At 71.0% G+C, this 55128-nt stretch carries 56 protein-coding genes (2 of these 56 running past the window's edge); 35 read left to right on the forward strand and 21 right to left on the reverse strand.

All coding sequences use genetic code 11. The features are described from left to right. Positions 1-1305: the 3' portion of a single-stranded-DNA-specific exonuclease RecJ gene (gene recJ, locus ME121_RS11525; RefSeq protein ID WP_089231604.1), read on the forward strand. It extends 513 nt beyond the left edge of the window; the window shows 1305 of its 1818 coding nt (coding positions 514-1818); the start codon falls outside the window, past its left edge; the stop codon is at positions 1303-1305. Between the two features lie 11 nt (positions 1306-1316). Here the strand turns inward: recJ and ME121_RS11530 are convergent, their stop codons facing one another. From ME121_RS11530 to ME121_RS11540, 4 genes are all read right to left on the reverse strand, one after another. Beyond that, complete coding sequence (locus tag ME121_RS11530) at positions 1317-1811, reverse strand: CAP domain-containing protein (RefSeq protein WP_012319749.1); 495 nt, start codon at positions 1809-1811, stop codon at positions 1317-1319. Positions 1812-1937: 126 nt separating this feature from the next. After that, entirely contained in the window at positions 1938-3011 is a 1074-nt protein-coding gene (locus ME121_RS11535) for an HD-GYP domain-containing protein (RefSeq protein WP_012319748.1), read from the reverse strand. Positions 3012-3119: 108 nt separating this feature from the next. After that, positions 3120-3269 (reverse strand): hypothetical protein, encoded by a 150-nt coding sequence (locus ME121_RS33570; RefSeq protein WP_164891374.1) that lies wholly within the window; start codon positions 3267-3269, stop codon positions 3120-3122. Between the two features lie 394 nt (positions 3270-3663). Continuing rightward, entirely contained in the window at positions 3664-4356 is a 693-nt protein-coding gene (locus ME121_RS11540) for a GntR family transcriptional regulator (RefSeq protein WP_012319746.1), read from the reverse strand. 489 nt (positions 4357-4845) lie between these two features. Here ME121_RS11540 and oxlT point away from each other — a divergent pair, with 489 nt between their 5' ends. Together oxlT and ME121_RS11550 are read left to right on the forward strand one after the other, a co-directional pair. After that, positions 4846-6123, forward strand: coding sequence for an oxalate/formate MFS antiporter (gene oxlT / locus ME121_RS11545; protein WP_012319745.1), 1278 nt, complete (start codon positions 4846-4848; stop codon positions 6121-6123). Positions 6124-6238: 115 nt separating this feature from the next. Next, positions 6239-6910, forward strand: a complete 672-nt coding sequence (locus ME121_RS11550) for a class II aldolase/adducin family protein (protein ID WP_012319744.1) — start codon at positions 6239-6241, stop codon at positions 6908-6910. A gap of 12 nt (positions 6911-6922) precedes the next feature. On the opposite strand, the gene ME121_RS11555 is transcribed toward ME121_RS11550, so the two are convergent. Both ME121_RS11555 and frc read right to left on the reverse strand, forming a co-directional pair. Further along, complete coding sequence (locus ME121_RS11555; protein WP_024829707.1) at positions 6923-7855, reverse strand: methionyl-tRNA formyltransferase; 933 nt, start codon at positions 7853-7855, stop codon at positions 6923-6925. A 189-nt stretch (positions 7856-8044) separates the two neighbouring features. Continuing rightward, positions 8045-9322 carry a formyl-CoA transferase gene (gene frc / locus ME121_RS11560; protein WP_012319742.1) on the reverse strand — a complete coding sequence of 426 codons (1278 nt, stop codon included), beginning with the start codon at positions 9320-9322 and terminating at the stop codon, positions 8045-8047. Between the two features lie 473 nt (positions 9323-9795). Between frc and ME121_RS11565 the strand changes: the two genes are divergently transcribed. Then, positions 9796-10074, forward strand: a complete 279-nt coding sequence (locus tag ME121_RS11565) for a hypothetical protein (RefSeq protein ID WP_012319741.1) — start codon at positions 9796-9798, stop codon at positions 10072-10074. Positions 10075-10079: 5 nt separating this feature from the next. Here the strand turns inward: ME121_RS11565 and ME121_RS11570 are convergent, their stop codons facing one another. Continuing rightward, positions 10080-10772, reverse strand: a complete 693-nt coding sequence (locus tag ME121_RS11570; protein WP_059408877.1) for a hypothetical protein — start codon at positions 10770-10772, stop codon at positions 10080-10082. Positions 10773-11212: 440 nt separating this feature from the next. Between ME121_RS11570 and ME121_RS11575 the strand changes: the two genes are divergently transcribed. Genes ME121_RS11575 through ME121_RS11585 form a run of 3 tightly spaced genes read left to right on the forward strand, consistent with a single transcriptional unit; the run spans position 11213 to position 14606 of the window. Next, entirely contained in the window at positions 11213-13096 is a 1884-nt protein-coding gene (locus tag ME121_RS11575; RefSeq protein ID WP_059408878.1) for an MHYT domain-containing protein, read from the forward strand. After that, on the forward strand, positions 13093-13545 hold the full coding sequence (locus ME121_RS11580; protein WP_012319738.1) for a response regulator: 453 nt from the start codon (positions 13093-13095) through the stop codon (positions 13543-13545). Before ME121_RS11575 ends, ME121_RS11580 begins: the two co-directional genes overlap by 4 nt. After that, a complete protein-coding gene (locus ME121_RS11585; RefSeq protein ID WP_012319737.1) occupies positions 13542-14606 on the forward strand; it encodes a sensor histidine kinase in 1065 nt (354 codons plus the stop codon). The genes ME121_RS11580 and ME121_RS11585 overlap by 4 nt, the downstream gene beginning before the upstream one ends. Before the next feature lie 22 nt (positions 14607-14628). Here the strand turns inward: ME121_RS11585 and ME121_RS11590 are convergent, their stop codons facing one another. Further along, a complete protein-coding gene (locus ME121_RS11590) occupies positions 14629-15192 on the reverse strand; it encodes a TetR/AcrR family transcriptional regulator (protein ID WP_012319736.1) in 564 nt (187 codons plus the stop codon). A 97-nt stretch (positions 15193-15289) separates the two neighbouring features. Between ME121_RS11590 and ME121_RS11595 the strand changes: the two genes are divergently transcribed. The 4 genes from ME121_RS11595 to ME121_RS11610 all read left to right on the forward strand — a co-directional run bounded on the left by ME121_RS11595 (position 15290) and on the right by ME121_RS11610 (position 20972). Beyond that, entirely contained in the window at positions 15290-16393 is a 1104-nt protein-coding gene (locus tag ME121_RS11595) for an efflux RND transporter periplasmic adaptor subunit (protein ID WP_053622148.1), read from the forward strand. Beyond that, complete coding sequence (locus ME121_RS11600) at positions 16390-17484, forward strand: efflux RND transporter periplasmic adaptor subunit (protein ID WP_024829713.1); 1095 nt, start codon at positions 16390-16392, stop codon at positions 17482-17484. Before ME121_RS11595 ends, ME121_RS11600 begins: the two co-directional genes overlap by 4 nt. A 22-nt stretch (positions 17485-17506) precedes the next feature. Next, positions 17507-20572, forward strand: a complete 3066-nt coding sequence (locus ME121_RS11605; protein ID WP_012319733.1) for an efflux RND transporter permease subunit — start codon at positions 17507-17509, stop codon at positions 20570-20572. A gap of 178 nt (positions 20573-20750) precedes the next feature. After that, positions 20751-20972, forward strand: a complete 222-nt coding sequence (locus tag ME121_RS11610; protein ID WP_012319732.1) for a hypothetical protein — start codon at positions 20751-20753, stop codon at positions 20970-20972. A gap of 13 nt (positions 20973-20985) precedes the next feature. Here the strand turns inward: ME121_RS11610 and ME121_RS11615 are convergent, their stop codons facing one another. After that, positions 20986-21363, reverse strand: coding sequence for a 4a-hydroxytetrahydrobiopterin dehydratase (locus ME121_RS11615; RefSeq protein ID WP_012319731.1), 378 nt, complete (start codon positions 21361-21363; stop codon positions 20986-20988). A gap of 185 nt (positions 21364-21548) precedes the next feature. On the opposite strand from ME121_RS11615, the gene ME121_RS11620 reads away from it, so the two are divergent. The 5 genes from ME121_RS11620 to ME121_RS11640 all read left to right on the forward strand — a co-directional run bounded on the left by ME121_RS11620 (position 21549) and on the right by ME121_RS11640 (position 26526). Continuing rightward, positions 21549-22529, forward strand: coding sequence for an ABC transporter substrate-binding protein (locus tag ME121_RS11620; protein ID WP_024829714.1), 981 nt, complete (start codon positions 21549-21551; stop codon positions 22527-22529). Positions 22530-22580: 51 nt separating this feature from the next. Further along, positions 22581-23318, forward strand: coding sequence for an ABC transporter permease (locus tag ME121_RS11625; RefSeq protein ID WP_012319729.1), 738 nt, complete (start codon positions 22581-22583; stop codon positions 23316-23318). Then, a complete protein-coding gene (locus ME121_RS11630; RefSeq protein WP_024829716.1) occupies positions 23299-24033 on the forward strand; it encodes an ABC transporter ATP-binding protein in 735 nt (244 codons plus the stop codon). The genes ME121_RS11625 and ME121_RS11630 overlap by 20 nt, the downstream gene beginning before the upstream one ends. Before the next feature lie 177 nt (positions 24034-24210). Then, on the forward strand, positions 24211-25041 hold the full coding sequence (locus tag ME121_RS11635) for an isocitrate lyase/PEP mutase family protein (protein ID WP_059408879.1): 831 nt from the start codon (positions 24211-24213) through the stop codon (positions 25039-25041). Positions 25042-25296: 255 nt separating this feature from the next. Next, positions 25297-26526: an MFS transporter gene (locus ME121_RS11640; RefSeq protein ID WP_059408880.1), complete on the forward strand. Its 1230-nt coding sequence runs from the start codon at positions 25297-25299 to the stop codon at positions 26524-26526. A gap of 88 nt (positions 26527-26614) precedes the next feature. Here the strand turns inward: ME121_RS11640 and ME121_RS11645 are convergent, their stop codons facing one another. The 3 genes from ME121_RS11645 to ME121_RS11655 form a co-directional block, all read right to left on the reverse strand. After that, positions 26615-27130, reverse strand: a complete 516-nt coding sequence (locus ME121_RS11645; protein ID WP_043073908.1) for a DUF2165 family protein — start codon at positions 27128-27130, stop codon at positions 26615-26617. A 70-nt stretch (positions 27131-27200) separates the two neighbouring features. Continuing rightward, positions 27201-29117 (reverse strand): aq_1923 C-terminal domain, encoded by a 1917-nt coding sequence (locus ME121_RS11650; RefSeq protein ID WP_053622142.1) that lies wholly within the window; start codon positions 29115-29117, stop codon positions 27201-27203. Between the two features lie 145 nt (positions 29118-29262). Continuing rightward, entirely contained in the window at positions 29263-29589 is a 327-nt protein-coding gene (locus tag ME121_RS11655) for a HesB/IscA family protein (protein ID WP_012319723.1), read from the reverse strand. 153 nt (positions 29590-29742) lie between these two features. Here ME121_RS11655 and ME121_RS11660 point away from each other — a divergent pair, with 153 nt between their 5' ends. Next, positions 29743-30990, forward strand: a complete 1248-nt coding sequence (locus tag ME121_RS11660; protein ID WP_059408881.1) for a deoxyguanosinetriphosphate triphosphohydrolase — start codon at positions 29743-29745, stop codon at positions 30988-30990. Positions 30991-31014: 24 nt separating this feature from the next. Here ME121_RS11660 and ME121_RS11665 read toward each other — a convergent pair whose 3' ends face one another. Then, positions 31015-31452: a hypothetical protein gene (locus ME121_RS11665; RefSeq protein WP_024829721.1), complete on the reverse strand. Its 438-nt coding sequence runs from the start codon at positions 31450-31452 to the stop codon at positions 31015-31017. A 279-nt stretch (positions 31453-31731) separates the two neighbouring features. Here ME121_RS11665 and argS point away from each other — a divergent pair, with 279 nt between their 5' ends. The 6 genes from argS to tatC all read left to right on the forward strand — a co-directional run bounded on the left by argS (position 31732) and on the right by tatC (position 38092). After that, on the forward strand, positions 31732-33483 hold the full coding sequence (gene argS / locus ME121_RS11670; RefSeq protein ID WP_059408882.1) for an arginine--tRNA ligase: 1752 nt from the start codon (positions 31732-31734) through the stop codon (positions 33481-33483). A 48-nt stretch (positions 33484-33531) separates the two neighbouring features. Further along, positions 33532-34911: an SPOR domain-containing protein gene (locus ME121_RS11675; RefSeq protein ID WP_059408883.1), complete on the forward strand. Its 1380-nt coding sequence runs from the start codon at positions 33532-33534 to the stop codon at positions 34909-34911. 249 nt (positions 34912-35160) lie between these two features. Next, complete coding sequence (gene nagZ / locus ME121_RS11680; protein WP_059408893.1) at positions 35161-36165, forward strand: beta-N-acetylhexosaminidase; 1005 nt, start codon at positions 35161-35163, stop codon at positions 36163-36165. A 157-nt stretch (positions 36166-36322) separates the two neighbouring features. Next, a complete protein-coding gene (locus ME121_RS11685) occupies positions 36323-36595 on the forward strand; it encodes a twin-arginine translocase TatA/TatE family subunit (RefSeq protein WP_012319717.1) in 273 nt (90 codons plus the stop codon). A gap of 103 nt (positions 36596-36698) precedes the next feature. Further along, positions 36699-37295, forward strand: a complete 597-nt coding sequence (gene tatB / locus ME121_RS11690; protein ID WP_059408884.1) for a Sec-independent protein translocase protein TatB — start codon at positions 36699-36701, stop codon at positions 37293-37295. After that, a complete protein-coding gene (gene tatC, locus ME121_RS11695; RefSeq protein ID WP_012319715.1) occupies positions 37292-38092 on the forward strand; it encodes a twin-arginine translocase subunit TatC in 801 nt (266 codons plus the stop codon). Before tatB ends, tatC begins: the two co-directional genes overlap by 4 nt. A gap of 19 nt (positions 38093-38111) precedes the next feature. Here tatC and ME121_RS11700 read toward each other — a convergent pair whose 3' ends face one another. Together ME121_RS11700 and tyrS are read right to left on the reverse strand one after the other, a co-directional pair. Continuing rightward, positions 38112-38795, reverse strand: a complete 684-nt coding sequence (locus ME121_RS11700; RefSeq protein ID WP_012319714.1) for a response regulator — start codon at positions 38793-38795, stop codon at positions 38112-38114. Positions 38796-38835: 40 nt separating this feature from the next. Beyond that, positions 38836-40107, reverse strand: a complete 1272-nt coding sequence (gene tyrS / locus ME121_RS11705; RefSeq protein WP_012319713.1) for a tyrosine--tRNA ligase — start codon at positions 40105-40107, stop codon at positions 38836-38838. Positions 40108-40230: 123 nt separating this feature from the next. Here tyrS and ME121_RS11710 point away from each other — a divergent pair, with 123 nt between their 5' ends. The 4 genes from ME121_RS11710 to ribB all read left to right on the forward strand — a co-directional run bounded on the left by ME121_RS11710 (position 40231) and on the right by ribB (position 44331). Further along, positions 40231-41364 (forward strand): anhydro-N-acetylmuramic acid kinase, encoded by a 1134-nt coding sequence (locus ME121_RS11710; RefSeq protein ID WP_024829728.1) that lies wholly within the window; start codon positions 40231-40233, stop codon positions 41362-41364. After that, a complete protein-coding gene (locus ME121_RS11715; protein ID WP_024829729.1) occupies positions 41361-41978 on the forward strand; it encodes a DUF3578 domain-containing protein in 618 nt (205 codons plus the stop codon). Before ME121_RS11710 ends, ME121_RS11715 begins: the two co-directional genes overlap by 4 nt. Before the next feature lie 143 nt (positions 41979-42121). Beyond that, positions 42122-43222: a chorismate synthase gene (gene aroC / locus ME121_RS11720; protein ID WP_029357410.1), complete on the forward strand. Its 1101-nt coding sequence runs from the start codon at positions 42122-42124 to the stop codon at positions 43220-43222. Positions 43223-43254: 32 nt separating this feature from the next. Next, positions 43255-44331 (forward strand): 3,4-dihydroxy-2-butanone-4-phosphate synthase, encoded by a 1077-nt coding sequence (gene ribB, locus ME121_RS11725; protein WP_012319708.1) that lies wholly within the window; start codon positions 43255-43257, stop codon positions 44329-44331. 20 nt (positions 44332-44351) lie between these two features. Here ribB and ME121_RS11730 read toward each other — a convergent pair whose 3' ends face one another. After that, the gene (locus tag ME121_RS11730) at positions 44352-44969 is read right to left on the reverse strand and encodes a LysE family translocator (protein WP_024829731.1); all 618 of its coding nucleotides are present in this window, start codon (positions 44967-44969) and stop codon (positions 44352-44354) included. Positions 44970-45101: 132 nt separating this feature from the next. Further along, positions 45102-46031 (reverse strand): histone deacetylase family protein, encoded by a 930-nt coding sequence (locus tag ME121_RS11735; RefSeq protein WP_012319706.1) that lies wholly within the window; start codon positions 46029-46031, stop codon positions 45102-45104. 183 nt (positions 46032-46214) lie between these two features. On the opposite strand from ME121_RS11735, the gene ME121_RS11740 reads away from it, so the two are divergent. From ME121_RS11740 to ME121_RS11780, 8 genes are all read left to right on the forward strand, one after another. Then, positions 46215-46793, forward strand: a complete 579-nt coding sequence (locus tag ME121_RS11740; protein WP_024829733.1) for a L,D-transpeptidase — start codon at positions 46215-46217, stop codon at positions 46791-46793. Positions 46794-46955: 162 nt separating this feature from the next. Next, positions 46956-47396: a hypothetical protein gene (locus ME121_RS11745; protein WP_012319704.1), complete on the forward strand. Its 441-nt coding sequence runs from the start codon at positions 46956-46958 to the stop codon at positions 47394-47396. 100 nt (positions 47397-47496) lie between these two features. Further along, positions 47497-49500 carry an acetyl-CoA carboxylase biotin carboxylase subunit gene (locus tag ME121_RS11750; RefSeq protein WP_059408885.1) on the forward strand — a complete coding sequence of 668 codons (2004 nt, stop codon included), beginning with the start codon at positions 47497-47499 and terminating at the stop codon, positions 49498-49500. 406 nt (positions 49501-49906) lie between these two features. After that, a complete protein-coding gene (locus ME121_RS11760) occupies positions 49907-50338 on the forward strand; it encodes a gamma-glutamylcyclotransferase family protein (protein ID WP_012319701.1) in 432 nt (143 codons plus the stop codon). Positions 50339-50484: 146 nt separating this feature from the next. After that, complete coding sequence (locus tag ME121_RS11765) at positions 50485-51333, forward strand: formate/nitrite transporter family protein (RefSeq protein WP_012319700.1); 849 nt, start codon at positions 50485-50487, stop codon at positions 51331-51333. Between the two features lie 56 nt (positions 51334-51389). Continuing rightward, entirely contained in the window at positions 51390-51674 is a 285-nt protein-coding gene (locus ME121_RS11770; RefSeq protein ID WP_012319699.1) for an acylphosphatase, read from the forward strand. 79 nt (positions 51675-51753) lie between these two features. Continuing rightward, positions 51754-52527 (forward strand): DUF599 domain-containing protein, encoded by a 774-nt coding sequence (locus tag ME121_RS11775; RefSeq protein WP_012319698.1) that lies wholly within the window; start codon positions 51754-51756, stop codon positions 52525-52527. Beyond that, positions 52524-52850 carry a DUF3253 domain-containing protein gene (locus ME121_RS11780; RefSeq protein WP_012319697.1) on the forward strand — a complete coding sequence of 109 codons (327 nt, stop codon included), beginning with the start codon at positions 52524-52526 and terminating at the stop codon, positions 52848-52850. The genes ME121_RS11775 and ME121_RS11780 overlap by 4 nt, the downstream gene beginning before the upstream one ends. Here the strand turns inward: ME121_RS11780 and ME121_RS11785 are convergent. From ME121_RS11785 to ME121_RS11800, 4 genes are all read right to left on the reverse strand, one after another. After that, complete coding sequence (locus ME121_RS11785; protein WP_053622134.1) at positions 52769-53614, reverse strand: YdcF family protein; 846 nt, start codon at positions 53612-53614, stop codon at positions 52769-52771. The two genes, ME121_RS11780 and ME121_RS11785, sit on opposite strands and share 82 nt — an antisense overlap. A gap of 5 nt (positions 53615-53619) precedes the next feature. Then, positions 53620-54270 carry an RraA family protein gene (locus ME121_RS11790; RefSeq protein ID WP_012319695.1) on the reverse strand — a complete coding sequence of 217 codons (651 nt, stop codon included), beginning with the start codon at positions 54268-54270 and terminating at the stop codon, positions 53620-53622. 100 nt (positions 54271-54370) lie between these two features. Continuing rightward, positions 54371-54982, reverse strand: a complete 612-nt coding sequence (locus tag ME121_RS11795) for a glutathione S-transferase family protein (protein WP_059408887.1) — start codon at positions 54980-54982, stop codon at positions 54371-54373. A gap of 16 nt (positions 54983-54998) precedes the next feature. Further along, on the reverse strand, positions 54999-55128 hold the 3' portion of the coding sequence (locus ME121_RS11800; protein WP_012319693.1) for a lysine-2,3-aminomutase-like protein. The gene runs 914 nt beyond the window's last position; 130 of the gene's 1044 nt are visible here — the last part of the coding sequence; its start codon lies off the right edge, out of view; its stop codon occupies positions 54999-55001.

Below are 55128 nucleotides of genomic sequence, written 5' to 3' on the forward strand. Positions count from 1 at the left end.
GCGCCGCTGGAGGAGGCCGAGAAATCCGGTCTCGACGTCATCGTCCTCGACCACCACGCGGCTTCCGAGATCCTCCCCCCCGCCCGCGCCGTGGTCAATCCGAATCGCCTCGACGACCTGTCGGGCCTCGGCCATCTCTGCGCCGCCGGCATCGTCTTCCTGACCCTGGTGGCGCTGAACCGCGCCCTGCGGCAGGAGGGCTTCTTCGGCAGCCATCGTCCCGAACCGCAGCTCACCGATGCCCTCGACCTCGTGGCGCTGGCGACCGTGGCCGACGTCGTGCCTCTAACGGGCCTCAACCGGGCCTTCGTGACCCAGGGGCTCACGGTCATGCGCCATCGCGGCCGCACCGGGCTCGCGGCGCTGCTGGACGCGGCCTCGCTCGGCGAGCCTCCGGAAGCGTGGCATCTCGGCTTCGTGCTCGGGCCGCGCATCAATGCCGGCGGGCGCATCGGCGACTCGGCCCTGGGCGCCCGCCTGCTGACCACGGCGGACCCGGGCGAGGCGGCCCGGATCGCCGCCGACCTCGATCGCCTCAACCGCGAGCGTCAGGCGATCGAGGCGCAGGCCGTCCTCGAGGCCGAGGCCGAGATGGACCGGGCCCTGACGCTCGATCCGGCCCGTACCGTGCTGGTGACTGCCAGCGCCGAGTGGCACCCCGGCATCGTCGGTCTCATCGCCTCCCGGCTGAAGGAGCGCTTCAACCGGCCGGCCTTCGCGTTCGCGATCCGTCCGGACGGGACCGCCACGGGCTCGGGGCGCTCGATCCCGGGCGCGGATCTGGGGCTCGCGGTCCGCGCCTGCGTGGAGGCCCGGCTCGCCAGCAAGGGCGGCGGCCATGCCATGGCGGCCGGCGTGACCGTGCGGGCCGACGACATCCCCGGCTTCGAGGCGCATCTGGCGATGCTGCTCGGGGCGAGCGTCGCGGTGGCCCGGGCCGCCGATGCCCTGCTGATCGACGGCGGCCTCAGCGCCGGCGGCGCCACCGCGGAGACGGTCCGGCTGCTGCAGCGGGCCGGCCCGTTCGGCCAGGGTGCGCCCGAGCCGATCTTCGCGCTGGGCCGGCACCGCCTCGTCGACGCCGGTGTGGTCGGCTCCAGCCATGTCAGGGCCCGGCTGCGCAGCCGCGACGGGCAGGTGGTGGGAGCGATCTGTTTCCGCGCCGCCGAACGACCGCTCGGCCTGGCCTTGCTGAACGGGATCGGCCGGGAGATGCACGTGGCCGGGACCCTGTCCTGCGACCGCTGGCGCGGCGCCGAGCGCGCCCAGCTCCGGATCGTCGATCTGGCGCCGTCCGAATCCTGAGACGTCCGGCGTCAGCCGCCGGCCATCACGAGCGCCCAGAAGCGCTTGTACCGGGTGGTCGGGGCATCGACCCGGGCGATCCCGATCCTGCGGATCTGCGGCAGCAGCATGTTCCTGTTGTGCTCGGGACTCGCCTTCCAGCGGGCGAGCACCTGCTCCAGGGTCTCGGACCCGGCGCTGAGATTCTCGGCCGCCCAGGATCTCGCGAGACCGGCCGACGCCATGCGCGAGGTGAAGCTGCCGCCGACATCGTGGCTGAGCTGGCCGTGGCGGGCGTTGTTGCCGGCCTGGAAGGCCGCCGCCTTCACGAGAGCCGAGTCGACCACGACCGGGCTCAGGCCGTGCTGGACCCGGTAGGCCGAGATCGCCGCGGCGGCCGCGACCTCGTCGAGCACGGCGGTGTGCGTCGCGTTCTCGACGGGAGTCTCGGGCAGGACCGAGAGACCGCCGCACCCGGCGAGGGCCAGCGGGAGGGCGACAGCGAGGGCGAGACTGAGCTTGGGCACGGTCCGGTCGGCAATTCGTGTGACGGGATCGCCTCCCTCCGGCGCGGTTGCGGCGAAAGCGCGGCGCGCGGCGCGCCCGGACCATCCCGCCGAACAGCGTGGCGCCGGCGCCACGCCGGGCCCGGATCAGGCCGCCAGGGCGCTGCCCTTGAGCATGGAGGGCGCGAAGGCGCGCAGGAGATCCGGATCCAGGTGCCCGGTGTTGTCGGCCATGATCGACAGCGCCTCCGCGGGAGTGGCAGGCTGCCGATAGGTGCGCCGCTCGGTCAGGGCGGAGAACACGTCGCAGATCGTCACGATCCGCACGAGGTCCGAGATCGCCGCACCGGACAGCCGATCGGGATAGCCCTTCCCGTCGAGACGCTCGTGGTGGTGAAGGACCACGTCGATCACCGCCTCCTCGAAATCGCCGTGCACGCGAAGCAGATCGGCGCCGATATCGGGATGGCGCTGCATGAGGCGCGATTCCTCGGGATTGAGCGGTCCCGGCTTGTTGAGGATCTCCGCGGGGATGCGCGCCTTGCCGATGTCGTGCAGCAGCGCCGAGCGCACCAGCAACGCGAGGTCGGTCTGACCGAGGCCGATCTGCGAGCCGAAGGTGGCGGCGTGGCCGGCGACGCCGAGGGTGTGCTGGTAAACGCCGATCTCGTGGCGCCACACCGCGGTGAGCCACTCGGCGATCCCGACCTCCGAGACGGCCGCGAGGACCAGCTCGGTTCCGCGATCCGCGTCGGCGCGCTGCAGACGGGCGCCGAGGGCGGCGCTGTCGAAGATCTCGGCGACGACGGCGGTGGCGCCCGAGACGCGCTCCAGGAGCCGACGCTGCCGCAACTCGGCGGAGCGCGTCGCCTCCTCGATCATGGCGAAGACATTCGCCAATACGAGCTGGCGGGGCGACGCGGCCGGCAGCTGACGGAGGTAGCGAGCGGCCGGCAGGGGTTCGCCGCGCACGAGAACGAGGCGCGGGACCGGCGGTCCGTGATGGGCGAGGGTGGATTGCAGCTCGGCGCTACGGGCCGGCGGCAGGTCCAGGATGACGAGATGTGGCCGCCCTGACGGCAGCGGGATGCCGGGCGGTATCGCACGACAGTCCATCACCAGCGCGATCGCGCGCTCGAGGGCCGATCGTTCGGACGGACGATCCGAGACGATCAGGACGAAAGGCCCGTCCGAGAAACGCGATGCGGGGCCGAGGGCCAACGCGGTAGCTCCTCGCCCGCACGGTCAACGATCGGTTCACCCTACGCGTAAAATTTGAGGAAAGCGTTAACCCTACGCAGTCTCAGACGCTGCGGACCGGCCTTGTCCTCAGGCGAGCTTCGCGGACGCGACGTCGGCGGCGGGCTCGACGGTCGCGTGACCACCCTCCGCGGCGGAGAGGAAGTCCGCGAACTTCACGGTCAGCAACGCCTGGCAGGCGGCGAAGGCGACAAAGATGGCGAGGAAGCTGGCGATCATCGGACTATCCGGCGCGGTTTCGAACGGGACATGTTGCGATGCGATACGTGTCATGCCGCGGCGCAACTTGGTATGCCAGATTACGAATACCGTTCATGCCGTGCATGCATGGAGAGCGCGTGCACGCCCGCTCGCGAGTGTTTTCCCTGCGCACCATGCTCTCGATCGGATAGGTGGCGCGCGACGTGCGATCGCTCAACGGCCAGATTTTTTGCAACGCCGCAACGATCGTGCACGATTCAATTTGAGATCCCGTTAGACAGGGTCTCGACTATGCATCGGAGCCGACAGACGCGACGTCGATGGTGCCGCGCAAGTGCGCGCAGGCGTGCTGACGGATGAGCCGCGACGCAATCCCGGTCTCATCGCCGCCGGGCGTGAGCTCGGGCGGCGATCAGTCCAGGTAGTCGCCGTAGGTGTCGACGTGTTGCGCGAGACCGAGACCGTGCTCGCGGACGAGCCTCTCGGCCAGATCTGCATCGCGAGCTTCGAGCGCCGAGATGATGGCGACGTGCTCCCGTATCGAGCGCTCCGCTCGGTCGCCCTGCCGGAGCGCGGTGCTGCGGATACCGCGGACATGCATCAGCAGATTGCTGGTCAGATCGGCGATCGCCTCGCAGTGACCCAGCGCGATGATGCGCTGGTGGAAGCGGATGTTCGCATCGGAGTACTCGTCGATGTGCTCGGACGGCTGCCCCTCGAAGAATTCAGGGAACGATTCGCGCAACGAGCGCAGTTGCGCGTCGGTGGCGCGCGCGCAGGCGAGACGGGCCGCCATGCTCTCCAGCGCCGTCCACGCGTGGATCATGCTGACGATCTCGCGCTTGTTCTTCTTGATCACGAAGACACCGCGCCGCGCTTCGGAGCGGACGAAGCCCTCCTGCTCAAGAACCGTCAGAGCCTCGCGCACCGGCGTGCGGCTGACACCGAGATCCTGCGACAGCTTCCGCTCGTCGAGACGCACCTCGTCCGGACGCCCGTAGATGTCCATGTTGGTGATGGCCGTTTTGAGCGCCTCGTAGGCCAATGTCCGGAGACTGGAGCTGGCGACGATGGGCTTCACGCTCAGCGGTTCGGAATTCGACATCCCTCGTCCAGTCGGCTCACACGCATGATGTCCCGCACGCATTCTCTGTCGTGCGCTCTCAAACGACCTAACCCAAACCTTTGCAAGATCCTAGTCGATTGCGGCGCGGTCCCACAGACCTGTGACCTTTGCCGCCTTCCGGCACGTTAGAAGTGGCGCGAACGCAACCGAAATCCGGTGCCCTCGCAGCCACGTGCGATGTACGTTCGAGCCAAGTGTTTAATCCATTCCGGCTGAGGTGTGTTTTTTTGCAGGTTCGATTGACAGCCTGGGATTAAATCAGCACCATCTTGCTGGCATACCGTCGACCATCAGACATCATCGTCCGGTGCCAGGCGGGTGGCGGCGTACTACAGAGATAATTTGCCCGCGGGCCAAGAATTTTTCGAAGAATTCCGGTCAAGTTGTTCTGCCAAGCTGCGCTCTGGCAAGGCATAAAGCTGGCCTGAGCGCGAACGCCAACAATAATACTGTCCAGGAGGGAACGGTATGTCCGAGATCGTCAAACCGGTGGGGCGCGGCCGCTGGCTGCAACTCGCCTTCGGCGTCGTCTGCATGTGCATGATCGCCAACATGCAGTACGGCTGGACCTTCTTCGTGAGCCCGATGCAGGAGCGCCACGGCTGGGATCGCGCGGCGATCCAGGTGGCCTTCACGCTGTTCGTCGTCACCGAGACCTGGCTGGTCCCGATCGAGGGCTGGTTCGTCGATAAGTACGGCCCGCGGATCGTCACGCTGTTCGGCGGTCTGCTCTGCGCCATCGCGTGGGTGATCAACTCCTACGCGGATTCGCTCACCGTCCTCTACATCGCGGCCGCGATCGGCGGCACCGGTGCGGGCGCGGTCTACGGAACCTGCGTCGGCAACTCGCTGAAGTGGTTCCCCGATCGCCGCGGCCTGGCCGCCGGCATCACCGCCATGGGTTTCGGCGCGGGTTCGGCCCTGACGGTCGTGCCGATCCAGGCGATGATCAAGTCCCAGGGCTACGAGGCGGCCTTCTTCTACTTCGGCATCGGGCAGGGCGTGATCGTCATGCTGATCGCGCTGTTCCTGCGCGCGCCGGCCAAGGGTCAGGTTCCGGAGGTCGCCCGGGTCAGCCAGTCGAAGCGGGACTACAAGCCGTCCGAGATGGTCCGCACGCCGATCTTCTGGGTCATGTACGCGATGTTCGTCATGATGGCCGCCGGCGGTCTGATGGCCACCGCGCAGCTCGGCCCGATCGCCAAGGACTTCAAGATCGCCGACGTCCCGGTCTCGCTCCTCGGGATCACGCTGCCGGCGCTGACCTTCGCGGCCACGCTCGACCGGGTGCTCAACGGCGTGACGCGTCCGTTCTTCGGCTGGGTCTCCGACCATATCGGCCGCGAGAACACGATGTTCCTGTCCTTCGCGATCGAGGGCCTGGGCATCTACGCGCTGAGCCAGTTCGGCCAGAACCCGATCGCCTTCGTGCTGCTGACGGGTCTCGTCTTCTTCGCCTGGGGCGAGATCTACTCGCTGTTCCCGGCGACCTGCGGCGACACGTTCGGGTCGAAATACGCGGCGACGAATGCCGGCCTGCTCTACACGGCCAAGGGCACCGCGGCGCTGATCGTCCCCTACACCAGCGTGCTCACGACCATGACCGGGAGCTGGCACACGGTGTTCCTGGCGGCCGCGGCCCTCAACATCCTGGCGGCCCTGCTGGCGCTGTTCGTCCTCAAGCCGATGCGCGCCGCCTACACCAAGAAGCCCGAGGCGGGCCTCGCGCCGGTGCTGGCGCAGTAGCAGGCCCCGGTCGTCCGGCGCCGCGACGCCGAACCGACGTGATGAGCCCGGCGCCGTCTTTACGGCGCCGGGCTTCCTGCATACCGGGAACCGGGCCTTCCGGAGACCGGGTATCATGGACAGAGACGAGCGGATCGCGCGGGAGAGCGTCGTGGCGGCGGCGCGGGCGCTCGACGCCCAGGGGCTGAACCGCGGCACCTCGGGCAATGTCTCGGTGCGCTTCCGCGACGGGCTCCTGATCACCCCGTCCGGCATGCCCACTGACCGGACCGGACCGGACGACGTGGTCCGGTTGGACCTCGACGGCGCGCACCCGCCGGACCAGAAGCCCTCGTCGGAATGGCGCTTCCACCGGGACATCCTGGCGTCCCGTCCGGAATTCCACGCGGTGGTCCACGCGCATCCGGTCTACTGCACCGCCTTCGCGATGTGCGGGGAGGCCATCCCGGCGGTCCACTACATGATCGCGGCCTTCGGCGGCCCGACAGTGCGCTGCGCGCCCTACGCGCCGTACGGCACGGCGGAGCTCTCGGACCTCGCCCTCGCGGCGCTCGTCGACCGCAACGTCTGCCTCCTCGCCAACCACGGCATGATCGCGGCCGGCGCGAGCCTGGAGAAGGCGCTGTGGCTCGCCGTCGAGCTGGAAACGCTCTGCCAGCAATACGCCGTCGCGCGGCAGATCGGGACGCCGATCATCCTGTCCGACGACGAGATCGGCGCCACGGTCGAGCGCTTCCGCGGCTACGGTCTGAACGCGGCGCGGCCGACCGCGCCGGAGACGACCTGACGCGAGGTTGGCCTAGCGCCCCAGGATCTGTCCGACCGCCAGTCCGGCTTCCCGGGCGAACTCGGCCGCCGCGACCTTCTTGCCGCCCTCCGCCTTGACCTTGCGGACTTCGATCTGGCCGCCCTGGGCGCAGACGCTGAATCCCTGATCGTCGACGGCGATCACCTCGCCGGGCTTGCCGACGACGTCGGCGAGCTTGCGGATGCGATGCAGGCTGCAGTCGAAGATCTGCAGCTTCTTGCCGTCGTGGGTGGTCCAGGCGCCGGGCGCCGGGTTGGCCGCGCGGATCAGGTTGTAGATCTGCTCGGCGTGGGAGGACCAGTGGATCTCCGCCTCGGCGGCGCGGAACCAGCCCTCGTAGCTCGCTGCGTCCTCGTCCTGATCGATCTCGACATGCTGGCCGGCCACGACGAGATCGGCTGCCTCGAGCATGGCCGCAACGCCCATCGGGAACAGGTTGTCGAAGTAGACGTCGCCGAGGGTCGCGTCGGCGCCGATCGGGCAGGATTTCTGCAGGATCACCGGGCCCTCGTCGAGGCCGTCGGTAGGCCGGAAGATGGTCAGGCCGGTCTGCAACTCGCCCCGGGCGATCGGCCAGTTGATCGACGACGGGCCGCGGTAACGCGGGAGCAGGCTCGGATGATACTGGATGGTGCCGTGCGTCGGGATGCTGACGAAGCTCTGCGGCGCGAACTGGAGCACGTAGGCCATGACGCCGATATCGGCGTTCAGGCCGCGCATCGCGGCCTCGGCCTCGGGGCTCTTCAAGCTGGGAAACTGGAAGACCGTCAGCCCCTTCTCGACGGCCGCCGTCTTCAGGACGTCCGGCTTGGCGCCGGGCTTCTCGGGCGCGCAGAACACCGCGGCAACCTCATCGCCTCGCTCGAGGAACGCCTCCAGGACCGCTTTTCCGAAATCCTGTTGACCGATGAAGGCGATGCGCATGCAGGCTCCTGGGTGTCGTCCGGGCCCTGCGCGGGACCGGGATGGAACGGACCGAGCGCTGGCTCGGCGGCGCGACCGTGCCCTGGCCGTCGAACGGCGTCACCCGGAATCCGGGGCCGCGCGGCACGCGCGCCCCCGGATTGTAACTTCAGCGATCCGGAGCCTCGGCCGCGGCCCGCCGGAGACCGATCACTCGGCCGCGATCTTCTGGACCGCGCCGATCGCGCCGGACTCGGAGATCTCGCCGACCTCGGCCTCGGAGTAGCCGAGCACGGAGCGCAGGATCTCCTCGGTGTGCTCGCCGAGGAGCGGCGAGCGGGTCACCTCGCTCGGGCTCGCCGACAGCTTGATGGGATTGCCGACCGTCAGGTACTTGCCGCGGGTCGGGTGATCGACCTCCACGATGGTACCGGTCTTCCGCAGAGACTCGTCCTCGGCGATCTCCTTCATCGACAGGATCGGGCCGCAGGGGATGTCGTACTTGTTCAGGGTGTCCATCACCTCGAACTTGGACACCTTCATCGTCCAGGCCTCGATCCGCGTGAAGATCTCGTTGAGATGCGGCAGGCGGGCCTTCGGGGTGGCGTAGTTCGGATCGGTCTTCCAATCCGGCTCACCGATGATGTCGCAGATCGGCTCCCAGACGGCGGCCTGGGTGATGACGTAGATATAGGCGTTCGGATCCTGCTCCCAGCCCTTGCAGCGCAGGATGCGGCCCGGCTGACCGCCACCCGAATCGTTGCCCGCGCGCGGGGTCGCCTCGCCGAAGGGGATGCCCTCGCCGAACTGGCTGTATTCCTTGAGCGGCCCGTGCGCGAGCCGCTGCTGGTCGCGCAGCTTCACCCGGCACAGGTTCAGCACGCCGTCCTGCATGGCGCAGTCGACCTTCTGGCCGAGGCCGCTCTGGGTCCGATGATAGAGCGCCGTGACGATGCCGAGGGCGAGGTGCAGGCCCGTGCCGGAATCACCGATCTGCGCGCCCGTCACCATCGGGATGCCGTCGCGGAAGCCCGTCGTCGAGGCGGAGCCGCCGGCGCACTGCGCGACGTTCTCGTAGACCTTGCAATCTTCGTAGCGGCCCGGACCGAAGCCCTTCACGGAGGCCAGGATCATCCGCGGGTTGGCCTCGTGGATCTTCTCCCAGGTCAGGCCCATGCGGGCGAGGGCGCCGGGCGCGAAATTCTCGACGAGGACATCGCATTCCTTGATCAGGCGCCAGAGAACCTCCTTGCCCTTGGGGTTCTTCGAGTCGAGCGTGATCGACCGCTTGTTGTGGTTCAGCATCGTGAAATAGAGGCTGTCCACGTCCGGGATGTCCTGAAGCTGCTGGCGCGTGGCGTCGCCGACGCCCGGCCGCTCGACCTTGATGACGTCGGCGCCGAACCAGGCCAGGAGCTGCGTACAGGTCGGACCGGATTGAACGTGGGTGAAGTCCAGGATGCGGACGCCTTCGAGGGCCTTGGTCATGATCGGTCTCGGAGCTGGAGTCGGTGTGGGGATGACGGAGGGCGGCTCAGGCCGCGCGGGATACCGGTTCGATGCCTGCACGGGCCCGTGACGCGCGTGCCGCGACGCCGGGGCAGGGGCCTTCCATCCTCGAACGGATCATGTCTGTTCTCCCTCCCGAAGCGCGGTCTCGTCGTATCGCGACACCGTCACGCGGACTCGGGGTGACGAGTCCGCCAATTTGTATACCACATGCCATCTGGCGGACGCGAGTGCCTATTGTGGACGTCTCCGGTGACGGCCGATGCCGGAGCGTAAGCCGGGGCGCGCCGACGCTCAACACGCGGCACAGCGCGAACGCGCGTCGCCGGCAGCGCCCCCTTGGCATTCCGGGACAGGCGGTCCATGATTTCGCCAAAATTGCCTCTGGCTGCGGGATAAAAAGCGTGCCGCAGCCGTAGGGGGCACGATGTAACGCTGCACGAGGAACGCCCATGCTCGCCAGCACCAGCCTGATCAAGTCGTCCTGGATCGCCGTCGACGTCGCCCACGACCGCGCCGAGCGCGTTCTCGTGGTCGAGACTTACATTGCCGTGAGCCCGCTGGAACCGAATTACGACGCCGCGCAGTACGAGCGCGTGCTCGCCTGCGTCCAGAAGGTGCTCAAGACCCATCCGGAGATCGACCGTGCGTCGATCCTGAGCATGCATCGCGGCTCCGGCTGCACGGCGCTGTTCCGAGACACGCCCGCGAAGCAGCCCGCGGCCGCCTGAGGTGCTCAGGCCTCGCCGCTCTCGGTCGGTCGGGACAGATCCGGCGGCTCGAGGGCGACGCGGGCCGCGTGGAACCACCACAGCGGGATGTCGCGATTGGCCTTCGCCAGTTCCGACGCCCATCCCTCCTTGGGCATGACGTCGGCGCGATCGGCGAAGAGGCGCAGCGCCGCCTCCGCGCGCTCCCGTCGGCACCGCTCCTCGATCGCTCGCCGCTCGGCCTCGGCGCGGGCGTCGGTCTGCTCGATGAGGCGCCGGGTCGCGAGATCGTCGGCGTCGAAGGCGAATTGCTGCCAGAACGCCTCCGCCTCCCGGGCGACGTCGCGCTCGCGGCGCAGCGTCACGAGCGCCTCTTCCGCGGCACTCCGCGCCGTCTCGGCCGCTTCGGCGCGGGCGAGGAGGCGGTTGTTGGCCTCGAGGAGTTCCCCCTCGCGCTCGGGCGACATCCGCTGCCGGCGCAGCACCCGCAACTCCTCCTCGTCGGCCCGTCGGGCCGCCAGCAGATCCGCCAGCGGGCCGGCCGCGAGGGCGTCGGCGGATCGACGATAGCGCTCGCGGAGACCGGGGTGCCGGGCCTCCAGGTCCGGGTCGGTCCAGAGGGCGCGATCCTCTCCCTCCGTCCGCTCAGACTCGTACAGAGCCTGCGCCAGGGCCTCGCGCAGGTCGTCCGGAAATCGTGCCGCCGCGTGTCCGTTCATGAACCTGCATTCGCGTTGAGCGATCGACAGAACCTAGAACGCGGGCGGACGCCGGGAGAGACCATCGCCGTGTGACGCACGCGAATTTTTCGTCGCGGCCCAGCCGCGCGTCGGCGTCGGGCGCCGATCGTGACCTGTCCGCCGAGACGCGCAGACTGCAATCGCCGCTCCGCCTCGACCCGGCCATGCGCGCACCCCGTCCGCTTGCCTACGCCGGGGCGGGTCCAAGGTGGATCGTGGCCGAACCTGCTTGCCCGGACCTGTCGCGCGCCCGCAGGCAGAGCCCTGGCCGCGGACCCGCACCCATCCCGGCCCCGCCCTCGGGCCTCGCGGCACAGTCTCGGTATCTCGGAGACTTGGCCGGCTCCGAATCGCGATGGCGCCCGCCATCTACCCGGGATACATCGCGAGGAGCGCCCCTCACGCGTCGATCGCAGTCGATGGTCCATATTGGCTACAACCCGGCGCTGGTCGCCCTGTCGATCGGCCTCGCCGTCTTCGCGTCCTACACCGCGCTGGACCTGGGGGCGCGGATCCGCGGGACCGTCGCGGGGCCGCGCTGGCCATGGATCGCCGGTGCCGCACTCGCCATGGGCGGCGGCATCTGGTCGATGCACTTCGTCGGCATGCTGGCCTTCGAGATGGGCATGCCGGCCGCCTACGACATCGGCCTCACCCTCCTGTCTCTCGCGATCGCCGTCGCGGTGACCGGGGCCGCCTTCCTGTGGGTGGCGCGCGTCGGCGAGGGGCCGGGCGGACTTCTCGTGGCCGGCCCCCTGATGGGTCTGGGCGTCGCCGGCATGCATTACACCGGCATGGCGGCGCTCCGGATCCCGGGCGACCTCGCCTACAGCCCGGCGGTGGTCGCGCTCTCGGTGGCGATCGCCGTGACCGCGGCGACCGCGGCCCTGTGGCTCTCCTTCCGGCAGCACGGCGTCTGGCAGAAGCTCGCCGCGGCGTGTGTGATGGGCCTCGCGGTGGCGGGGATGCACTACACCGGCATGGCCGCGGCGACGATCACCGCCGAGGCGGCCGGCGCCCACGCCGCCCACGTGGCCACCGGCGTTCCGGGCCAGCAGAACCTCGCCCTCTACGTCGCCGGCGCGACGTTCCTCATCCTGTTCCTCGCGATGCTCGCCTCCTCGCTGGACCAGCAGCGCGTGCAGCGCGAACTCCAGGCGAGCGAGGCGCGGTTCCGCGCCGCCGTGCAGGCGGTGCGCGGCGTGCTCTGGACCAACGATGCCGAGGGCCGGATGCTCGGCGAGCAGCCGGGCTGGAGCGCGATCACCGGTCAGACGCGGGACCAGTATCAGGGCTACGGCTGGGCCGACGCGGTCCATCCCGACGACATGGAATCGTCCATCGAGACCTGGAACGCGACCGTCCGGGCACGGCGTACCTACGTCCACGAGCACCGGGTCCGGTCCCGCGACGGAACGTGGCGACATTTCGCGATCCGCGCCATCCCGGTCTTCGACGCGCGGGGCGAGATCCGCGAGTGGGTCGGCGTCCACACGGACATCACCGAGCAGAGACTGGCCGAATCCGATCTGCGCGAGTCCAACGAGGAGATCCAGCGCTACGCCTACATCGTCAGCCACGACCTCCGCGCGCCGCTGGTCAACGTGATGGGATTCACGAGCGAACTGGAGGCGACCCGGACCGAGATCGCCGCGGCCCTCCGGGGACATCCGGAGGCGGATCGGCTCGACGCCGATCTCGGCGAGGCGCTCGGCTTCATCAAGGCGGCGGTGAACCGGATGGAAGGGCTGATCGCCGCCATCCTGAAGCTCTCGCGGGAGGGGCGGCGACAGTTCTCGCCCGAGCCCCTCGACATGTCCGGCCTGCTCCGCGGCGTGGCCGATGCCCAGCGGCATCAGGCGGAGGCGGTCGGCGCCACGGTGACGATCGCCCGCGACCTGCCCGAGATCGTCGCCGACCGGCTCGCGATCGAGCAGGTCTTCGGCAACCTGCTGGACAACGCCGTGAAATACCTCGACCCGAGTCGGCCCGGACGCATCACCGTGACGGCCAAGGCCGTGGGCGAGCGCGGCGTCTGCTTCTCCGTCGCCGACAACGGTCGGGGCATCGCCGCCCGGGACCACGCCCGCGTCTTCGAGCTTTTCCGCCGATCGGGCACACAGGACCGCCCGGGCGAGGGGATCGGCCTGGCCCACGTGAAGGCGCTGGTGCGCTCGTTCGGCGGCCGGATCGAGATCCGTTCAGAACTCGGCGTCGGCACGACGTTCGACGTGACCTTGCCGCGCGGGACAGCTACAGCGGTCCGGTTAGACCCTGAACCGGCGCCCATCGCCGCCGAATGAGCGTGGAGCCGCCCGTGCACCCCGTCAGCATCGTGATGATCGAGGATGACGAGGGACATGCGCGCCTGATCGAGCGGAACATTCGCCGCGCCGGCGTCAACAACGACATCGTGCAGTTCCGGAACGGCACGTCGGCGCTGGACTATCTGCTCGGCGCGGACGGCTCCGGCGAGGCGAGCGCCCGACGTCACCTGCTGATCCTGCTCGATCTCAACCTGCCGGACATGACCGGCCTCGACATCCTCGAGAAGGTCAAGGCGAACCCGCACACGCGGCGGTCACCGGTGGTGGTGCTGACCACGACGGACGACAGCCGCGAGATCCAGCGCTGCTACGATCTCGGGGCCAACGTCTACATCACCAAGCCGGTGAGCTACGACGGCTTCGCGAACGCGATCCGCCAGCTCGGGCTGTTCTTCTCGGTCATGCAGGTTCCGCAGAACCCATGAGTGCCGGGCGTGCCAGCGTGGGCGGCACCGCTGCGGCGGCACGCATCCTCTACATCGACGACGATCCCGGCCTCGGCCGCCTGGTCCGGCGCGCCCTGGAGGCGCGCGGCTACGCCGTCGAGCTCTGTCCCGACGGTGCCGCGGGGCTGGCGCGACTGGCGCAGGGCGGGATCGACGCCGTCGCCCTCGACCACCACATGCCCGGGCAGACGGGCCTCGACCTGCTGCCGGAGATCCGCGCGCTGCCCGAGGCGCCGCCGGTCATCTACGTGACCGGTTCCGAGGACAGCCGCGTCGCCGTGGCAGCCCTGAAGGCGGGGGCGGTGGACTACGTCTGGAAGGACGTCCAGGGGCAGTTCCGGGAGCTGCTCGGCGAGGCCGTCGCCACCGCCCTCCGGCAGGAGAGCCTGCGGCGCGACAAGGAGCGGGCCGAGGCCGAGATGCGCGAGGCGCGCGACCGCGCCGAGCTGCTGCTGCGCGAGGTCAATCACCGCGTGGCCAACTCCCTGGCCCTCGTCGCCGCCCTGGCGCACATGCAGCGCAACGCCGTCACGGATCCGGCCGCCAAGGCGGCGCTCGACGAGATGCAGGCCCGGATCTCGGCGATCGCCGGCATCCACCGGCGCCTCTACACCTCGGACGACGTCGAGTCCGTCGAGCTCGACGCCTACCTGCAGAGCCTCGTCGAGGAATTGCAGGCCGCCATGCGGGCGAGCGGGCGGGACCACGCGATCCGCCTCCGGGCCGAGCCGGTGCGGCTCTCGACCGACAAGGCTGTCTCGGTCGGCGTGGTCGTGACCGAGCTCGTCACCAACGCTTACAAGTACGCCTACCCGGTCGGCACCTCGGGCGAGATCCGCGTGGCGGTCGAGCGGGACGCCGCCGACACCGTGCTGCTCGCCGTCGAGGACGACGGCATCGGCTGGACCGGGGAGGGCGAGATCCGCGGCACCGGGCTCGGGTCGCGCATCGTGCGCGCCATGGCGTCGAACCTGCGCTCGGCCCTGTCGTACGCCCCCGGCCGTCCCGGCACCCGGGCGATCCTGGCGTTCCAAGCCTGAGCCCGAGGCTGAGCGTCGGGCTCTAGCCGCCCGCTCGCCCGGCGATGCGGTCGAGCGCGTCGAGCATCGGCGCCAGGGTGTCCTCGTCGAGTTGCTGGAAGCCCAGCGCCCGGCTCATGAACAGGCCCAAGATGGCGAAGTACAGGACCGAGCCCTCGCCCGGGGGCGCGCCCTCGATCCGTCCGAGCTGGTCCAGCTGATCCGCGACGAAAGCCTGAAAGTCCTTCTGCGCTTCCGGCGATTCCATCGATGCCAGGAGGAGCGCGCGCGCGGCTTCGTTATCCTCGCAATAGTGCCCGCGGATATGGGCCACCATCGCTCTGGGCAGTTGCGACGGGCCGGCCGGGATCTCCCGCGCGCAGGCATCGATCTCCGCGCGCACGTCCGCGAGCTTGCGGGCGACCAGCGCCGCCACCAGCGCGTCCTTGGACGCGTAATGGTGCAGAACCCCGCCTTTGCTCAGCCCGGCCTCGACCGCGACCGCGTCGATCGTCAGCCCGCGCACGCCTCCCTTCAGGAGAACGGCCGCGGCCGCCTCCAGAATGATCTCGGGCCGCGCCGCCAGTCGCTGTCGCTTCACCTGCATCACAAGCCTGCACTAAAGACCGTCTGGACGGTATGTAATGGATGGCGTAGGAACGCGCCACGCAATTCGCACGAATCGCGCCGACGCAGTCGATCGCATGAACCGCATCGCCTTCCTTCCATCGACATCCGTTCTGCTGGTGTTAACCGCGCTCGCTTCGATCGGGTGCGCCCGAGCCGAGCCGGAAACGGCCTTCGATCCGGCTCTGGCCCGGGTGCGGGTGGTGCAGGCGCACCGGACGCCGCTGGCGCTCGACGTCGTGGTGACCGGCGACATCCAGGCCCAGGCGCAGGTGAACGTGTCGTTCCGGACGAACGGAAAGGTCGCCGAGCGGCGCGTCGAGGTCGGCGACCACGTCGCCGCCAATCAGGTCCTCGCCGTCCTCGAACCCCTGACGCAGCAGGCCAATCTCGACAACGCCAAGGCCGCCCTCGCTTCGGCCGAGGCGCTGCTGACACAGGCCAAGATGTCCTACGAGCGTCAGAAGCAGCTCCTCGCCGGCGGCTTCACCACCCGCTCGACCTACGACAACGCCGAGCAGGAGCTGCGCACGACCCAGGCGGCGGTCGACTCGGCCAAGGCGGCGCTGGGGACCGCGCAGGAGCAGTTCTCGTACACGGAGCTGCGCGCGGGGGTGTCCGGCGTGGTGACGAGCCGCAGCTTCGAGGTCGGCCAAGTCGTCCAGGCGGGCCAGACCGTGCTGGTCGTGGCGCAGGACGGGCCCCGCGACGCGGTCTTCAACGTCTACGAATCGCTGCTGGCCCAGCCGCCGGCCGGCGACACCATCGCGGTGGCCCTCCAGTCGGACCCGTCCGTCACCGCGGTCGGGACCGTGCGGGAGATCTCGCCCACGGTGGACGCCGCGAGCGGCACGGTGCGGGTCAAGATCGGTCTGAAGGCGACGCCCGCCGCCATGGGGCTCGGCGCCGTCGTCGTCGGCCGCGGCCGCTTCGCGCCGCACGAAGCGGTCGTCCTGCCCTGGTCGGCACTGTACCGCTACGACGGGCGGCCCTCGGTGTGGATCTACGATCCGGACCGCAGGACCGTCTCGGTGCGCGCGGTGGAGATCGACCGCTTCGGGCCCGACATCATCGCGCTGAAGCGCGGCGTCGAGCCGGGCGAGCGCGTGGTCGTCGCCGGCATCCAGTTCCTGCGCCCCGGCCAGACCGTCGCGGCCGCCGAGATCGGAGACCGCCCATGAAGACGCGCGCGTATCTCGCGCTCGGACTCGTCACGGCGGCGCTTGCCGGCTGCAACGGTCACGGCGAGGAGGGCGGCGAGGCCGCTGCCGTCCGTCCGGTGCTGACGCAGGTGGTCGCGCCGAAGGACAGCATCACGTTCGGGCCGTTCGCCGGCACGATCGAGCCGCGCTACCAGGCGCAGCTCGGCTTCCAGATTCCCGGCCGCATGGTCGCTCGGGACGTCACGGTCGGCGACCTCGTCACCCGGGGCCAGCGCCTCGCCGCCCTCGACACCATCGTGACCCGCTTCGACCTGACCCGCGCCGAGGCCGACCTCGCCGACGCGAAGGCGCAGGCCGAGAACGCCGAGGCCGCGGAGGCGCGGACCCGGCGCCTGATGTCCGGCAACGCCGTTTCCCAGGCGACCCTCGATCAGGCGGTCGCCAAGCGCGAGACCGCCCGGGCCCGGGTGGATCAGGCGATGGCGAGCCTCCAGAAGGCCCGCGACCAGATGGGCTACACCGAGCTGAAGGCCGAGTTCGACGGCGTCGTGACCCAGCGCCTCGCCGAGGTCGGCCAGGTGCTCAGCGCCGGCCAGGGTGTCGTGACCGTGGCGCGGCCGGACGTCCGCGAGGCCGTGGTCGACATTCCCGAAGCCCATGCCGGGGCCCTGCCGGCGGACGGCGTCTTCACCGTCGCGCTCCAGAGCGCGCCGGAGCTGACGGCGCGCGGGCGCGTCCGCGAGATCGCGCCGCTCGCCGAGTCGGGGACGCGGTCCAAGCGCATCCGGATCACCCTGGACGATCCCGGCCCGGCCTTCCGGCTCGGCGCGACCATCAACGTGTCGCTCATGCGCAAGGTCCCGCCCACCGTACGGCTGCCCGCCTCGGCGCTGCTCGAGGACGGCGCCCGCCGCTCGGTCTGGGTCGTGTCGCCCGACGGGAAGTCGGTGTCGCGCCGCGACGTCACCGTGGCCGCGGCGCGGGACAACGCGGACGACGGCCGCGTCGCGGTCGTCGACGGTCTGAAGGCCGGCGAGCGCGTCGTCGTGGCCGGCGTCCACGTCCTCAAGGAAGGCCAGGCCGTGCGCCTGACCGACGGCGCCGTCTGATCCGGCCGCACGGGGTTTTCGCGTGAAGGACTTCAACCTTTCCGACTGGGCGCTCGAGCACCGCTCGTTCGTCTGGTTCCTGATGCTGGTCTCGCTGGTCGCGGGCCTGATGGCCTATACCCGCCTCGGCCGCGAGGAGGATCCGCCCTTCACCATCAAGACCATGGTGGTGCAGACCACGTGGCCGGGCGCGACCATCAAGGACACCCTCGATCAGGTCACCGACCGGGTCGAGAAGGAGCTCCAGCAGCTCAACGGTCTCGACTACGTCCGCAGCTACACGACCCCCGGATCGTCGACGGTGTTCGTCCAGTTCCGCGACACCCTCAAGAAGAACGAGATCCAGCCGGCCTTCTACCAAGTGCGCAAGCGGCTGGGCGACATCAAGGGCCAGTTCCCGGAGGGCGTCCAGGGCCCGTTCTTCAACGACGAGTTCGGCGACGTCTACGGCAACATCTACGCCTTCACGGCCGACGGCCTGACGCACCGGCAGTTGCGCGACTACGTCGAGGGCATCCGCACCGAGGTCCTGCGGGTACCCAACATCGGCAAGACCCAGCTGATCGGCACGCAGGACGAGACGATCTACCTCGACTTCTCCACCCGGAAACTGGCCGGCTACGGCATCGATTTCCAGGCCCTGATCAAGGCCCTGCAGGCGCAGAACGCGGTTTCGGCCTCGGGCGTCGTCCAGGCCGGGCCGGAGCGCATCTCGCTGCGGGTCAGCGGTTCCTTCGCCTCCGAGGCCTCGCTCCAGGATTTCAACCTGCGGGTCAATGACCGCTTCTTCCGCCTCGCCGACATCGCCGAGATCAGCCGCGGCTACGAGGACCCGCCCGCACCGCTGTTCCGGGTGGACGGCAAGCCCGCGATCGGCCTCGCCATCGCGATGCGTCCGGGCGCCAACCTGCTGCATTTCGGCGAGGCGCTGAAGGAGCGCATGCGGCGGATCGAGTCGACGCTGCCGGTGGGCGTCGGCGTCCACCTCGTGTCGGACCAGCCCAAGCAGGTCGAGCACGCGGTCGGCGGCTTCACTGAGGCCCTGGTCGAGGCCGTGATCATCGTGCTGGCGGTGAGCTTCGTGAGCCTCGGCGTCCGCGCCGGCCTCGTCGTCTCGGTGTCGATCCCGCTCGTGCTCGCCATCGTGTTCGTGGTCATGCAGATCATGGACGTCACCCTGCAGCGCATCTCCCTCGGCGCGCTGATCATCGCGCTGGGCCTCCTGGTCGACGACGCCATGATCACCGTCGAGATGATGGTGGCCCGCCTGGAGCGCGGCGACACGCTCCGGAAGGCCGCCACCTTCGCCTACACGTCGACGGCATTCCCCATGCTCACCGGGACCCTCGTCACCGTGGCGGGCTTCCTGCCGATCGGCTTCAACGGCTCCGGCGCCGGCGAGTACACCTACTCGCTGTTCGTGGTGATCGCGGCCGCGCTGCTCGTCTCCTGGGTTGTGGCGGTCCTGTTCGCGCCGCTCGTCGGCGTGACGCTCCTGCCGAAGACCATGAAGCACCACACCGAGAAGCAGGGCATCTTCACCCGCCTGTTCGTCCGGGCGCTCCGGATCGCCATGCGCTGGCACTGGACGACGGTGGTGGTCTGCCTCGGGCTGATGGCGGCGGCCATCGTCGGGATGGGCCACGTGCAGCAGCAGTTCTTCCCGTCCTCGGACCGGTCCGAGGTGCTGGTCGACCTGACCCTGCCGCAGAACGCCACCATCGCCGAGACCCGGGCGCAGATGGACCGGTTCGAGGCGAACCTGAAGGGCGACCCGGACGTGACGAGCTGGTCGTCCTACGTCGGTGAGGGCGCGGTGCGCTTCTACCTTCCCCTCGACCAGCAGCTCGCCAACGCGTTCTTCGGGCAGATCGTCATCGTCACGAAGTCGCTGGAGGTGCGGGACCGCGTGATGGCGCGCCTCCAGACCATCGGCCTGCGCGACTTCGTCGGCACCGACGTGCTGGTGCAGCCCCTCAGCCTCGGACCGCCCGTCGGCCGGCCGGTGCAGTACCGTCTCAGCGGCCCGAACATGGAGACGGTGCGTCGCCTCTCGCTCGACCTCGCCAACGTGGTCGCGGCCGACAAGCGCCTCGACGTGCCGACCTTCGACTGGAACGAGCCCGGCAAGGTCTTGCGGGTCGAGATCCTCCAGGACAAGGCGCGCCAGCTCGGCGTCACCAGCCAGGACGTCGCCGGCATCCTGAACGGGATCGAGGGCGGGCAGGCGATCACGCAGGTCCGCGACTCGATCTACCTGGTCAACGTCGTCGGCCGCGCCCGCGCGGCCGAGCGGTCCTCCCTGGACACGCTGCAATCGCTGCAGGTCGGTCTCGCGAACGGCACGGTGGTGCCCGTGCTCGCCTTCGCGCGGATCGGCTACGATCTCGAGCAGCCGATCGTCTGGCGCCGCGACCGCCTGCCGACCGTGACGGTGCGCGCCACGATCCACGACGCGACCCAGCCGGCCACCATCGTGGCCGCCCTGCAGCCCGGCATCGACGCCTTCATCAAGGCGCTCCCGGAGGGATACACGGTCCAGACCGGCGGCGCCGTCGAGGAATCCGCCAAGGGCCAGGGGCCGATCGCCGCCGTAGTCCCGGTCATGCTGCTCGCCATGGCGTTCCTGCTGATGATGCAGCTCCAGAGCTTCGGAAGGATGCTCCTCGTCTTCACGGTCGCGCCGCTCGGCCTGATCGGCGTCGTGCCGGCGCTGCTCCTGTTCGACAAGCCGATGGGCTTCGTCGCCATCCTGGGCATCCTGGCGCTCATCGGGATCATCATCCGCAACGCGGTGATCCTGGTGAGCCAGATCGAGGAGTTCCGGGACGAGGGGATGGCGCCCTGGGAGGCGGTGTTCGAGGCGACGCACCACCGCATGCGGCCGATCCTCCTGACCGCCGCGGCGGCGAGCCTGGGCCTGATCCCGATCGCCCGCGAGGTGTTCTGGGGGCCGATGGCCTTCGCGATGATCGGCGGGATCCTGGCGGCGACCTTCCTGACGCTGCTGTTCCTGCCGGCCCTCTACATCGGCTGCTACCGCATCCGCCCGGAGGCGAGCGGCACGCCCACGGCTCACGCCGGCTGATCCGCCGGTTCACTCGATCGCAGCGCCTGCGGGCGCTGCGAGAAACGGTCGGCCCGCCCCTCCGCCCCCTCAGGGCGGGCCGACCGTGACGATCTTTCGCGCGGGCGGGGCCGCGTCGCCGGAAACCCGACGGTGCTCCGGCGCGTAGGGTGCGACGGAAACGAGGACCGTCCCGCCCATGAACGCCTTCATCGCCGTCGTCCTGGTCTGCGCCAACGGGATCGCCCAGGATTCCTGCACGGACGCCCAGGCGCTCGAAGTGCGCAAGGTCCGGGTCGCCAACGAGCTCGGCTGCGCCACCGGCTGGCAGGAGATCATCGCCCGCACCGAGCTGCGCGAGGAGATCGGCAAGACCGCCTACCTGAAGACGGAGTGCCGCCGGGTGAAGGAGCCCCGGTGACGCCGGCGGGCCGCTACTTCTCGTACTTGATGTAGGCGAAGCGCGGATCCGTCGGGGTGCCCTCGAGCCCCTGTCCCTCCAGGCCCGGCTGCCAGGACACGACCTCCTCGATCTTCCGGGCGAGGGCGAAGTCCTTGTCGGTGATGCCCTTGGCCGCGTGGTTCATCAGCCGGACCTCGACCCAGGCGTACGATGCCGTGATGTCGGGATGGTGCCACGCCGCCTCGGCGAGGTGCCCGACCGTGTTGATCACCATCAGGGTGCTCTTCCAGCCGGACGTCTTGTAGGTGCGCCGGATCCACCCGTCCTCCAGGCGCCACGCGGGCAGCTCGGCCTTCAGCCGCGCCTCCACGGTCGCTTGGTCCAGTGCGCCTTCGCGTCGCTCGCTCATGATCCCGTCTCCGATGAAGCCGTCGCGGCCGAGGGTGCCGCCGCGGCCAGTTGCGCGCAAGCGTGTTTGCCACGGTGGACGGAAACCGGTGTGAGCCCTATGACCTTTTGCCAATGGCGTCCGGCTCGGTCGGCACTCCAGTCTGCCGCCGCTGAAGACTGCGCAATACGATGGGAGAAGGCGTGATGCTGTCACGGCGCGCGATGCTCGCCGGGGGCCTGCTCGGCGGCCTCGGCCTGCGGGCGGCGCGCGCCGACGTGCCCACGATCCGACTCGGGAGCCTGCCCTTCGGCACGTCCACCTGGGAGGCGGCGGTGATCAAGGCCCGCGGCCTCGACACGGCCAACGGCTTCGCGCTCGACGCGGTCAAGCTCGCGGGCAACGACGCGGCCCGGATCAGCTTCATCGGCGGGCAGGTCGACACGATCATCGGCGACCTGCTCTGGGCCGCGCGCCTCGGCAACGACGGCCAAGCGGTGCGCTTCATCCCGTACTCGACCTCCGAGGGCGGCGTCATGGTTCCGGGCGACAGCCCGGTGAAGAGCCTCAAGGATCTCGCGGGCAAGCGCCTCGGGGTGGCCGGCGGCCCCCTGGACAAGAACTGGCTGCTCCTCCGGGCACAGGCCAAGGACGCGGCCGGCATCGACCTCGAGCAGGCCGCCGAGATCGCCTACGGCGCGCCGCCGCTGATCACGCTGAAGCTGGAGCAGGGCGCCCTCGACGCGGCGCTGACTTACTGGACCTACTGCGCCCGGCTGAAGGCCAAGGGGTACCGGCAGCTCGTCGGCGCGGAAGACATCATGCACGCCCTCGGGGTCCCCGGAGACGTGGCGCTGATCGGCTACCTGTTCCAGGACGCCACCGTGAAGGAGAAGCCCGCGGCCGTGGCGGCCTTCGCCCGGGCCTCGCGCGCCGCCAAGGACATGCTCGCGTCCGATCCGAGCACGTGGCAGATCGTGCGCCCGCTGATGGCGGCGGAGGACGAGGCAACCTTCGAGGCCCTGAAGCACGATTTCCTGGCCGGCATCCCGCGCCGCTCCACCGCGGAGGAGCGCGCCGACGCCGAGAAGCTCTACGCGGTGATGGCGCGGCTCGGCGGCGCCCGCCTCGTCGGCAAGGGCGACGCGCTCCCGCCGGACCTCTACTACACCGGCCGCAATGGTTGAGGCTCCCGTCCGGCGGGCGCGCGCGGCGGCCGTCCCGAGCACCGGGACCGCATGGGCGCGCTGACCCGCATCGCGTCCCTGGCCGTGCTCCTCGCCGCCTGGCAGATCGCCGCGCTCGAGGCGGGCTCGCGCCTGCTGCCGGCGCCCCTGGCGGTGCTGCGCTTCATCGTTCAGGAGGCGGAGCGCGGCGATCTCGCCCACAACGTGGGCATGACGCTGCTCCGCGTGGCGATCTCCTTCACCGTGGCGATGATCCTCGGCGTCGTCCTCGGCGTGGCGCTCGGACGGTCCAAGGCCGCCGACCTCATCCTCGACACGCCGCTGCTCGTCCTCCTCAACACGCCGGCCCTGGTGATCACGGTCCTGGCCTACGTCTGGGTGGGGCTCACCGAGACCGCCGCGATCCTGGCGGTGGTGCTCAACAAGCTCCCGAACGTCGCGGTGATCGTGCGCGAGGGGGCGCGGAACCTCGATCCCGGGCTCGACGAGATGGCCCGCGCCTACCGGCTCGACCGGCGCAGCTGGGCCCTCGACATCCTGATCCCGCAGCTCCAGCCCTACATGGTGACGGCGGCGCGGTCGGGCCTGTCGCTCGCCTGGAAGATCGTGCTGGTGGTGGAGCTGCTCGGGCGCCCGGACGGGGTCGGCTTCGCGATCAACTACTACTTCGTCCAGAGCACCGACGTGGCGGCGATCATCGGCTACAGCCTCGTCTTCATGGCCGTGATGATCGGCATCGACGTCCTCCTGCTGCAGCGGCTCGAAGCCTATGTCCGTCGCTGGCGCTGAGCCCGTCCTCCAGGTCGCGATCGCGTCGAAATGGTACCGGCCCGCCCGGGCCGAGCCGGTCGAGGCCGTTCGGAACCTCACCTTCGGCGTCGCCGCCGGGGAGATCGTCTGCCTGATCGGGCCGTCGGGCGCCGGGAAGACCACCACCCTGCGGATCCTGCTCGGGCTCGACACCGCGTTCGAGGGCCGCGTCTCCGGCGCGGACCGGGCGGGCATCGTGTTCCAGGAGCCGCGGCTGCTGCCCTGGCGCAGCGTCGAGCACAATGTCCGCCTCGGCCTGCCCCGGGCGCGGCGGAACCGCGATCTCGACGACCTGTTCGCGCGGCTCGGCCTGACGGCGTGGCGGACGCGCTACCCGAAGGCCCTGTCGCTGGGGATGCAGCGGCGCGTGGCTCTGGCGCGCGCGCTGGCCGACGGGCCGCGGGTCCTCGTGCTCGACGAGCCGTTCGTGTCCCTCGACGACGCCGCCGCCGCCGAGCTGCGCGGTCTCGTGGTGGACACGGTGGACCGGGCCGGCATGAGCGTCCTGATGGTCACGCACAACGTCGCCGAGGCGATCGGGATCGCCGACCGCCTGCTGCTGGTCTCGCGGCGCCCGGCGAGCCTCATCGCCGACGTGCGCCTCGACCGGCCGCGCCGCGACCGCGACCGTACCTGGGCCGAGACGACGCGGGCGAACCTCGCCGCGCGGCATCCCGAGATCATCGCGCAGTGACGCGGGCTGCGCCGGTCGTTCGGACGAACCCGCGCGTCCGGATCGCGCGCTGAGGTCCGGGCGCCACCGGAACCGAAGGACCATCCGACTTCGGCCCCGACGTCGGTCGATCCGGTGCCACACCCGCCGTTTCCCCGGGCCGCCCGAGCAGCGTAGGATCGATCCACGGGGGTGCGCATGGCCGACCTAGAGGCGAAACATCGGGTCTTCGTGGCGCTGCACGAGCGGCCGGGCGCGTTCGTCGTGGCCAACCCATGGGACGCGGGTTCGTCGCGGATCCTGACCGCCCTCGGTTACGAGGCGCTGGCGACGACGAGCGCCGGGTTCGCGTTCGCCGTCGGACGGCGGGACTCCACCGCCTCGCTGTCGCGGGACGCGATCCTGGAGAACGCCCGCGCCATCGTGGACGCGACCCACCTGCCCGTGACGGCCGATCTGGAGGACGGGTTCGGGACGGACCCGGAGGCGTGCGCGCTGACGATCGCCCGGGCCTCAGAGATCGGGCTGGTCGGCGGCTCGATCGAGGACGCCACGGGCGACGCCGCCAGTCCGATCTTCGATTTCGGTCACGCCGTCGAGCGAGTCGCCGCCGCGGCCGAGGCCGCGCGCCGGCTCCCGTTCGTGCTGACCGCGCGCGCCGAGAACCACCTGTGCGGGCGGCCCGACCTCGACGACACGATCCGCCGCCTCCAGGCCTTCGAGGAGGCGGGAGCGCACGTCCTCTACGCGCCGAACCTGCCGGACCTCAAGGCCATTCGGGCGGTCTGTGCCGCGGTCAGCCGCCCGGTGAACGTCGTCGCCGGGCTGTCGCCCCGGCAGTACACGGTGGCCGAGCTGGAGGCGGCGGGCGTCAAGCGGATCAGCGTCGGCGGGTCTTTCGCGCGGGCGGCCCTCGGCGGTCTCGCGCGCGCGGCGCGGGAGGTGCTGGACCGGGGCACCTTCACCTACGCGGCGGAGGCGATGTCGGGAAGCGAGGCGAGATCGTACATGGCGGAGGCGACTCGGTAGGGGCGACCGCTCGGCATCGCGGTCCTTCATCCCGCCAACCGGCGGCGAACGAGCGCCGCCGGGCCGATCGGCCCGAACGCTCGAGCCGAAGCCGACGACCGAGAGACACGGTTTGTCACCGCGTCGAGCTACGCACGGGCGGACGACCGCTATACCGATGCGCCCGTCGGACCCGATCCGTCCGCGGGCCACCCCGGGCATCGCGGGTCGCCGCCCCGCCCGACCGTGGCGACCCACCGAGACCCGAGCCTCCCGATGTCCCGCACGTCCCCTACGGCCATCGCCCTCGAACCCGTCGCCGCCGAACGGTCGGGGACCGGCAACGTGGTCCGACTGGCCGTCGCGCAGGCCCTCGCCGGGGCGAACTCGACGGTCGTGTTCGCGACGGGCGCGGTCGTCGGCAACATGCTCGCGCCCAGCAAGGTCCTCGCCACGCTGCCGATCTCGATCTTCGTCGTCGGGATGGCCGCCTGCGCCCTGCCGACCGGCAGCATCGCCAGGCGCTACGGGCGCCGCACCGTCTTCATGGTCGGCACCGGCTGCGGTGTGCTCGTCGGCCTGCTCTCGGCCTGGGCGATCGTCGCGGCCGACTTCTGGCTGTTCTGCGCGGCGATGTTCCTCGGCGGCGCCTACGCCGCCGTGGTCTTCTCGTTCCGCTTCGCCGCGGCGGACTGCGTTCCGGCCGAACGGCGGCCGCGGGCGCTGTCGGCGGTCATGGCGGGCGGCGTCTTCGGCGGCGTGATCGGGCCGCAGCTCGTCACCCACACCATGAACCTGTCGCCCCCCCACCTGTTCGCGGCCACCTTCCTGGCCCAGGCGGCCGTCGCCGGTGCGGCCGCCCTCGTCCTGGCGGGCGTTCGCCTGCCGCGACCGGCCGCAGAGACCGTCTCAGGCGGGCGACCGCTGGCCGTCATCCTGGCGCAGCCGCGCTTCGTGATCGCGGTGATCTGCGGGGCCGTGTCCTACCTGCTGATGAATTTCGTGATGACGGCCGCCCCGCTGGCCATGCGCCTGTGCGGTCACACGCAGGAGGATGCCAATCTCGGCCTGCAATGGCACGTTATCGCCATGTACGGTCCGAGCTTCTTCACCGGGCGGCTGATCACGCGCTTCGGCGCGTCCCGCGTGGTGGCGACCGGCCTCGCCTTGACGGGCGCGGCCGCGCTCGTCGGGCTCGCCGGCGCGGATGTCGGCCATTTCTGGCTGTCCCTCGTCCTCCTCGGCGTCGGCTGGAACTTCGGCTTCGTCGGCGCCTCCGCGATGGTGCTGGACTGCCATCGCCCGGAGGAGCGGACGCGGGTGCAGTCGATCAACGACTTCATCGTGTTCGGGATGGTGGCCCTGGGCTCATTCTCGTCCGGCGGCCTTCTGACGAGCTACGGCTGGGACACGGTTCTCTGGGTCTCGTTCGCGCCCCTGGCGCTGGCCGCGACGGCGCTCGCACGCACGATGGGCCGCGGCGCGCCGCGGCCCGGCGGAGCATGAGCGCGGCGCGGCGGCCGGGCCCCGAACGGACCCCGCGGACGCGTGCCCCGACGGTCGCGGAGTCGGTCGCGGAGTCGGTCGCGCGGTCTCAGCCCCCGCGGATTCCGTCCGGATCCCCGGCCTCGGGCAGGGCGACGTAGATCAGCACGCCGAGCACCGTCATGGCGAAGCGGAAGGCGGATTCCTGGCCGTTCCAGACCTTCGACATCCACATGCCGAACCACTCGCCGCCGATGCCCAGGAATCCGCCCTGCCAGACCAGGAAGCCGAGGCTGAGGCCCGCGATCGCCCAGGTCTTGGCCCGGGCGAACGCGCCGCGCGGGGCCTGCAGCCGCGCGAGCATCAGCGCCACGCCGATCCAGAGCAGGAGCGCCGTCAGCGCCTCCGCGACGACGATCAGCGTGAAGGCGCCGCGCTGCAGAACGGGATCCGTGATGGAGCGGTCGGCGATCCCCGAATCCGGCAGGATCGTATCCATCGACAGCACGTGCTGCACGAAGGCGAGGTTCACCGCGGGCTCCACGACGTTGCCGTACACGACTAGGGTGCAGGTCAGCGCCAGGGCGCCGACGAGGGCGGCCTTCGAGAGGCGGATGGCGAGCATGAACTGGCCCTCCTGACACGCGGGCGTCGGGACCGGCCAGGGATCAGGGGCCGTCCGGTCCCGGCGTCTCTCAGTTCGCCTTCGCCTCGACCTCGAGCCGGTCGAGGACGGCGGCCGGCGAGCGCGCCGCGCCGAGGTCGATGAAGCCGATCCCCGCAGGCTCCTTCGACTTGGCGTGCACCACGAGCTTGCCGGGCTTCATCACGAACTGGCCCATGGCGGCGCCGATCCCCTTGGCCGCCGCGCTGTTGCCGAGGATGATCGGCACGCCGAGCAGGCTGGCAGTGACGTATTCCTTGCGCAGCTCGTCCGGCTTGAGGCTGAGATCCTTCGACTGCGCGGCGAGGAAGCGCTCGAACAGGCCGGCATTCTCCACCGTCAGGTCGAGGGTCTTGGCGCTCCCCGAGAACATCACCATCGTCGCCGCCGGCAGGGTGCCGGAGAACAGCTCGGGCCCGATGCCTCCCAGCGTGCCGGAGAGGCGAACCGTGCCGATGTCGCGCCCGGAGATCGTGACCTCGCGCAGGGCGAGGTCGCGGGCCTTCTCGTCGAGGCTCGCGTCGGCCACGAGGTTGAGGTCGAGGTCCCGGTAGCCGTAGGCCGGCAGCAGGCCGACGAGCGGCGCACCCGCGAGCAGGTCCGCGGGCAGGCTCAGGCCGGAGAGGCTGATGCGGGTCGCGCTGGGCACGCCCTCGGTCAGGGGGCCGAAGGCCAAGGCCGCCTCGCGCAGGGCGATGCGGGGAGCCGGCCGCGGCGACACCGTGACCGCGAGGGGGTCCCCGGTCTTATCGGCCGGCCTCGGCTCGGGCGTCCGCACCGACCGGCCCGGCTCGGGCAGGGCGCCGCGGGCCGGGGGCCGGACGTCGCGGGGCGGCGCCCGCTCGGGCTCAGCCTCGGGCGGCAGATCGATCGACAGGTCCGTGAGGGTGAGCGTGCCGAGCTTCGGCGTCAGCCGGCGCATCTCGACGTCGGAGAACCCGGCCCCGCCCGTCGGCTCGGCGGCGATGCCCTGGAGGGTCGCGACGGTCGGCGCCAGGGACGTCCCCAGGGCGGCGACGCGGCCGACATGGATCCGCAGCGCGCCGCGGGTCATCGACAGGTTGTCCAAGATGGTGCCGCCCTCCGGGCCCGCCGACGTGTAGGCGGCCCGGCCGATCTCGAACAGCACCGGCCCCTTCGGGTCGGTGTCGCTGACGCTCAGGCCCTGCATCTCGAGGGTGCCGACCGAGGTGGCGTCGATGAGATCGGCGGCGGCGGCGGCCAGCGGGCGCCGGTCGCTGGATCCGTCGAAGCCGTTGGCCACGATGGCGAAGGCGCCGCCCCAGCCGTCCGGCACCTGCCGGCCGCCGAGGTCCCGGCCGTCGAGGCGGGCGATCTTCACGGTGGTGCCGCGCGCGTCGGAGTAGGTGACGTCCGAGACCTGGACGGCGCCGTAGACGCGCTGGACCGGTCCCTTGCCGTCGCCGGGCACCGTGTAGAGCCGGCTGAGCGCCGCGAGATCCAGGTCCGTGGCGCGCACCTGACCGTAGGTTCCAGACCCGCGGTTCGGGCCCGCGACGGAACTGACGGTCGCGCCGGCCGCCGTCAGCTCGCCGACGCGGCCGGCCCGGATGTCGCGGGCGACCACGTCGCGGTAGGTGACGGTCTGCCGGTTGTCGCCGGGACCCGCGTTCTCGGAGGTCAGGACCGGGACTGTCAGGCTGCCGGCGTCGAGACGGGCGAGCCGCTGCTCCCAGGGCACGTTGGAATCGGGCCGCAGGATCGCCGCGAGATCCTCCTTGGAGAGGCGCGTGCCGCTCGCCGTCAGCTTCGGCGCCTTCAGCAGCGTGCCGCCGAGCGGGATCACCACGTCGTTAACGGTCACGTCCTGGACGGCGGCAGCGCCCTCCTGCGCGGCGAGCGGCGCCGGCGCGAGGCCGAGGAGGGCCAGCATGGCGGCCGTCGCCCGGGCCGACCGGAGGCGGAGACGGGCCTTCGGGTGGTTCATGGCAGCGTCCGGACCAGGGCTCTCGCGGGAATGCCCTAGCCGTGCCGCGTTTTGCCGGGCGAGGCAATCGCGCGCGCCGGCCCGGGCGATCGAGCCGGGACCGGTGTCGTACGGACGCAACGGCGCGGCGGCGCCGCGCCGCGTGCTACAACGAGAAGGAGGTGCCGCAGCCGCAGGAAGCGGTGGCGAGCGGGTTCTCGATCTTGAAGGACTGCCCGATGAGGTCGTTCACGAAGTCGATGGTCGAGCCGCTCATGTACTCGAGCGAGACCGGATCGACGATCACGGTGGCGCCGTCGCGCTCGATCGCTACGTCCTGCGCCTCGCGGGCACGGGTGATGTCGAAGGCGTAGGAGAAGCCCGAGCAGCCGCCGCCGTTGACACTGATCCGCAGCGACGAACCGGCCGGCTCCGACACCATGATCTCGTTGATGCGCTTGGCCGCGCGGGCGGTCAGGGTGATCTCAGCCATCGGTCTCTGGCCACGCATTCGTTCGGTGGACGGCGCGCCCGGCCCGTTGCCGAGTGCGCCCTGACCCACAAGATATGAGCCGCAAGCCCGCGCCGCAACGCGCCGGGCGGGGAGCCGTCATGAGCAGGGTGCGTGAGTTCGAGAGCGGATGCCGTGCGACCGAACGGTGAGCGCTGGCGCGCGCCCTACGCCACCGACCCGGCCCGGACCCGGGGACGCCTGATCCCGGAAGCCGGGTCGCCGACCCGCAGCGATTTCCAGCGCGACCGCGACCGGATCATCCACTCAACGGCGTTCCGGCGGCTGAAGCACAAGACGCAGGTCTTCGTCCATCACGAGGGCGACCATTACCGCACCCGTCTGACCCACACCCTGGAGGTGAGCCAGATCGGCCGGGCGCTCGCGCGCGCGCTCGGCCTCGACGAGGATCTCGCGGAGGCGCTGGCCCTCAGTCACGACCTCGGCCACACCTGCTTCGGTCACACCGGCGAGGACGCCCTCGACGCCTGCATGGCGCGCCACGGCGGCTTCGATCACAACGCCCAGGCGCTGCGGATCGTGACGCGGCTGGAGCGGCGCTACGCCGGGTTCGACGGGCTGAACCTCGCCTGGGAGACGCTGGAGGGCCTCGTCAAGCACAACGGCCCGCTGCTCACCGCGGACGGCCGGCCGACGCCCCGCTACGCCGCCCGCGGCATCCCGGCGGCGATCCTCGAGTACGACGCGCTGAACCCCCTCGACCTGTGGAGCCAGGCCGGCCCCGAGGCCCAGGCCGCCTCCCTGGCCGACGACATCGCCTACGCCGCCCACGACCTCGACGACGGGTTGCGCGCCGGGCTGTTCGAGATCCCGGAGCTGCGGGCGGTCCCCTTCCTGGCCGGACTGCTCGACGAGATCGACCGGCTGCATCCGGGCCTGGAGCCGTCGCGGATGATCCACGAACTCGCCCGGCGGGTGATCACCCGCTTCGTCGAGGACGTCATCCGCGAGGGCGGCCGCCGCATCGCCGCCCTGGACCCGGGCCGCGTCGAGGACATCCGGAACGCGGACCAGCCGGTCATCGTGTTCTCGCCGGAGATCGCGGCGGCCGACGCCGACATCATGCGCTTCCTGTGGGAGCGGATGTACCGGCATCCGGGCGTGGTGGCGGTGCGGAAGAAGGCCGACGCCATCGTCAACGACCTGTTCGCCGCGTTCACCGCGGCGCCCTCCCGGATGCCGGAGGAGTGGAGCGCCGGCCTCGAAGACACCACCGAGGCGCGGGTCGCCCGCCGGGTCGCCGACTACATCGCCGGCATGACCGACACCTACGCGGTCCTGGCGCATCGCAAGCTCTACGCGACGACGCCGGACCTGCACTGGGAGCTGCCCAGCCGGGGGCTGCCCCTCGCCGAGCCCTGAGGGCCCGGCGCGGGGCGGTTCGGATCAGCAGCCGCAGCCGCAGGTGAAGCTGCCGTAGCACCCGCCGTAGCCGTAGCCACCGTAGGCGGCGGGGTAGCCGTACCCGTAGCCGTACCCGCCGTAGGCGGCCGGGTAGCCGTACCCGTAACCACCGTAGCCGTAGCCGCCGTAGACGCTCCCGGCGGCGAGTCCGAGCCCGAGGCCGATCCCCGCGCCGGCCAGTCCGTAGCCGAGGGCCCCGCCGTAGCCGCGACGGTAGCCGTACCCGTAGCCGCGCCCGTAGAAGCCGCGGGCCGCGTAGCCGCCGCGGTAGCCGTAGCCGCCCCGGAAACCGCCGCGGTAAGCGCCGCCGTGGAAGCCGCCACCGTGGAATCCGCCGCCGCGGAAGCCGCCCGCCTCGGCACTCGGCGCGGCCAGGATGAGGGCGCAGAGCGCCGTCCCCGCAATCGTCAAGGTCTTCATCAGTAACTCCGCGATCGGCACACTCACGATCGGCGGCGATGACACCGCTTCGTCTCGGTCGAGACAAGACGGACACTGCGCGATCCGTATTCGTCGCGCGGGATAACGCCGCGTCGGCGCCCACGTGGTTACCGGAGCGATGCCGCGAACGCGGACTCCGCGGGGCCGGCGCGCGGCCCGGCGCCGTGACACCCTCCCGCCCCCTTGCTAGACCGCCGGGGCGGGCGCCGGCCGGACGGGCCGGGCGACGAGACCCCCGCGCGAGCGAGATCGAGACCCATGAACATCTTCGCCCTGTTCGAGGCGCGCGTGCGCGAGGCCGTGGAGGCGCTGACCCGCGCCGGCCACCTGCCCGAGGGCCTCGACCTGGGCCGCGTGGTGGTCGAGCCGCCCCGCGACGCCTCGCACGGCGACCTCGCCACGAACGCCGCCCTGGTCCTTGCCAAGGAGGCACGGGCCAACCCGAAGGCGCTGGGCGAGTCCCTGGCGGCCGAGCTCCGCGCGGATCCGCGGATCGTCGAGGCGAGTGTCGCCGGGCCGGGCTTCATCAATCTCCGGCTCGACCCCGCGATCTTCCACGCGGTCGTGCGCGACGCCCTGGAGGCCCCAGAGGCGTTCGGCCGCGCGCGGCTGCCCGGCGGCCCGATCAACGTCGAGTACGTGTCGGCGAACCCGACGGGGCCGATGCATGTCGGCCACGGCCGGGGCGCGGTGTTCGGCGACGCCCTGTGCAACCTGCTCGTCGCGGCCGGCCGGCAGGTGACGCGCGAATACTACATCAACGATGCCGGCGTTCAGGTCGATGTGCTGGCCCGCTCGGCGTTCCAGCGCTACCGCGAGGCCCTCGGCGAGCCCTTCGCCATCGCGGAGGGCCTCTATCCGGGCGACTACCTGAAGCCCGTGGGCGCCCGGCTGGCCGAGACGCACGGCCGCGCGCTCCTCGACAAGCCCGAGGCGGAGTGGCTGCCCACGGTGCGCGAGACCGCGCTCGGCATGATGATGGACATGATCCGGGCCGACCTGGCGGCGATCGGCATCCGCCACGACGTCTTCTTCTCCGAGCGCACGCTTCAGGAGAGCGGGGCCGTGAAGGCCCTGCTCGCGGAGCTGCGCGCCAAGGGCCTCGTCTACGAGGGTCGCCTTCCGCCGCCCAAGGGGCAGCTGCCGGAGGACTGGGAGGACCGCGAGCAGACGCTGTTTCGCACCAAGGAATTCGGCGACGACAGCGACCGGCCGCTGCTGAAGTCGGACGGCTCGTACACGTATTTCGCCTCCGACATCGCCTACCACCGCGCCAAGTACCTCGCCGGCGCGACCGAGCTGATCGACGTCCTCGGCGCCGATCACGGCGGCTACGTGAAGCGCATGCAGGCCGCCGTGAAGGCGGTCAGCGACGGCAAGGCCACGCTCGACGTCAAGCTCTGCCAGCTGGTGCGGCTGTTGCGCGCAGGCGAGCCGGTCAAGATGTCGAAGCGGGCCGGCGAGTTCGTGACCCTGCGCGACGTGATCGACGAGGTCGGCCGCGACGCGATCCGGTTCATGATGCTCTACCGGAAGAACGACGCGACCCTGGATTTCGACCTCGCCAAGGTGGTGGAGCAGTCGAAGGACAACCCGGTCTTCTACGTCCAGTACGCCCATGCCCGCGTCCGCTCGGTGCAGCGGCAGGCCCGCGAGGCGTTCCCGGACGCCGACCTCTCAGTCGCCGCGCTGGCCCGCGAGGCGGACCTCGCCGTGCTGAGCGACCCGGGCGAGATCGAGATGATGCGCCTCATCGCGCAGTACCCGCGGGTCCTCGAATCCGCGGCGCTGGCGCACGAGCCGCACAGGATCGCCTTCCACCTCTATGAACTGGCCTCCGCGCTGCATAGTTTCTGGAACAAGGGCAAAGACTTGCCGCAATTACGGTTTGTTAATGCAACCGACCGAAAGTCGACGTGGGCCCGGCTGGCGCTCGTCGAAGCTCTGCGGAGCACGCTGGCGGCCGGCCTTGCGATTCTCGGTGTGACCGCGCCGGACGAGATGCGATAGGCCCGAGTGCATCGGGCCGGTCTTCGGCGTTGATGTGAGGATGCTGCCATGACGAACGCTTCGCGCGCTCAGGTCGATTTGGACGCCCTCGCGCGCGATCTGCGTCAGGATAAGGGCCAGACGCCGCAGGCGTCCGGCAAGGCCGACCCGCTGGCGGAACTCGCCCGCATCGTCGGCCAGGACGATCCGTTCCGCGCGCTGCTCGCCGCCCGCGACGAGATGCGCGCCGTGGCGCCCGCCGCGCCGCAGCAGGCGGGCTGGAATGCCCGGGTCGAGCCGAGCTTCGCCCCGGAGGCCGCCAAGGCGACGCCGGCCGACGCGTTCGACCAGTATCTCGCCTCCGTGGAACAGGACACGCACCGCGAGGGCTCCGGCTACGCCGCGGAGAGCGGCCCGACCGCCACAGGCGACGACGAGACCTACGCGGACAGCCGCGCGCTCCGTCGCGCCAATCCGCGGCGGCGCCTCGTCTCCGTGGGCGCCGGCGTGGCCGTGGTGGCGATCGCCGTCACCGGGGCGCTCACCTACAAGGGCCTGAGCAACTCGGGCCACGGCGGCGTGCCGGTGGTCCAGGCCGATTCCACACCCCTCAAGGTCGCCCCGAAGGTGGCCGACGGCGTCGAGATCCCGGATCAGAACCGGCAGATCTACGACCCGAAGGGCAAGAAGGACGGCCAGATCAAGATCGTGAACCGCGAGGAGCAGCCCCTCGACGTGGCCGAGGCCGCGCGGGCGGCCCAGGGCCCGTCGCAGCCGACCGGCGCCCAGGGCGGCACGACGCCGGGCAACGGCCCGTTCGAGGCGTTCGGTGAACCGCGCCGCGTGCGCACCGTCGCGGTCAAGCCCGAGGCGCCGCCCGCGCCGCCGCCGCGGGAGCAGCAGGCCGCCGATGCCGGGCCGGCCCCGATCCCCACCATGGTCCTGCCGAGCGACGAGCCGGCGGCCCCGCCGCCCGCGAAGTCCAAGCCCGTCCGCCAGACCGCCGCCGCCATGCCGGCGGCCACCGCGACGCCCGTCGACGCGCAGCCGGAGGCCGCGGTCGAGCAGCCGGCGCCCAAGCCGGTGGCCGTGAAGCCGCCGCCGAAGGCCGCCCAGCGCATCGCCGCCGTCGCCCCGCCCGGCGCGGCCGCGCCCGACACCACCGCCAGCACCACGACCGACGACGACGCCGTGAAATCCGGCCCGGTGAGCGGCTTCTCGGTGCAGCTCGGGGTACGCAGCTCCGCCGCCGAGGCGAAGGCCGCGTTCCGACAGATGCAGGCCAAGTACTCGCAGCTCGCTGGCAAGCCCGAGCTGATCCGGCAGGCCGAGGTCAACGGCAAGACGATCTACCGCGTCCGCGTCGGACCGCTGGAGAAGGCCCAGGCCGCGAGCCTGTGCAGCGCCCTGCAGGGCGAGGGCGGCCAGTGCTTCGTGGCCAAGAACTGAACCCCTGACGTCGCGCCGCGGACGGGACATTGCGCCCGTCCGCGGTGATCCGCGCCGCACGATCGACCGAGTCCGCACGGCAACACGGGCGGTGCGATCGCCCCGGCCGGCGCCCCCGGGCCGCGGTTTGGTCTTGCCCACTCCCCGTTCCCGCCCGACTCTGTCGCCATCGATACGAACCGCCCGGCGGTCTCCGCCGTCCACGCGCCGTCGTCGCGCCGCCACCGAGCAGTGTCCGAGCCGTTCCTGATGACCTCCCGCGCCCTGATCCTCGGCTGCTCCGGTAAGTCGCTCTTGGCGGAGGAGAGGGCCTTCTTCCGGGACGTGAAGCCCTGGGGCTTCATCCTGTTCAAGCGCAACATCGGGACGCCCGACGAGGTCCGCGCCCTCACCGGTGCGCTCCGGGACTGCGTCGGCTCCGAGCAGGCGCCGGTTTTGATCGACCAGGAAGGCGGCCGGGTCCAGCGCATGGGGCCGCCCCACTGGCCGGCCTACCCGGCCGGCGGCCGCTACGGCCGCCTGAACGGCAGCGCCGCCACGGTCGCCCGCCTCGGGGCGCGCCTCATGGCGCACGACCTCGCCGAAGTCGGGATCAACGTCGACTGCGCCCCCGTCCTCGACGTGCCGGCGCCGGGCTCGCACGACATCATCGGTGACCGCGCCTACGGGACGAGCCCGGAGCGGGTGGCCGAGATCGGGCGCGCCGTGGCCGAGGGCCTGATGGCCGGCGGCGTCCTGCCGGTGATGAAGCACATTCCCGGGCACGGGCGCGCCACCTGCGACAGCCACCACGGCCTCCCGGTGGTCGACGCGCCCCGCGCGGATCTCGCGGATCAGGATTTCCGGACCTTCCGGGCGCTCGCCGACCTGCCGATGGCGATGAGCGCGCACGTCGTCTTCACCGCCATCGACCCCGACCGGCCGGCCACCCAGTCGGCGACCGTCATCCGCGACATCATCCGCGGCGCCATCGGCTTCGACGGCCTGCTGATGACCGACGACCTGTCCATGCACGCGCTGACCGGCACGTTCCGCGACCGGACGGAGCGCGCCTTCGCGGCGGGGATCGATGTCGGGCTCCACTGCAACGGCGGGATGGACGAGATGCGGGCCGTGGCCGAGGCGGCGCCCGAACTCACCGGCGCAGCCGCGCGCCGCGCCGCCGCCGCGCTGGCGCGGCTCGACCCCGCTGGCGACGGGCTGGACGTCGCGGAGGCCCGGGACCGCTTCGCCGCGGCCCTCGCGGCCGCCTGACCTGAGACACCTTGCGGCCTTCCACCGCGGCCTTCCACCGGCCGTGGCATCGCCTCTGCTTGTGTTCGGGCGGCGCGATCCCTAGGTTCGCCCCGAAATCCTCAACCGGACGTGGCGTCACGCTCCCGCTTCTTCGGGGCGCCCGCAGGAGGTTGCCATGGGCAGCATGAGTATCTGGCACTGGGTCATCGTCGCGGTCATCGTGATGCTGCTGTTCGGACGCGGCAAGGTGTCCGACCTGATGGGCGACGTCGCGAAGGGCATCAAAGCCTTCAAGAAGGGCATGGCCGAGGACGAGACGCCGCCGGCGGTCCAGGCCGCGCCGCCCCCGGCCGAGCCGGTCCGCACCATCCCGCACGCTACCGAGACGAGCCCCGGAACCGCGATCCCGGCGAGCCATCTCCCCGGCGGCGAGCGCAAGCCGGTCTGACGGCGAGCTGGACTGTAGGACTGTCAGAGCGCGCGCGCTCGTGTAGAGCCTGACGGGGTCTGGCCGCCGTGCCGGATCTCGGGGCAGCAGGACCGTCGACGACATGCTGGACATGAGCTGGGGCGAGGTGATGCTGATCGGCGGCGTCGCCCTCATCGTCATCGGGCCGAAGGATCTGCCGAAGGCGCTGCGCACCGTCGGGCAGATCACGTCGAAGCTGCGCCGCATGGCCGGCGAGTTTCAGATGCAGTTCAACGAGGCGATCCGCGAGGCGGAACTCGACGACGTCCGCCGCGAGGTCGACGGGATCCGCAACACCGTCCGCACGGCGGGCTCGACCTTCAATCCGGTGCAGACGATCCGCGACGAGCTGAGGGGCGCCGTCGAGGGCCGGGCCAAGATGGGTCCGGAGAAGATGGGTCCGGAGAAGCCCGGCCTTGAGACCCCTTCCGTCGAGACCCGGTCCCTGGCCGATGCCACGGCGCAGCTGAAGGCCGAGCAGGAAGCCGCGGCGCCTCACGCCGCCGGGACGCATCCGGACACGTCCGCCGCTGGGGCGACCCGGCAACCGGCGACCGAAGCCGCGGAGGCGCCCCTGCCCGTACCCGGATCGGTGGACGATCCGTTCGGGCCTCCGCCCGAACCGCCCGCCGCGCACCCCGCCTCCGAAGAGTCCAAGAACGGCACGACGGCCCGATGATCAGCGAGGCGGACGAGGCCGAGATCGAGGCGTCGCGGGCGCCCCTGCTCGAGCACCTGATCGAATTGCGCGCGCGGCTGATCAAGTCACTGATCGCGTTCGTGCTGATGTTCTTCGCGTGCTTCTTCTTCTCGCGCGATATCTACAACGTGCTGGTCTACCCCTACGTGTCGATCGTGGGCGCGCAGAACGCCGAGCTGATCGCCACGCACTTCCTCGAGCAGGTGTTCACCAACATCAAGCTCAGCGTCTTCGGCGCGGCCTTCCTGGCTTTTCCCGTGATCGCCACGCAGATCTACGCCTTCGTGGCGCCGGGCCTCTACCGCAACGAGCGCAAGGCGTTCCTCCCCTACCTGGTCGCCACGCCGATCTTCTTCGTCCTCGGCGCGCTGGTGGTGTTCTTCCTGGCGATGCCGCTGCTGATCAAGTTCTCGGTGTCGCTCCAGCAGGTTGGCGTGGCCGGCGAGCCGACGATCAAGCTGCTCCCGAAGGTCGACGAGTACCTGTCGCTGATCATGACGCTGATCTTCGCGTTCGGCATCGCGTTCCAGCTGCCGGTCATCCTGACGCTGCTCGGACAGATCGGGATCATCGACGCTGCCTTCCTGCGCGAGAAGCGCCGCTACGCGATCGTGCTGGTCTTCGTCGCCGCCGCGATCCTGACGCCGCCGGACGTGATCTCGCAGCTCTCCCTCGCGATCCCGATGCTGCTCCTCTACGAGGCCTCGGTGTTCTCGGTGGCGCGGGTCGAGAAGCTGCGGGCGGCGCGGCGCGCGGCGGAAGGCCTCGAGCCGTGAGGCGGCCGGCGCGCCGGACTCAGTCCGGCGCGCGCAGGCGGTAGCCCACGCCGGTCTCGGTGAGCAGGTAGCGCGGGCGCTCCGGGTCCGGCTCGAGCTTCTGGCGCAGCTGCCGGATGTAGACGCGCAGGTATTGCGGATCCGACGAGGCCGGCGCGTGGCGCATGAGCTGCGCGTGGGTGAGCACCTTGCCGGCATGCTGCACGAGCACGCGCAGGAACTCGTACTCTCGCGGCGACAGCTTGACGTCCCGCTCGCCCACCCGGACGACGCGTCGGACGAGATCGACCGAGAGGTCGTCGACCCGGAAGACAGGCCGCTCGCCCTGCATGGCGAGGCGGTGGCGCAGGGCCGTGCGGATGCGCGCCAGCAGCTCGTTCATGCCGAACGGCTTGGTGACGTAGTCGTCTGCACCGAGATCGAGGGCCTCGACCTTGCCGCGCTCGTCGTCGCGGCTCGACAGGATCACGACCGGCAGGTCGGGCCAGCGCTCGCGGATCGCCGCCAGGAGGGCGTGGCCGGCCATGTCGGGCAGGCCGAGGTCGAGGATCGCGAGATCCACCCCGCCGGCCTCCAGGGCGGCGAGGGCCGCGGCCCCGTCCGCGGCCTCGACGACCGCGTAATCCTGCGTCCCGAGGCCGGTTCGGAGCAGCCGGCGGATCGGCGGCTCGTCGTCGATCACCAGGATGCGGGCGGCACTCACTTGGGCCGCCCCTCGTGGCGGATCCGGGCGGCCGGACGGGTCATTCCGGCCGAAGCAGCACGTGCCGCTTCTTGCCGAAGGAGAGCTTGATCACGCCGTCCGCGGTCACGTCGCCGCGGCCGAGGACTGCCTTCTCGTCCGTGACCGGCACGTCGTTGACCCGCAGCCCGCCGCCCTTGATCTGCCGCCGCGCCTCGCTGGTGGAGGGCACGAGCTTGGCGACCTCCGGCCCGAAGGCCGTCAGCACCCCGAGCCCGGCCTCCAGGGTCGCGGACGGCACGGTCACGCTCGGGAGGTCGGCGGCGAGCGTGCCCTCGACGAAGGTCTTGCGGGCGGTCTCGGCTGCGGCCTCCGCGGCCTCGCGGCCGTGCATCAGCGCGGTGGCCTCGGTGGCGAGCACCGTCTTGGCCGCGTTGATCTCGGAGCCGGCGAGGGCGGCGAGACGCGCGATCTCCGCCATGGGCAGCAGGGTGAAGAGCTTGAGGAAGCGGGCCACGTCCGCGTCCTCGGTGTTCCGCCAGAACTGCCAGTAATCGTAGGGCTTCAGCATCTCCGGGTTGAGCCAGACGGCGCCGGCCGCGGTCTTGCCCATCTTGGCACCCGACGACGTGGTCAGGAGCGGGCAGGTCAGGGCGTAGAGCTGCGGCGTGCCCATGCGGCGGCCGAGATCGATGCCGTTGACGATGTTGCCCCACTGGTCCGACCCGCCCATCTGCATGACGCAGCCGTAGCGGCGGTTCAGCTCCACGAAGTCGTAGGACTGGAGGATCATGTAGTTGAACTCGAGGAACGACAGTTCCTGGTCGCGCTCCAGGCGGAGGCGCACGCTGTCCATCGACAGCATGCGGTTCACCGAGAAATGGCGGCCGACGTCGCGCAGCATCTCGATGTAGTTGAGCTTCGTCAGCCACTCGGCGTTGTCGACCATCACGGCGTCGTTCGCGCCTTCTCCGAAGCGCAGGAACCGGTCGAAGGTCTTACGGATCTCGGCCTTGTTGGCGTCGATCTGCTCGACGGTCAGGATCTTCCGTGTCTCGTCGCGGCCGGACGGGTCGCCGACCCGGGTGGTGCCGCCGCCCATCAGGGCGATCGGCTTGCCTCCGGTGGCCTGCAGCCAGTGCAGCATCATGATCGACAGAAGGTGCCCGACATGGAGCGAGGGCGCCGTGCAGTCGTAGCCGACATAGGTCGTGAGCCGGCCCTCGAGGGCCGCCGCGTCGATGCCGGCGAGGTCCGAGGTCTGGTGAATATAGCCGCGCTCGGTCAGGATCCGCAGGAAGTCGGATTTCGGCGCGAAGCTCTCGGCGGTCATGGATGCGATCTCGGGTCGCGCGCTGGCGCGACAGGCCGAGGCCCCGCATGCTAGCTCGCGCTGGGTTCAGGATACGGCGCGCTCTTAGCAGGGCGTTGGCCGAAAGGCACGGGGCAGGACGGCATGGCGATGATGCGCGCGATCGGACTGATGAGCGGCACCTCGCTGGACGGCGTGGACATCGCGCTGATCGAGACCGACGGCGAGCGGGTCCACGTGGTCAAGGGCCACAACAACTTCCTCGAGCCGCTGGGGCCCACCGGCTACCGCGGCTACGCCGACGACGAGAAGACGCTGCTGCGCGCCGCCACCAAGGACGCCGAGTCCGTGCTCCATCCCGGCGACCGGCCCGGGCGACTGCCGGAAGCCGAGGCCTTCGTCACCCTCGCCCACGCCGAGGCCGTGGAGCGCTTCCTGGAGGAGCACGGCCTGACCGCCTCCGAGATCGACGTGATCGGCTTCCACGGGCAGACCGTGATCCACCGTCCGGACCAGCGAATCTCGATCCAGATCGGCGACGGCCAGGCACTGGCGACCCGGCTCGGCATCCCGGTCGTAGCGGACCTGCGCCGGGCCGATATCGAGGCGGGCGGGCAGGGGGCGCCGCTGGTCCCGGTGTTCCACAAGGCGCTGGCCGAGGCGTCGGGCTTCGACGGGCCCTTCGGCATCCTCAACATCGGCGGCGTGGCCAACGCGACGCTGATCGACTCGAAGGGCGGCGTCATCGCCTTCGACACCGGACCGGGCAACGCGCTGATCGACGAGTGGATGCAGGAGCGCGAGGGCAAGAACCTCGACGACGGCGGCCGCACCGCCGCCCGCGGACGGCCCGACGAGCAGCTGCTGGCCTGGCTCCTCACCCACCCGTTCTTCTTCCGCAAGCCGCCGAAGTCGCTGGACCGGAACTGGTTCTCCCACAAGCTCGCCGGCCAGCTCTCCACCGAGGACGGCGCCGCGACGCTGACGGCCTTCACGGCACGGGCCGTGGCCCGCGCCCTCGACCATGCCCCCGAGGTCCCGACCCGCTGGATCGTGGCCGGCGGCGGCGCCCGCAACGGCGAGCTGGTGCGCCTCCTGAACTACCACCTGCGCGCCGAGATCACGACCGCGGACGCGATCGGCTGGTCCTCCGCCTACCTCGAGGCGCAGGCCTTCGCGTACCTGGCGGTGCGCTCGCTCCGCGGCCTGCCGATCACCTTCCCGTCGACCACCGGGGTGCGCGAGGCCATCACCGGCGGGGTGCTGGCGCGGCCGTGAGCCTCGGCTACGCGCTGCGGCGGATCGTCGAGGAGTACCCGCTCGCCCGGCTCGATCCGCCGGCCGGCCACCCGTTGGCCACCGTCATCCGCAAGGGCGCGCCGGACGAGCTGCGCGCGGCGCTGGCGCCGATCGACGGGCCGTTCCTCGTGAAGGGCAGCCCGGGGCGCGGGAGCAAGTGGGCGGCGGTCCCCTGGATCGCCGTGTTCGATCCCGCCGTCACCACCAGCGCGACGCGGGGCTACTACCTCGTCTACCTGTTCCCCGCGCATCGCGAGGCGGTGCACCTCTCGCTGGCGCAGGGAACGGTGGCGGCGATCCGGAGCCACGGCCCGGCGGCGGCCGGCACCCATCTCCGCACCAGCGGCGCGGCGCTGCGGGCGCGGCTCTCGGACTTCGCCGGCGCGCTGCCGAACGCGACGATCACACTCGGCAGCGCGGGCGAATTGCCGGAGGGCTACGAGGCCGCCCACATCCTCGGCCTGACCTACGACCTGGCCGATCTCGGCGACGAGCGCCGGCTGCGCCGGGATCTCGCCGCGGCGGTCGCGGCGTACCGGGCGCTGAAGGCGCGGGGCGGGCTCGATCTGCCCGGTCCGCCGAGGGCATCATGAGGCCTCAGGCCGCTCCGGCCCGTCGCCGAGCGCGGCAGCCTCAGCACAGCAGCTTCAGCGCGGCAGCCTTCGCGCGTCTGCCCGGCCGCCCTGCACGGACCGCGTTTGTGCCCCCGGCGCTCCCGCGCTAAGGCAGCCGCGCCATGTCGCACAACACCTTCGGCCATCTGTTCCGCGTCACGACCTTCGGCGAGAGCCACGGAGTCGCGCTCGGCTGCGTCGTCGACGGCTGCCCCCCGGGCCTGCCCCTGGAGGCCGAGGAGATCCAGGCCGAGCTGGATCGCCGGAAGCCCGGCCAGTCGCGCTTCACGACCCAGCGCCGCGAACCCGATCAGGTGAAGATCCTGTCCGGCGTGTTCGCGGACGACCGCACCGGCGGCCGCCAGCTCACCACCGGCACGCCGATCGCGCTGATGATCGAGAACACGGATCAGCGCTCGAAGGACTACTCGGAGATCCGCGACAGCTACCGTCCCGGCCACGCCGACTACACCTACGACGTGAAGTACGGCATCCGTGACTATCGCGGCGGCGGCCGGTCCTCGGCGCGGGAGACCGCCGCGCGGGTCGCGGCCGGCGCCGTGGCGCGCAAGGTCATTCCGGGCGTGACCATCCGGGCGGCCCTGGTGCAGATGGGCCCGCACGCCATCGACCGATCCCGCTGGGACTGGGACGCGGTCGGCAACAACCCGTTCTTCTGCCCCGATGCCGAGACGGCTTCCTTCTACGAGACCTATCTCGACGGGCTCCGGAAGGACGGCTCGTCGGTCGGCGCCGTCATCGAGGTCGTGGCCGAGGGCGTGCCGCCCGGCCTCGGCGCGCCGGTCTACGGCAAGCTGGACGCGGACCTCGCCGCCGCGATGATGTCGATCAACGCCGTGAAGGGCGTGGAGATCGGCGACGGCTTCGCCGCGGCAACCCTGCGCGGCGAGGACAACGCGGATGAGATGCGCGCCGGGAACGGCGGCCGGCCGCGCTTCCTGGCGAACCACGCGGGCGGCATCCTGGGCGGCATCTCCAACGGCGAGCCGGTCGTGGTGCGCTTCGCCGTCAAGCCGACCTCCTCGATCCTGACGCCGCGCCGCTCGGTCACGCGCGACGGCGCCGAGGTGGATCTCGTCACCAAGGGCCGGCACGATCCCTGTGTCGGCATCCGCGCCGTGCCGGTCGCGGAGGCCATGATGGCCTGCGTGCTGGCCGATCACTATCTGCGCCATCGCGGACAGGTCGGATCCCAGCCCTGATCCGGGTCCGTCCCAACGATTCGAGAATGCCCGTGCCCCACTGCTCCGTCACAGAGGCCATCGCGGCCTTCGCCCGCGGCGAGATCGTGGTCGTCACCGACGACGACGACCGCGAGAACGAGGGCGACCTCGTCGTCGCAGCCTCGCTCTGCACGCCGGAGAAGATGGCGTTCATCATCCGCAACACCTGCGGCATCGTCTGCGCGCCGCTCACGCAGAGCGAGGCGCGGCGGCTCCACCTCGCGCCCATGGTGGCGTCGAACGACGCCCCCCTGGGCACGGCCTTCACCGTCACGGTCGACGTCAAGCACGGCCTGACGACGGGGATCTCGGCGGAGCAGCGCTGCAACACGGTGCGGGCGCTCGCCAACGGCAACATGGGCGCGGGCGACTTCGTGCGGCCAGGCCACGTCTTCCCGCTCATCGCCCGCGACGGCGGCGTGCTCATGCGCTCGGGCCACACGGAAGCGGCGGTCGACCTGTGCCGCCTCGCCGAGCTGCCGCCCGTCGGCGTGATCTGCGAACTCGCCAACGACGACGGTACGGTGATGAAGGGGCCGCAGATCGAGGCCTTCGCCGAGAAGCACGGCCTCAAGCAGGTCTCGGTGGCCGACCTCATCGCCTACCGACAGGCGCGCGACCGGCTGGTGGAGCGGGTCGGCCACTTCACGGTCCGATCGAACCACGGCGACGTGAACGCCTACGTGTTCTCGACGCCCTTCGAGTCGATCCAGCAATTCGCCTTCGTGATGGGCGAGATCGGCGACGGTCGGGACGTGCTGGTGCGCCTGCACCGCTCCAACGTCGCCGCCGACGTGATCGGCGGCGGCAAGCAGATCGACGCCGTGCTGAAGCGCTTCGCGGCCGCCGGCCGCGGCGTGCTGGTCTATCTCCGGGACGGAACCGCGGGCGTGCCGGTCAAGAACGTCACCGAGGAGGGGACGGAGGCGCTGCGGGCGCGGCAATGGCGCGAGATCGGGCTCGGCGCCCAGATTCTGCGCGATCTGGGTGTTGTCTCCATCCGCAACCTCGCGACCTCGTCGCGCTCCTATGTCGGCCTCTCGGGCTTCGGCATCGAGCTCCTGGGCGACGAGCCTCTCGAAGGCTGAGGCAGGACCGGGACGCCCGGTCAAGCGCGGCGCAGGACGGTCCAGACCGCGGCGCCGGCCATGATGGCGGCGGCACCGCGGTTCAGCCGCGCGCGGAAAGCCGGCCGTCGCAGCGACTCGCGCGCCCGCGCCGCGAGCGCCGCGTAGGGCGTCGTCACGGCGAGCAGGATCGCGGCCGTGACGATGACGAGGGTCGCGAAATCCGCCGCCGTCACGCCGCGCAGGTCGACGAGCGTGGGCAGGATCGCGAGGTAGAAGACGATCGTCTTCGGGTTGCCCAGGGTGACGGTCAGCCCGGCGACGAAGCTGGCCAGCGGCCGGTCGCGGGCCGCTGCCTCGACCCGGGCCCCCGCTCCGGCCGCGCGCCAGAGGCGGCACGCTAAGTAGGCCAGGTAGAGCGCCGCACCGTAGCGAACGACGACGAAGACCGCGCCGAACGCCTCGGCGACGAGCGACAGGCCGAAGATGGCGGCGGCCAGGTACGTCAGGTCGCCCAGGATCAGGCCGGCAGCGAAAGCCATTGCGGCGCCGAAGCCCGCGCCCAGGGCCCGGGCGACCAGGGCGACGATTCCGGGCCCGGGGATCGCGGCCGCGACGCCGAGGGCGAGCGCGTAGGTCAGGAACCCTGCCGGCGTCATCGCCCCGAACCCGCGCGAGTGCCGGGGGCGCGCCGATGCACCGGCGGCATCGTTCGGTTCCGTGGCGGCATGGCTGCGATCTCCCCCGAGCCGCCGATTATGGCTTGCCGGCGGACGGCCGCAACGGCCGCGTCAGCGCCCCATCAGGGCGTCGACATGGGCCGCCACCGACTTGCCGAGCCCTTCGAGGCTGTAGCCGCCCTCGAGGATCGAGACGATCCGGCCGCCCGCGCAGCGCTCCGCGAGGTCCATCAGGCGGCGGGTCGCCCAGCCGAAATCCTCGGCCTCGAGGCGCAGGTTGGCCAGAGGATCCAGCTTGTGCGCGTCGAAGCCGGCGGAGATCACGATGACGTCGGGCCGGAAGGCTTCCAGACGCGACAGGATTCCGGTCTCGAAGGCCTCCCGGAAGACCTCGCCGTCGTCGTTCGGCCGCAGCGGCACGTTGACGATCGTGTCCTTCTCGCCGCGCTCGGAGGGCGACCCGGTCCCGGGATAGAGCGGCATCTGGTGGGTCGAGCAGTAGAGCACCGAGGCGTCGTTCCAGAAGATGTCCTGACTGCCGTTGCCGTGGTGGACGTCCCAATCCACCAGGGCCACCCGCTCGGCGCCGTGCTTCTGCCGGGCGTGGCGGGCCGCGATGGCGGCGTGGTTGAACAGGCAGAAGCCCATCGCGCGGGTCCGCTCGGCGTGGTGGCCGGGCGGGCGCATGGCCACGAAGGCGTTGCGGCACTCGCCGCCGACGACCGCGTCGACCGCGTGCATCCCTCCGCCCACCGCGCGGAGCGTCGCCTCCAGGCTGCCCGCCGACAGGATCGTGTCGGAATCGATTCCGACCATGCCGTGCTCGGGCACCGCTGCCACCAGGGCGTCCACGTACGCGCGCGGATGCGCGAGGGTGACGGCCTCGATCTCGCCGCGGGGCGCCGTGGCCCGCACGAGACCGGCGAAGCGCTCGTCCTCCAGGGCCCGCTCCACGGCGCGCATCCGGGCCGGCCGCTCCGGATGCCCCTCGGGAACCTCGTGATCGAAGCTGGCGGGATGGCTCACGTAGAGAGTGGTCACGAGGGTCGCTCCCGGATGCTCGCCTGTCGCGCACCGGCAACAGGAGCCGGCAATGTGCCACGGGCCCAACGCGCGGACTACGGCGGGGTGCCGTTGCCCCCTTATGGTTGCGCGATTCGTCAACGGGACGGATCCGGATCGCCGATCCTCCGTCCGCGGCCGCGACGATCCTCGAGGCGGGACATGCGCATCATCTCGGTACTCGGCTGCGCCCTGCTCCTGGCAGGCTGCACCTTCAAGGGCGTGCCCGATCCCGCCCTCTCGGCCCGCGACGCCGAGTACATGGCCCTCGTCCCGGAGGCCGAGTTCGATCCGCACTTCGCGCGCTACGAGATCGCCGACCCGACCCGGGAGGCGCCCGGCACGATCGTGGTCGAGACCAAGGAGCGCCAGCTCTACCTCGTCCTGCCGAACGGCCGGGCGATGCGCTACGGCGTCTCGGTGGGCGACGAGGCCTATGGCTGGACCGGCACCGCCCGGATCGACCGCAAGGCGGAATGGCCGGCCTGGAATCCGCCGGCCGAGATGATCAAGCGCTGGCCGCACGTCCACGCCATGCAGGGCGGCCCGATGAATCCGCTCGGCGCCCGGGCCCTGTACCTGTCGGATCGCGGCCGCGACACGCTCTACCGGATCCACGGCACCAACGAGCCGGAGAAGATCGGTCAGGCGGTCTCCTCCGGCTGCATCCGGATGCGCAACATCGACGTGGTCGACCTCTACAACCGGGTCCCCGTCGGGGCCACGGTCATCGTCCGGTAACGCAACCGGTCAACGTCCCAATAAGCCTGCTTGCTCGGGGGGTGTTTACCTGAACTTCCGTTCAGATGTCGCCATTAACCTCTGGAAGGGGGGCGGTCCCGTAAGTTGAAGACACACAGGGACTAGAGCCGACCACAACAAAGGTCGGGGAGGCAGGCGATCATGACCACCATTTCCGTTCAACAGTTCTGCAACCATGCTGTCTCGGCCGGCACGATCAGCGACGAGGACCTGCTCGTCCTGAAGCGCGAAGTTCTCCCGGACGGCCTGATGAGCCGCGAGGACGCCGACCTGCTGATCGCCCTCGAGCGGGCGGTGATCGGCTCCGACGCCTTCGCCGACTTCCTGGTCGCCTCGGTCGTCGACTTCGCGGTGTGGGGCTCGCGCCCGACCGGCTACATCGACCGCGACGTCGCCGCGTGGCTCGCCGCCTCCCTCAGCGGCCGCGACGGCCCGAGCGCCGTGGGTGCCCGGATCGCCATGGAAGTGGTCCGCGAGGCCGAGAGCAGCGCCGAATCGCTGGTCGCCTTCGCCCTGGAGGCCAACCGTCGCGTCCGCGACACGGCCCAGGCCCCCCGCATGACCTTCGCCCTGGCCGCCTGAGCCTCAGACCAAGGCGCAGCTTCCGTCCGCGGCGCAACTGATCTATCGGGACAGTCAAGCCGGTGCGCAATCCGGCGATCTCGAAAGCAGTGCGCCAGCGATGTTCGACAAGATCCTGATTGCCAACCGGGGCGAGATCGCCTGCCGGGTGATCAAGACGGCCCGGAGGATGGGCATCAAGACCGTAGCGGTCTACTCGGATGCCGATCGCGACGCCGTGCACGTCGCCATGGCCGACGAGGCCGTGCATATCGGGCCCGCTGCCGCGTCCGAATCGTACCTCGTGATCGAGAAGATCGTCGAGGCCTGCAAGAAGACCGGCGCCCAGGCCGTGCATCCCGGCTACGGCTTCCTCTCCGAGCGCGAAGCCTTCCCGAAGGCGCTCGAGGCCGCCGGCATCGTGTTCATCGGCCCCAACCCGGGGGCCATCGCCGCCATGGGCGACAAGATCGAGTCGAAGAAGGCGGCGGCCGCCGCCGAGGTCTCGACCGTTCCGGGATTCCTCGGCGTGATCGAATCACCCGAGCACGCCAGGAAGATCGCCGACGAGATCGGCTACCCGGTGATGATCAAGGCGTCCGCTGGCGGCGGCGGCAAGGGCATGCGCATCGCCTACTCGGGCGAGGAAGTGGCGGAGGGCTTCGCCCGCGCGAAGTCGGAGGCGGCCTCCTCCTTCGGCGACGACCGGGTCTTCATCGAGAAGTTCATCACCGACCCGCGCCACATCGAGATCCAGCTGATCGGCGACAAGCACGGCAACGTCGTCTACCTCGGCGAGCGCGAGTGCTCGATCCAGCGCCGTAACCAGAAGGTGATCGAGGAGGCGCCGTCGCCGCTCCTCGACAAGAAGACCCGCCGCAAGATGGGCGAGCAGGCGGTCGCGCTCGCCAAGGCGGTGAACTACGATTCGGCCGGGACGGTCGAGTTCGTCGCCGGGCAGGACAAGTCGTTCTACTTCCTGGAGATGAACACCCGTCTGCAGGTCGAGCACCCGGTCACCGAGATGATCACCGGCCTCGACCTCGTCGAGCTGATGATCCGGGTCGCGGCCGGCGAGAAGCTTCCGATCACTCAGGACGACGTGAAGCTGAACGGCTGGGCGGTGGAGAGCCGCGTCTACGCCGAGGACCCGACCCGCAACTTCCTGCCCTCGATCGGCCGGCTGACCACCTACCGTCCGCCGGAGGAGGGCCAGCAGGGCACGGCGATCGTGCGCAACGATACCGGCGTGGAGGAGGGCGGCGAGATCGCCATCCACTACGACCCGATGATCGCCAAGCTGGTCACCTGGGCGCCGACCCGGGCGGAGGCGGTGGCTGCCCAGGCCGAGGCCCTCGACGCCTTCGCGATCGACGGCATCCGCCACAACATCCCGTTCCTCTCGGCGCTGATGGCCCATCCGCGCTGGCAGGAGGGCCGGCTGTCCACAGGCTTCATCGCCGAGGAATTCCCCGAGGGCTTCACGGCGCCGGAGCCGGCCGGCCCGGTGGCGGTCCGCATGATGGCCGCCGCGGCGGCGATCGACCACAAGCTCAACCAGCGCAAGCGCGGCATCTCCGGGCAGATGCGCGCGCCCGGCCTCTTCGCCTTCGAGCGTGAGCGCGTCGTGATCCTGGCGGGCCAGGCCTTCCCGGTGACGGTCGAGCCGGAGGGCGAGGACATCCTCGTCACCCGCGACGACGGCGCGGCGCTCGCGGTGGCGAGTGCGTGGCGCCCGGGCGAGCCGGTCTGGATCGGCACGATCGGCTCGGAGCGGGTGGCGATCCAGGTGCGCAGCCTCCTCAACGGCGTGTTCCTGCAGCATGCCGGCGCGGCCGCCGAGGCCCGGGTCTACACCCGGCGCGAAGCGGAACTCGCCGCCCTGATGCCGGTGAAGGAGCAGGCGGGCTCGGGCAAGCAGGTGCTCTGCCCGATGCCCGGTCTCGTGAAGCAGATCCTCGTCACCGAGGGCCAGGAGGTGAAGAACGGCGAGCCGATCGCGGTCGTCGAGGCGATGAAGATGGAGAACGTGCTCCGCGCCGAGCGCGACGCCACGGTGGGGAAGATCCACGCCAAGGAGGGCGACAGCCTCGCCGTCGACGCGGTGATCCTGGAATTCGCCTGATCGCGGCGCGCGTCGCGCTCCCGGCCCTGACTGCGTTCGCGACGCGCAGACGAGAGCGTCGGCGCCGGCGCCGCGCACCATCGCCGTCGCGTCCGCGGTGATCGGCTTCGTCACGCCGATCACCGCCCTGAGCTTCGGGATCGCGGATGCGCCTGCCCTGCGGCCGGCGACCGCCTTCTTCGCGGCGATCTGGCCTTGCGCGGCGATGCCCCGGCCTCGGACCGGGAGTCGCGTGCTTCGAAGCATCAGACCATGTATTCGGGCGAGATCGTCGTGACATGCGTGAGTCGCGCCGTCACGCTGGCGCTCGCCGCTGCGGCCGTGCGCGCCAACGGGTGGTCCGCGCAGCGCGACGCGCGCGGGTCTGTGCAATAAGCCGGAAGCTCGGCCAACGAATCGCGGCTGCATGCCCCTCTATTTCGCCTACGGCGCCAACATGGATGCCGCCGCGATGGCGCTGCGCTGCCCGGTTTCGCGGCTGATCGGCGGCGGACATCTGCCGCGCCACCGCTTCATCATCATGCGCGAGGGCTACGCCTCCGTGGTGCCCGATCCCCGACGCACCGTCTGGGGCGTCCTGTGGGAGCTGGCTGTCGACGACGTCCCGGCGCTCGACCGCTACGAGGGCGTCGCCGGCGGCCTCTACACCAAGGCGGCGCTCCCGGTCCGCACGGGAGAGGGCGTCAAGCGCGCCCTGATCTATCGCGGGTGCTCGACCGCGCCCGGCCGCCCGCGGCCCGGATACCTGGAGGCGGTCGTCGCGGCGGGGCGCGCGGCGCAGCTGCCCCCGGCCTATCTGCGGGAGCTCGGCACCTGGGCCCGCGGCCTGCCGGCCTGAGCGCCGCGCAGTTGGTACGCGACATGCTTGCCCACGATCGAGCTGGGGGGCGAACGGCAGCACCGCGCCCGGCCAGCCATCCGTGATTGCGCGGCGCGCCCGTCGGTCAACGACGATCGGCGTGCGCCCGCGAGGGAGAGTTGTGCATGTCGTATCTGGCGCCCGCCGATTTCGTGAAGAAGGCCGTCGATGCCGGTGAGGCAAAGGTCTTCATGGCCACCAAGGACACGTTCATCCGGGCCTACATGGCCGGCGCGATCCTGGCGCTCGCCGCTGCCTTCGCGGTGACCATCAATCAGACGACCGGCCAGCCGCTGGTGGCGGCCCTGCTGTTCCCGGTCGGCTTCTCGATGCTGTACCTGCTCGGCTACGACCTGTTCACCGGCGTCTGCGTGCTCACCCCGCTCGCCCTCATCGACAAGCGCCCCGGCGTCACCGTGGCCGGCGTCGCCCGCAACTGGGTGCTGGTCTTCTTCGGCAACTTCGCGGGCGCCCTGACCACGGCGGTGATGATGTCGATCGTCTTCACCTTCGGCTTCGCCACCGAGCCGAACGCCGTCGGCAAGCTCATCGCCGGCATCGGCGAGGCCAGGACCCTCGGCTACGAGAAGTACGGCGCCTCCGGCATGCTGACGCTCTTCGTCCGCGCCATGCTGTGCAACTGGATGGTCTCGACCGGCGTCATCGGCGCCATGCTGTCGACCTCGGTGCCCGGCAAGGTCATCGCCATGTGGATGCCGATCACGGTGTTCTTCTTCATGACCTTCGAGCACTCGGTGGTGAACATGTTCCTGTTCCCGTCGGCGATCCTCATGGGCGGCCACCTGACGGTCATGGACTACCTGCTCTGGAACGAGATCCCGACGCTGATCGGTAACATCGTGGGCGGCATCGCCTTCACCGGCCTGATGCTCTACTCCACCCATGTCCGCACCGGCGCGACGCGGAGCCAGACCCTGGCTGCCGGCGTCCGTCGCCCGATCGCGGCCGAGTAAGGCCCCTCCGGCCCGCGCCGCCCGGCGCGGGCCCCGTCAGACGAGACCGCGCCCGCATGAGTGAGACCCGGACGATCTCCGTCATCGTCACCGGTCGCGTCCAGGGCGTGTCCTACCGGGCCTGGACGCAGTCCGAGGCCCGCGCCCGCGGCCTCGCCGGCACCGTGCGCAACCGCGACGACGGCTCGGTCGAGGCGGTCTTCAGCGGCGCGCCGGAGGCCGTGGCGGAGATGGAGGCCCTGTGCCGGTCGGGTCCGCCGGGCGCGCGCGTGGCCGACGTGACCGCGCGGGACGGCGGCGACGTGCCGACCGGCGGCGCGTTCCGGATCCTGCGCGACTGACAACAACGCCGCGGGTTCAGCGCGCGCCCGCGGACTGGTATGGCGGACCGCCCCTTCACGCATCCGCCATCCGGAGATCATGACCGACCTGTCCGCCGGCAGCGCCGCCTTCTCGCACCTCGATCTCGCGGCGCTGCTCTACTTCATCCTCGCCTGGATCGCCTACGGCCTGTCCGTCGGCCGGTTGCGCGGCAGGATGGTCTCCCTCAGCCAGATCATGAACGGCCACCGGGCCAACTGGGCGCGCCAGGTCATCGGCCGCGACAACCGGGTGGTCGACACGCAGATCAACGCCTCGCTGCAGAACGGCACGGCGTTCTTCGCCTCGACCTCGCTCATCGCCCTGGGCTCGGTCCTGACCCTGTCGCGCTCCGGGGACGATGTCCTGAACCTGTTCGCCACGCTGCCGTTCGGGACGGCGGCCAACCGCCTGACCTGGGAGCTGAAGGTCGCCGGCCTCGCACTGATCTTCGTCTACGCCTTCTTCAAATTCGCCTGGGCCTACAGGCTGTTCAATTACACGGCGATCCTGCTCGGCGCCGTGCCGCACAAGGGATCCGGCACGAGCGAGATCGAGATGCTGCGGGCGGTGCGGCGGCTCGCGGCCATGAACGTCAGCGCCGGGCGTCACTTCGCCCGCGGGCAGCGGGCGTTCTTCTTCGCGCTCGCCTATCTCGGCTGGTTCATCAGCCCCTACGTGCTGTTCGTCTCGACGACCGCCGTCGTGATCATCATGTGGCGCCGCCAATTCGCCTCGGAGATCCGCAAGGCGCTCCTGGAAGCCGGGGAGGGACCTCACGAGGGGCCGCTCGAGGCTCCGCTCCTGTCGCCCGCCGAGGAGGCCCGCACATGACCGACCCACGACCCGACGACGCCGCGATCGAGACGACGATGCTGCGCCTCGTGGCCGAGCGCGGCGCCGATAAGACCGTCTGTCCCTCGGAAGTCGCCCGCGCCCTCGGCGGCCCGCACCCGGACGGCTGGGGTCCGCTGATGCAGCCCGTGCGACGGGTCGCGGTGCGACTGGCCCACGCGGGGCAGATCGCGATCCTGCGGAAGGGGAGACCCGTCGACCCGGACGATTTCCGCGGGATCTACCGATTGTCGCTGCCGGTCTCCGGCGCGGCCTCGGAAGCCCCCTCGGCATCCGGGCCCGGCAGCCAGTCCGGCGTGTAGCCGGACAGGCGATAGGCGACGAGGCCGATCCACTCCTTGACGGCCAGATCGAACTGGAGCAGCCCGTCCGACGCGAAGCCGTGGAAGTGCGCGACGTCGCTCCAACCGCGGGTCCGGTAATCCACCGGGAAGGCGTCCACCGTGAAGCCGGCTTGGCGGAAGCAGCCGACCGCCCGAGGCATGTGCCAGGCCGAGGTCACGAGCAGCCAGCGCTCGCCGGGCTTCGGCTTCACCAGGGCCGCCGAGAAGGCGGCGTTCTCGTGGGTGTTGCGCGAGCGGTTCTCCAGGATCAGGCGCGTCCGCGGCACGCCGATCACGTCCGCCTGCCGGCTCACGATGTCGGCTTCGGCCATGCCGCCCGCGATGAAGCCGCTGCCACCGGAGAAGACCAGCCGCGCCGCCGGGTAGCGCCGGGCGAGGTCGCCGAGGTAGATCGGCCGCTCGCCGGCATCGTTGACGACGATCTGGCGACGCGCCTCTGACAGACCCGCCTCGATGCCGCCACCCAGCACGATGATCCCGGTCGGGGCCGGGCCGTCGTCCGGATAGGCCGGGAAGCGCTGCTCGAGCGGGATCAGGGCCACGTCCGAGAGGGGCGCCAGTCCGGCGGCACCGAGCAGGAAACTGCCCAGCAGCGCGAGACCGAGACCGCTCCTCCGCCAGCGCGTCACCGCCGCGACGGCGATCCCGAGCAGGATCGCGAAGATGCAGAAATTCGACGGGGTGATCAGGAAGAAGATCACCTTCGAGGCGGGGAAGAACACGGGGCTCAGGCCGGCCTCGTCTCGGCCTCGAACCGGGCGAGGGCCGCGGCGTCCGGCGGGAGGAGGCTCGCGAGGTCCGCGCCGCGCTCGACCTCGCGCTGGATCCAGAGGTCGAGGCGCTGCTGCTCCACGGCCTCCAGGGCGACGCGCTCGGCGAGCGCCGCCGGCACCGCGACGAGGCCGGTCGTATCGCCGACCAGGATATCGCCGGGATGGATGGCGGCACCGCCGCAGGCGACGCGCTCCTGCGTGCCGACCAGGGCCAGAGCCCCGGTGGCCGCGGCCGTCCGGCACCAGGCGGGGAGGCCGACCTCCTCCGGCAGGGCCGCGTCGGTGATCAGACCGGCGGCGCCGCGCTGGGCAAGGCGCGCCGCCAGGATCGCCCCGAAGGGAAGGACGAGGCCGGAGGATCCCGCATCGATGACCACGACGGCCCCCTCGGGCACGGCGTCGACGGCGGCGGCGAGATCACCCGCGGCGTCGTCGCGGGCCGGGATCATCCGCATCGTGTAGGCGGCTCCGACCACGGTCGCGCTCCCCCGCGCCGAGAGACCGTGCGGGGTGCAGGCCTTCACCCCGGCCCGCGCCAGGGCGCGGGCGAGGCTCGCCGGGGTCACGGCGGAGAGCGCGTCGCGCAGGGTCGGGTCGATCGCCATCGGGGGCTCCGTGAAAGGCCGGTCCGGATCCGGGCGGCGCGGTCGGGGAAGGTGGATCGCGCGGGCGTGCCGGCAAGGCTCCGGGCGCCCGCGGCGGCCGTCAGGCGATGGGCTCGCCGAGCGCCCGGGCGGCGCCGGGCCGGGCCGCGACCCGCTCGTACCAGCGACGCAGTGCCGGGCGCTCGATCCGCTCGGCCGGGAGGTTCAGCCAGCGATGCGCCGCGCAGCCGAGGGCGATGTCGGCGATGCTGAAGCTGTCGCCGACCACGTAGGTCCGGCCCTCGAGATGGTGGTCGAGGATCTCGGCCATGGCCTCGCTCTTCTCGACCGAGGCGGCGATCAGGCCGCGGTCCGGATCGGCCGCGCGGTAGAGCTGCCAGAACGCGTCGCGCATGGCCGGCGTGAAGCTCGTGGCCTGCCAGTCGAGCCACTGCTCGACGTGGGCGCGCGCCCGCGGATCCGCCGGCAGGGCCAGGGCCGGGCCGGTCGCCGCGAGGTAGCGGAGGATCGCGTTGGACTCCCAGAGGACGAAACCGTCCTCTTCCAGGGTCGGAACGAGGCCGTTCGGGTTCATCGTACGGTAGCCGGGGTCGTTGACGACCCCGTGGGCGCCGCCGGCCTCGACCCGGTCGTACGGCAAGCCCGTCTCGTCGAGTCCCCACACCGCCTTCTGCACGTTCACCGAGGTGAGGCGGCCCCAAAGCCTGCGCATAATCGAAGAGTCTCCGTCACGCCTTCGGCGGGTAGGCGTGGTCCTGCCCGCCCGGATCGGTCACGCGCACCCCGTCGGGGGTGTCGCGCAGGTAGCCGGGTCCGATCGGCACCTTGCCGTGGCCGCCGGGAATGTCGAGCACGTAG

Origin of the sequence: Methylobacterium sp. ME121 (genome assembly GCF_000974725.1) — a bacterium.
GTDB classification, from domain to species: domain Bacteria; phylum Pseudomonadota; class Alphaproteobacteria; order Rhizobiales; family Beijerinckiaceae; genus Methylobacterium; species Methylobacterium radiotolerans.

Bases quoted from the DNA above. Each gene is read 5' to 3' on its own strand.
- nagZ (WP_059408893.1), top strand. From the start codon at position 35,161: ATGACCTCCCGCGCCCTGATCCTCGGCTGCTCCGGTAAGTCGCTCTTG.
- ME121_RS11775 (WP_012319698.1), top strand. From the start codon at position 51,754: ATGACCGACCTGTCCGCCGGCAGCGCCGCCTTCTCGCACCTCGATCTC.
- ME121_RS11655 (WP_012319723.1), bottom strand. From the start codon at position 29,589: ATGGCTGAGATCACCCTGACCGCCCGCGCGGCCAAGCGCATCAACGAG.
- tatB (WP_059408884.1), top strand. From the start codon at position 36,699: ATGCTGGACATGAGCTGGGGCGAGGTGATGCTGATCGGCGGCGTCGCC.
- oxlT (WP_012319745.1), top strand. From the start codon at position 4,846: ATGTCCGAGATCGTCAAACCGGTGGGGCGCGGCCGCTGGCTGCAACTC.
- argS (WP_059408882.1), top strand. From the start codon at position 31,732: ATGAACATCTTCGCCCTGTTCGAGGCGCGCGTGCGCGAGGCCGTGGAG.
- ME121_RS11745 (WP_012319704.1), top strand. From the start codon at position 46,956: ATGACCACCATTTCCGTTCAACAGTTCTGCAACCATGCTGTCTCGGCC.
- ME121_RS11640 (WP_059408880.1), top strand. From the start codon at position 25,297: ATGTCCCGCACGTCCCCTACGGCCATCGCCCTCGAACCCGTCGCCGCC.
- ME121_RS11550 (WP_012319744.1), top strand. From the start codon at position 6,239: ATGGACAGAGACGAGCGGATCGCGCGGGAGAGCGTCGTGGCGGCGGCG.
- ME121_RS11600 (WP_024829713.1), top strand. From the start codon at position 16,390: ATGAAGACGCGCGCGTATCTCGCGCTCGGACTCGTCACGGCGGCGCTT.
- ME121_RS11575 (WP_059408878.1), top strand. From the start codon at position 11,213: ATGGTCCATATTGGCTACAACCCGGCGCTGGTCGCCCTGTCGATCGGC.
- ME121_RS11585 (WP_012319737.1), top strand. From the start codon at position 13,542: ATGAGTGCCGGGCGTGCCAGCGTGGGCGGCACCGCTGCGGCGGCACGC.
- ME121_RS11555 (WP_024829707.1), bottom strand. From the start codon at position 7,855: ATGCGCATCGCCTTCATCGGTCAACAGGATTTCGGAAAAGCGGTCCTG.
- ME121_RS11765 (WP_012319700.1), top strand. From the start codon at position 50,485: ATGTCGTATCTGGCGCCCGCCGATTTCGTGAAGAAGGCCGTCGATGCC.
- aroC (WP_029357410.1), top strand. From the start codon at position 42,122: ATGTCGCACAACACCTTCGGCCATCTGTTCCGCGTCACGACCTTCGGC.
- ME121_RS11570 (WP_059408877.1), bottom strand. From the start codon at position 10,772: ATGAACGGACACGCGGCGGCACGATTTCCGGACGACCTGCGCGAGGCC.
- ME121_RS11590 (WP_012319736.1), bottom strand. From the start codon at position 15,192: ATGCAGGTGAAGCGACAGCGACTGGCGGCGCGGCCCGAGATCATTCTG.
- ME121_RS11625 (WP_012319729.1), top strand. From the start codon at position 22,581: ATGGGCGCGCTGACCCGCATCGCGTCCCTGGCCGTGCTCCTCGCCGCC.
- ME121_RS11795 (WP_059408887.1), bottom strand. From the start codon at position 54,982: ATGCGCAGGCTTTGGGGCCGCCTCACCTCGGTGAACGTGCAGAAGGCG.
- ME121_RS11620 (WP_024829714.1), top strand. From the start codon at position 21,549: ATGCTGTCACGGCGCGCGATGCTCGCCGGGGGCCTGCTCGGCGGCCTC.
- ME121_RS33570 (WP_164891374.1), bottom strand. From the start codon at position 3,269: ATGATCGCCAGCTTCCTCGCCATCTTTGTCGCCTTCGCCGCCTGCCAG.
- ME121_RS11760 (WP_012319701.1), top strand. From the start codon at position 49,907: ATGCCCCTCTATTTCGCCTACGGCGCCAACATGGATGCCGCCGCGATG.
- ME121_RS11730 (WP_024829731.1), bottom strand. From the start codon at position 44,969: ATGACGCCGGCAGGGTTCCTGACCTACGCGCTCGCCCTCGGCGTCGCG.
- ME121_RS11770 (WP_012319699.1), top strand. From the start codon at position 51,390: ATGAGTGAGACCCGGACGATCTCCGTCATCGTCACCGGTCGCGTCCAG.
- ME121_RS11645 (WP_043073908.1), bottom strand. From the start codon at position 27,130: ATGCTCGCCATCCGCCTCTCGAAGGCCGCCCTCGTCGGCGCCCTGGCG.
- ME121_RS11610 (WP_012319732.1), top strand. From the start codon at position 20,751: ATGAACGCCTTCATCGCCGTCGTCCTGGTCTGCGCCAACGGGATCGCC.
- ME121_RS11565 (WP_012319741.1), top strand. From the start codon at position 9,796: ATGCTCGCCAGCACCAGCCTGATCAAGTCGTCCTGGATCGCCGTCGAC.
- ME121_RS11630 (WP_024829716.1), top strand. From the start codon at position 23,299: ATGTCCGTCGCTGGCGCTGAGCCCGTCCTCCAGGTCGCGATCGCGTCG.
- ME121_RS11780 (WP_012319697.1), top strand. From the start codon at position 52,524: ATGACCGACCCACGACCCGACGACGCCGCGATCGAGACGACGATGCTG.
- ME121_RS11750 (WP_059408885.1), top strand. From the start codon at position 47,497: ATGTTCGACAAGATCCTGATTGCCAACCGGGGCGAGATCGCCTGCCGG.
- ME121_RS11540 (WP_012319746.1), bottom strand. From the start codon at position 4,356: ATGTCGAATTCCGAACCGCTGAGCGTGAAGCCCATCGTCGCCAGCTCC.
- frc (WP_012319742.1), bottom strand. From the start codon at position 9,322: ATGACCAAGGCCCTCGAAGGCGTCCGCATCCTGGACTTCACCCACGTT.
- ME121_RS11615 (WP_012319731.1), bottom strand. From the start codon at position 21,363: ATGAGCGAGCGACGCGAAGGCGCACTGGACCAAGCGACCGTGGAGGCG.
- ME121_RS11635 (WP_059408879.1), top strand. From the start codon at position 24,211: ATGGCCGACCTAGAGGCGAAACATCGGGTCTTCGTGGCGCTGCACGAG.
- ME121_RS11665 (WP_024829721.1), bottom strand. From the start codon at position 31,452: ATGAAGACCTTGACGATTGCGGGGACGGCGCTCTGCGCCCTCATCCTG.
- ME121_RS11710 (WP_024829728.1), top strand. From the start codon at position 40,231: ATGGCGATGATGCGCGCGATCGGACTGATGAGCGGCACCTCGCTGGAC.
- ME121_RS11740 (WP_024829733.1), top strand. From the start codon at position 46,215: ATGCGCATCATCTCGGTACTCGGCTGCGCCCTGCTCCTGGCAGGCTGC.
- ME121_RS11685 (WP_012319717.1), top strand. From the start codon at position 36,323: ATGGGCAGCATGAGTATCTGGCACTGGGTCATCGTCGCGGTCATCGTG.
- ME121_RS11675 (WP_059408883.1), top strand. From the start codon at position 33,532: ATGACGAACGCTTCGCGCGCTCAGGTCGATTTGGACGCCCTCGCGCGC.
- ME121_RS11580 (WP_012319738.1), top strand. From the start codon at position 13,093: ATGAGCGTGGAGCCGCCCGTGCACCCCGTCAGCATCGTGATGATCGAG.
- ME121_RS11790 (WP_012319695.1), bottom strand. From the start codon at position 54,270: ATGGCGATCGACCCGACCCTGCGCGACGCGCTCTCCGCCGTGACCCCG.
- tyrS (WP_012319713.1), bottom strand. From the start codon at position 40,107: ATGACCGCCGAGAGCTTCGCGCCGAAATCCGACTTCCTGCGGATCCTG.
- ME121_RS11650 (WP_053622142.1), bottom strand. From the start codon at position 29,117: ATGAACCACCCGAAGGCCCGTCTCCGCCTCCGGTCGGCCCGGGCGACG.
- tatC (WP_012319715.1), top strand. From the start codon at position 37,292: ATGATCAGCGAGGCGGACGAGGCCGAGATCGAGGCGTCGCGGGCGCCC.
- ME121_RS11595 (WP_053622148.1), top strand. From the start codon at position 15,290: ATGAACCGCATCGCCTTCCTTCCATCGACATCCGTTCTGCTGGTGTTA.